Below are 57,671 nucleotides of genomic sequence, written 5' to 3'. Positions count from 1 at the left end.
CATGGTAATCGGACTACAGGAATTAATGAAAGTCAAGGATCAAAAAGAAGATCACAAAATAAAAAGCAGCTGGATCATTGTTTTTTTCGCCCTGTTCATATTGATGGGGTGTAAGCAAAATACAGATCACACGAAGTCTGAAACTTCTACTAGTACTACCATGGAAGGGCAAGATCTGCCCACTATTGATGAAGTTCAAAAGGCTGTGACAGCTTTTAATAAAGTCATGGTAAATCCGACCGCGGAACTCATGGAAACGTTGTGCTCTGAGGAACTTACCTATGGTCATTCGAGCGGACTTATTCAGAACAAAGACGCGTTTATAGATGATTTAGTGAACGGCCCGTTCGATTTTTTGTCTTTGGAAGCTGCTGACCAGACCATCCATATTTCTGGGAATACAGCAATTGTTAGACATATTTTTTTGGCCAAAGGCACCAATGCCGGGGAACCTGTGGATGTTCGTATCGGCAATATGCAGGTCTATCAAAAAGGGAAGGACGGCAAACTTCGGCTTTTGGCCAGACAGGCTTATAAATTGCCCAGCTAGAACCACAATAACCTAAACCAAACTATTTTGAAAAAATTGAATATTTATTCCATTTGTCTTGGCATGGCCGCCATATTTCTGTTGGCAATTTTGGGCATGATCTTTACCTATAATATTGAACATGCCGGGCTATTGATAATGGCCTTTTTTGCACTTCTGGCCTTTGGCTTCAGTGGATATAAGTCCCTGAACAGTTATGTATTTACAGCCTCCATATTTGCCGGAGTAGCCCTGGCGCTATATTACCCCCAATACTTTTTGCAGATAGGCGATTTTAAGCTTACCGCACTGATCATACCCTTGATCCAACTCATTATGTTCGGTATGGGAACCTCAATGAAACTTGGCGATTTTGCAGAAGTTATCAAGTCGCCCAAAGGGGTAATGGTCGGGGTCACGGCACAGTTGGGTATTATGCCCATCATGGGTTTTGTCCTGGCAAAATATAGCAATTTTCCACCGGAAATCGCGGCAGGGATCGTTCTGATCGGCTGTTCCCCTAGTGGGGTGGCATCCAATGTAATGGCATATTTGGCGAAGGCCAATTTGGCACTATCCATTACAATTACCTCTGTGTCTACTTTACTGGCTCCCTTTATAACACCACTTCTTATGAAGTTCTTGGCTGGCGAATTTATAGAAATAGATGTGCTGGATATGATGTGGAGTATTGTAAAGATGATTATTTTACCCCTTGGTGTTGGTCTGTTGTTTAACCGTTTGCGGGGAGATAAGGCTAAATGGATGGACAAGGCACTACCTGTAATTTCCATGCTGGGTATTGGATTGATTATTGTTGTAATAACGGCAGCGGGAAGGGACAGTCTTTTGGATATAGGGGGAATCTTAATGTTATTGGTGCTTATCCACAACTTATTTGGGTACATGCTAGGGTATTGGTATGCTCGACTATTGAAGTTGAATGAGCAGGATTCACGTACGATTGCACTGGAAGTTGGGATGCAAAATGGGGGCCTTGCCTCAGGGATAGCCAATTCTTTGGGTAAGATAGCGACCATGGGACTGGCCCCAGCGGTATTCGGGCCACTGATGAACATAACGGGATCCATATTGGCATCCTATTGGCACAAAAAAGAACCTAAGCATTCAGAGGTTTATTGAGTTAGACATTACATTGAAAGAAATACAATAATTTAAGTTGAGTTGAGTTTAGTTGAAAAGGGAACAATGGGAAACCATTGTTCTTTTTTTGTTCTCGAAATTTGGAGTATAACTTTGAAATGTCAACCAAAGTCGAACCACATTGTTACCGCATTAGAAGCATAATTAAACAAATTATAATATGTTTATAATCAATTATTTAATAGGTTTTGGTTGCATGTACATGGTAAAATAAGCACTCACACCCACCATTTTTAACCATAGGTCAACCACAGGCTAACCATGTCTAAATTATAATATTAACCCTAGGATAGCCAAAGAATGACCAATGGAAAATTGTATACAGATCATTAAACTCCATTTAGGTGTAAATCGAGATAAAAAGAAATGCCGAAAGTATAAGGAAATTGGCAATTGGTAATAAAAATGCAATTGCGATTGGATTGTCTTTAAACCCCACCATTAGTTTCAGAACCAAAAATAATAACAATAGCATTTTGTATTTTTTCCAAGTTTTTACCTGAGAATAAGAAAGTCTTGGTTATTTGATTCCCCGCGGTCTTTATGACTATTACCTACCTAAAAACGATAGGTGTAAACTGCCTTCATCGCTGCTCCCTGTTGTGTTGTAAAAAGTCTTCTGTTCAATATTGGGTCGTTTAGCCAATTGTGGTTATACACAAAAAAAATGTCGGTACCAGGGGTAATTATCCATCTAAAACGGGTGTTGGTCCCCAGAACATCGCTTATATCATCAAATTGGATGTTAGACGAAAGTGAAATATCGGGAGTAAAATCAAGGCCAAGATCTATCTGGAATAAATTGGTACTAAATCCACTGTTTTCAGCACTTACTTGGGTATGCGTGTACCCACTGCTTAGATTAATACCAAGTGCTGGGCGAATGGTTAGACCCATAACCAGACTTGTAATATTTCCGGTCCAAAATCCTCCAGCTTCATAACCAATTGATCCAGATACCTTACGAAAGGAGGCAGAAGATGCTTGTATTTCGTAACCCCAATTCACATATTCCCCTGGAGCTACAATAACTGTACTGTCCCCAAGTATATCAAATTCTTCATTAAGAAATTCAAAGTTCCTAGAGACTTCAACACCTAAATTATCACCAGATTCAAAACGGATGGTTCCCAAGTTAAACCGGAGATTTTCGGTAAGAAGTTTATTTTCCAATGAAGTGAGATATTCATAGTAAATGCCCCATTCTATTTCTCTTATAAAGGAGCTCTTTTCAAATAGAGGAGCATAGTTAATTGCCGGTTGCAACCTTTTAAAACCGTTACGTTGGTTAAACCCGATCGCTGGATCATACTCATCTCCAAATTCCCTGTACGAAACCCAAGCAGACCAGGGTTGGTTGGGAAAATTAAAACGAAACCCGCGGACTGATCTATCGGATATGGAGGTAGAATTATCAAAGGGTGAAGCGGGGTTGTGCGCAACAAAAAAAGCTGAGAACTGTAGTGTATTATCTCCTAGAAATTCTGAAGTACTTAAGTTTAGATCGGTACCCCATGTTTTTCTATCTTGAATTGGGTTACCAAATAAAATATCGTCTTCAGTGCTTCTATGGGTGTATATTAGGCCGATAGAACTCTCCTTCCAGAAATTTCTTGTATATCTGGCCACTGAAAAATTTTCTGGATTCAGCTCTCCTTCTCTTCCTGTACGTACGTGTAATAGTGCAATGTTGCTCTTACCTATATTTCCTATAAGACGACCTCCATACTTAATAGGGATAGGTAACCCTTTCACCAGTCCGATTCTGCGACTAAAATAAGGGTCTACATTACTTGAAGGTGCAAATTGCAAAATTGAGGACCCCTCTAGGAAAAAATCTCTTTTCTCTGGGAAACGCAAAGGAAAACGAGTAAGATTTATTTGTCGATTGTCCACCTCGGTCTGGGCAAAATCAGTATTGTAGGTAATAGAAGCTTTCAACTGGGATGTAATATTGTAATTAATATCAAATCCAAGGTCGGCAGAAGAAGTACTGCTGTACCCGTCCTTCCCCTCATTATATTCTTTGCTGTACTGGGTAATGCCATAAGGGACAATTTCTAAGCCTAATCCCTGCGAATGTCCAACAAGCCCCGTAAGAATACCGGCATTCTGCGGTCGTAACAATCCCTGATTTCGGCGATGGCCTGTCCATAATTGTTCTTCGTTTTTACGGCGTATGGTCCTTTGAAAATTAATTCCCCAAATATCGCTTTTAGGATCAAAGTTTATGCTGCGAAAGGGGATTTTGATTTCGGCAGACCAACCAAAATCGCCTATATAGGTCCATGCATTCCAAATACCATCCCAATCTTTGTTCAACGTTTGACCCTGGCCAGAAGAAATGAGACCATCCCCCCGTAATCCCAAGGGATTTATTTCGAAAAAATAGGCACTTCGCTTGTCCATAAATGTATCAAAAATCCATCTAAAACGATCATCTGTCTCTAGGGGTGCGTCCCTTTTCTTTTGAAAAGTCTTTATATCTGACGGACTACTATCATAACAAACCACTGCGATATAGATATTTTGGCTATCGAAGGCAATTCGTACTTCAGTTTGCTCTGTTGGTTCAGCCCCTTCTTTTGGTTCTTGCATTAAGAAATTGCCATTGCCCGGAATAGTAGTCCAAAATTCTTCATCCACAATCCCGTCCATACGAAGCTCTATGCCATTAAGTGAATACCCATTTATTTCCTTTACATCATTTTCATTATCCATGTCCTGACCAAATCCTAGAACAGGTATAAGGTATATGGGTATCTGATAAATGGCATTTATCATAATTTTCGTAAAGTGATTCTGGAAATTCATGTGTTTTGTATCACATTTATTTTATCTATAATGTCCTTCCTTATTTTCATTATGAATCCATTTTCCCTTTATGTCCGAAAGAATCATAATGATTGTGCCTTTGTGGGTATATCTCCTAAAAGTACATAGTGCCTTAGTTTAATCATTCCCAACTTGTGTGACTATTGCATAAGTTAGTAAAAAATCAGGTCACGGCCATTATCAGGGGGAGGAGGTCACTTTAATGAAGATTCTAGAAAAAACAGTTCTAATCAAGGGCAGATTAAAATCATCGATGATAAACCACTTACCAGATATTGTATTTAAACTTGTAAAGCAAAAGGTTACATTACCTTTTTGGCTAAATATTTTTGGACTTCGTATACGTCTATGCTTTTATTGAATTTCTTACTTACACTGGGTGTGTCCTCACCGGAAATCCAAATCTTTAGCTCTGCGTCCAAATCAAAGGTTCCTGATGTTTCCAGGGAGAAGCGGGAGATGTTTTTATATGGCAAAGATTTGTACTCTATTTTGCTTCCCGTAAGGCCTTGAATATCCACTAAAATTAACCTTTTATTAGTGAACATAAATACATCCCTGAACAAGGTAAATCCGAGTTCGATTTGTTCATCATCGATAAGTAATCTAGCATACTTCTGATTAAGTTTTTCTGACGATACCTCACTCGCGTTTCCTAATATTTTATTTAATAGACCCATATACTATTCTCCAAATCTAGATTTATTGAGTTCCCTAATAAATTACACTACTATAATCAAAGAAACTTGGCATTAAATGTGTCTCCTTGAGAAATATCCCCTGTTTCAAACCCCTTTTTAAACCATCTAATTCGCTGTTCCGATGTACCGTGCGTAAATGAGTCAGGTACTACCTTTCCAGTTGATTGACGCTGTAACCTATCATCGCCGATGGCATTGGCGGCATTAAGGGCCTCCTCTAGATCCCCTTCCTACATCATTTGTGTCATGCGTTGGGAACGGTTTGCCCAAACACCTGCTAAAAAATCTGCTTGTAACTCCAATCGCACCGAAACCTTATTGAATTCAGTCTCACTTAATTGTCCCTTCAGGCGATTTACCTTGTCCATTGTACCCATTAGTTTTTGAACATTATGACCTACCTCATGGGCTATGACATAGGCTTGTGCAAAGTCACCTGGAGCATTCATTTGGCGTTCCATATCCTCAAAAAAACTAAGATCCAGATATAATTTTTGATCACCAGGGCAATAAAAAGGACCAGTAGCACTTGACGCAGAACCGCAGGCAGATGTAACGTAACCTGAAAAAAGCACTAAGGTCGGTTCTTGATAGTTATCTAAAATAGTATTCCACACATCTTCAGTGCTGGCCAAAATAGTAGCGCTGAATTCCGCCTGTATATTTTCCTCTGCCGTGCCTTGATAGGATTCTGTAGAGGCCGGCTGACTGTTGCCCCCTAGAAATATATTACCAAGGAAACTTATAGGATTATTACCGGTAATAAAAGAAAATACCAATAATACTGCAACTATAATTAAACCAGTTTTTGAAAAAAGAAGTTTAATTAATGGCCCTAGTAACATAGGATTAAATCCACCTATTCCTCTGCTTGAACCAGATCCACCTCTTTTGTCTTCTACATTTGAACTTTGACGCCTACCTTTCCATTTCATATTGAAAATTATTACCAGAAATCTCTAAATTGCTGCCTCTCCAATGTGAAATGTTTTGAAAATCAAATCGTTCGAAAATCGCAGCGAAATAAAGTTACAAAATAAGTCAATTTATAGATACTCAAATGATAATATAACTAACTCATTAATAAAAATAGGGTTAGTGTTAAATATTAGGTACATATGAGGGTCGAAAATTTCCCTGTTCTAAATAATTAGATTATAATGGTTAGAGGTACAAAATATTGCAAAAAATGACTAAAAAAAGGAAAGTATCGAAAAAGTTGGAATTAATAAACCCAGTATTTACTGGGTTTTATTGTGTTTTAATTTATGATATTTTGTAATGTTACTTTCCGATACAAAAGTTGGCAAATATATTCCCCAACAGCTCATCATTGGTCACTTGCCCGGTAATTTCTCCTAAATGGTAAAGGGCTTCCTTAACATCTATGGCCAGCAAGTCACTGGGAGTGTCCTCCTCCATACCAAATTGTACTTTTTCTATTTCTTCCAAGGCCTTTAAAAGGGAACTGTAATGCCTCGTATTGGTTACAATGGTTTCACTATTCCGCAGGGCTCCCGTATTGACAAAATCCAATAAGCGCGACTTCAACGTTTCAACACCTTGTCCAGATTTGGCAGACAGCAAGTGCAGTCCTGAAATTTTGGATTGTAGATTCTTAATTTGTTCCTTATCCAACCTGTCCACCTTGTTGGCAATTACCAACAAAGGTTTTTGGGGGTATTTAGTCCTTATTTTTTCCAGTTCCTTTATGCTGTTCTTTAACTTATCTGCATGGGTAGCCATTTGCCAAGCATCTACCAATAGCACCACCACCTGGGCCTGTTCTATTTTCTCAAAAGTCTTTTTTATCCCTATACTTTCCACCACATCTTTGGTGTCCCTAATTCCGGCGGTGTCAATAAACCGAAATCCTATGCCGCCTATGACAATCTCGTCCTCTATGGTATCCCTGGTGGTACCGGCAATATCACTTACAATGGCCCGCTCCTCATTTAAAAGGGCATTCAGCAGGGTGGATTTGCCAACATTGGGCTCGCCAACAATGGCGATGGGAATCCCGTTCTTGATTACATTGCCTACAGCAAAGGAATCGATCAGACGTTTTAAAATACGCTGTATTTTGGTCAAAAGTTTTTTAAACTGGGTTCTATCTGCAAACTCTACGTCCTCCTCTGCAAAGTCGAGCTCCAATTCCATTAACGAGGCAAAGTTTAATAATTGGTCCCTCAATTTTTTGATCTCGTTACTGAACCCGCCACGCATTTGCTGTATGGCTATTTGGTGGCTTGCCTCGTTATCGGAAGCTATAAGATCTGCCACGGCTTCGGCCTGACTCAAGTCCATTTTACCATTTAAAAAGGCTCGTAGGGTAAATTCCCCTGCATTTGCCATGCGGCAACCATTGCGCAAAAACAACTGAATTATCTGTTGTTGAATATAGGGCGAACCATGACAGGATATCTCAACAACATCTTCACCTGTATAGGAATGGGGTCCTTTAAAAAGGGATACCAAAACTTCATCCAATACCTTGTCGTTCTCCGTAATATGCCCCAAATGTATGGTATGGCTCTTTTGTTTCCGTAAATCCTTACCTCTGATCGATGTAAAGAAAGGATTCGCCAAGGCTATGGCGTCCTTACCGGAAATACGGATTACAGCTATGGCACCGGCCCCTGAGGGCGTAGCTAAGGCAATGATGTTGTCGTTGGTAATCATTAGAATTATAATTGACCGTAAAAATACGATATAAAATTTTCAAAACGGTTTCACCATTCAATTGACAAATACAATAATCTAATTATTTGAAACGATGTACGTTAACCTTTAACACTTTGTAAAACGATTGAAAATCACTGTTACAATAATGATTTGGAACTTTCATTTGGGAGTTGCAAAGTTTAACACAATGATTTTAGTCATAATTATTGCAGGATATATTGCGTAATTTTGATAATGATCCAATACAACATAAAAGATTCCATTTAAGCCTTGGAATCTAGGTGTATCGGGACATTCAACTTAATACTACTTTATGAAAATGATTAAAATTATTACCCTATTGGCAGTGGTTTTATTCTGCCAAATCAGCTTGGCACAGGAAACTCCGGTTCCAGTTACTCCCGTGGAAAATACAGAACAGATGATGCAGGAAAAAATTCGGCAGGAAGCGAAAGAGGCCAGAGAAGCCCAAAAAAGGATTGAAAAGGCGGAAAAGGAGGCCAAGAAGGCTGAAAAAGCTCAGAAGAAGGCTGAAAAGGAACTTAAAAATCGAGAGAAACTTTCCTCCGATATAGATTCCAAGAGAAGGTCTATTGCCAAGGATGAAAAGAAAATTACAAAGATTCAGGAGAAAATGATAAAGGATGAGAAAAAAGGCAAATTGTCACCATTGGCGATAGAGAAACTGAACCAGAAAATGGATAAACTGAACAAGGGCATAGAAAAGGATAAAGAAAAATTGAGAAAACTGGAAAGTAAACAATAAGTCCTGACAGATATTCTGCCTTTCTATGTAACATATTCATGATTTGCTCGTCCTATTTATATAACAACTTGGCAATAGTAGAAATTTCGGTTCGGGGTTTCTATTTATGAGCATTAAGAAAGATAAATCATGAAGGCGGAAAACAGACAATTACTCGTGTTGACCCATTTAAGTCAATTACTGGATATAGTAACTGGATTTGGGGGATTTATAGTTCCTTTGGTCCTGTGGCTAACACAAAGGGATACCGTCATGAATATGGATGAAAATGGAAAGTCGATTATCAACTTCCAGATCAGCATGTTCCTATATATCCTAATTTGCATCCCGATGATTTTACTTCTTGGTATTGGGATATTAGGAATTATTGCGATAGCAGTGCTCTGTTTCGTCTTTCCTATTGTCAATGCCATTAAGGTATCCAACGGTGAAAAACCTCATTATCCCCTGAGCATAAAGTTTGTGTAGTTAGTAAACATGTTTGGGACAAAAAAGCCGTATTTCAAATGAGATACGGCTTTTTTTATAGTGAAAGAGTGGGGTGTATTTTGAATTCAACAATTGAGTTGAATTTTTATTTCTAACTGTTCAACATGACTGGCATTACCAACATGGTCACATTTTCGCCTTCGTCCAAACCGTCAATTGGGGTAAGGATTCCAGCCCTATTGGGAAGGCTCATTTCCAATTGCACGTCATCCGACGTAAGGTTGTTCAACATTTCCACCAGAAACCTTGAGTTAAACCCTATCTGCATATCATCACCCTGGTAAGAACAGGTCAACCTTTCCTCCGCCTTATTGCTGTAATCTATATCCTCAGCAGAGATATTAAGTTCCGCACCTGCAATTTTTAATCTTATTTGGTGTGTCGTCTTATTGGAGAATATGGAAACCCTTCTAACCGAACTTAAAAGTTGGTTTCGGGCTATGGATAGTTTGTTTGGATTTTCCTTAGGAATAACCGCTTCGTAATTCGGGTATTTACCATCGATCAATCTACAGATCAGGATGGTATTCTCAAAACTGAATTTGGCATTGCTTTCATTGTACTCTATCAGCACTTCCGTTTCGCTGCCCGATAAAATCCCCTTTAATAAATTAAGCGGTTTTTTGGGCATTATAAATTCGGCCACTTTGGAAGCCTTAACATCTGTACGTTGATATTTTACCAATTTATGGGCATCGGTAGCGACGAAGGTTAAACTTTCAGGGGAAAATTGAAAAAAGACTCCGCTCATGACAGGTCTCAGATCATCATTTCCGGCAGCAAAAATTGTTTTGTTGATGGCTGTTGCCAATATATCTCCTAGTACTGTTGTAGAAGATGGGTTTGATAATTCAACCGATTTTGGAAATTCTGCACCGTCCGCGTATGCCAAGGCATATTTACCGTGGTTAGAGCTGATTTCCACTGTATTGTTATCCTCAACAACAAAAGTCAAGGGCTGTTCTGGAAAGGTTTTTAAGATTTCCAACAACAGTTTTGCTGGAACCGCAATGGTTCCCTCATTGTCCGAATCTACTTCCAATACAGAGCTCATTGTAGTTTCAAGATCGGAAGCCGAAACAGTGAGTTCTTTTTGATTTAAATCGAAGAGAAAATTGTCTAGAATAGGTAAGGTATTGCTGTTATTGATAACCCCACCTAAAACTTGGAGTTGTTTTAGTAAATAAGTGCTAGATACTATAAATTTCATTAGTTTATTTTTTTTTAAGGAATCTACATTATTGTACAACCTAAAACAGTGTTCGAATATCTGTTTGAATCCGTAATATTCCTTGAATCACGGTCAAAACAAAGATATTTTAAATGTCCTTTTTAAGGAAACAAACTTATCAACACTTATACCCCATATTTTTTCTTTCGAATAGTGTGAATCAGGAACCCAAAAATAAAGGTCAAACACAGGGGTAGGCCAATATTAATCAACTGCCATTTGGTTTTTTGGTCATTAATTTTTTCCTCATCCAAGAAAGGGATAGTTACTTTCTTGTTCCGAATGTTTATAAGTCCGGTATCGTCCAAGAGGTAATTAAGGCAATTTATGAGAAATTCTTTGTTGCCAAAAAAGTTGTTTGTCCATTTATCATAACCCAATTCCAAAGGTCGGCCATTTCGGACCTGGTTTCTTATAAGATCACCGTCCGGAAGCACTATCATTTTGTTTTCAGGGCCTTGATCCACTATTTTATCCAGCTTTAGCGGATTTACACGGTTCAGGAAAGTAGATTTGAAGGCACCTTCGACCAATACCCCCAATATCTTATTTCCATCATTATATAAGTCCTTATCCGGTGGCGTATTTATAATATCCAATTGAATTGGTTTTGGGACTCCCTCGGTTTTGGATAGTGGAGAGCTACTGAGTAGGATCTGTTTGTTGTAATCACTGGCCAGGGTATCCAAACTACCTGTGAACTGGAACCTTACCGCTTCCAAATTGTTGTTTATGGGATGGTCGTTTTTGGAAAAGACCATTGGGTTGTAATACCAGGGAACGGGGTTGTATTGGGAACTGTTTCCCTCTCCGGACGCCAAAACTATTTGGGTAAAATAAAGGTCGTTGACAAGATCAGTATTTAATCGAATCCCATATTTAAAGAAGAAATCGTTTAGGTTAAGATTTCGTGGTAGAGCCATGGCGGTACCTTCTTCGTTGAAGAGGCTATCCAGTTCCATAGCTACCTGATCTATGAGCCAAAGCGATTTGCCTCCCCCGGTAATATATTGATCCAGAATAAATTTCTCTTCATCGGTAAAGGCCTCTGTAGGCTTTGCAATGATGGCAAGATCAAAGCTTTTTAGTTGTTCCAATACCTTTTCTGGATTGGTTGCCACCGAGTCCAAGGTAATGGCGCCAATGTTGTAATAATCCTTTATGGTGGTCAGATAATCTGCCATGAAAATATCGCCCAACTCTCCATTGCCCTTAATGATGGCAATTTTTTTCTTTTCCTTGATGTTCAACTTTGTAAAGGCATCTGCAAAGGCATATTCCAAATGTTGAACGGAATTGTTTACCCGCTCTTCCGTGGTGGCACCAAGTTTATTTTTTAACAAGGGTACTTTTACCGTGCTGTTGTTATAATTGATCATGGCCCAGGGAAAGATAATCTCTTGGGAGACTTTTCCATTCTGTTCAACGGTAACGTTGGTGGGGGTAAGGCCCAATGCCTGTAAATCTGTGATAACGCCATCAATTTGAGAGGCACCTTCAAGCGGATTTACGAAATTGAACTTTATATTCTTATTTTCCGACGCAAATTCCTCTAATAGCTGCCTGGTTTCCACTTTCAATTTTATAAATTCGGGAGGAAGATTTCCATCTAACAGAATATCGATTATTACCGGGGATCTAAAGTCCCCAACAGAATTTAATGCCGCCTTGGAAAGGGTATATCTATTGTCTTCTGTAAGATCTATTCTTGAGTAGAAAAAACTGGCCAGAATATTTACGACCAGCAATAGTACAACAGCCTTAATAATAGATAACAAACCTTTCTTCATTATCTATTTTGGTTTTTTAGTTGATTAACGGTCAGGAAGAGAAAGAATAGGGTAAGACTTGTGAAATAAATAATATCCCTTGTATCCAATACGCCCCTGGCTATACTTTCAAAATGAGCCTTCATTCCAATTTGTTCCACAAAAAGTATCATGGGACCGTTGGGCAAAATTGTGGCCAGACTTTCAAAACCGTACAGCATAATAAAGCACAGCACCATACCAATTATAAAGGCCACTATTTGGTTTTCGGATAGGGTAGAGGCAAATAATCCAATAGTGGTATAACTTGCAATTAAAAATAAAAGTCCAAAATAAGATCCCAACACCATACCCATATCCAAATTGCCTATGGTGACACCCAATTGGGAAATGGTATACACGTATAGAAGTGTAGGCAATATCGCAATCAAGGCCAGACAAAAGGTACCCAAAAACTTTCCTATAACCGTTTCCCATAAGGAGATAGGTTTTATAAAAAGAAGCTCCAAAGTGCCTAGTTTTTTTTCCTCCGAAAAACTTTTCATAGTAATGGCGGGGATAAGAAAAAGAAAGACCCAAGGGGAAAGGAGAAAGAAATTGCCCAGATCGGCAAAGCCGTATTCAAAAATATTAAAAGGTCCCTTAAATACCCAAAGAAATAACCCGTTGAGCACTAAAAATAATCCTATGACCAGATAACCTATGGGTGAGGTAAAAAATGATTGTATTTCTCTTTTAAATATGGCAATCATGTATGTTTAGTTAATCGTTTCCTTCTTTATTAGGCTCCAAGCTTCTGGTTTGTCCTCGAATAATTGTTTGGTCTTCCCCCAGACGCTTTTGAAAAATTCCGAATTTTTATAGTTTTCCAAATCGGTAGCGCTATTCCAATAACTGTATGTGAAAAATATATTATTATCTTCCTTGCTCTGCAACAGTTCTAAAAAGGTGCAGCCCTCCGCCTGTCGGATTTTCTTTTTATTGTTTTCAAAGATGGCCTCAAAACTAGCAATATTTTCCTTTTTGAAGGTTAATTTTACAATTCTTACCAACATTTGTTCATTGTATTTAAGTAAAATTAATAATTACAGTATCCCTATAATCAAGACCCAATAGGGTAGAGGCCCCACCCACGGTATTTAGGTCGCTCTTGTAAATCGCGATTTCTACATAACCTGAAGAGTTGAATAGAGCCAGTAATTCCCCTGGGGATTTACGCTGACTTTTGTCCAAACTGTAATTTATGATGTCACTGTATTTTTTGTGGATCTCCTTTATTTTTTTATTACGGGCTTGTAGTTCAAAAGGTCTGCCCTTGCCTATGGATTTGAAGGTACTTTGTTGAATGTTGGTTACCACATTGCCGTAGTTATCTATATAAATGACACTTCCGGATATCGTCTTGCCGTCATCGGAAATTCTTGGGTTGAACTCCCTAAGGTCCTTAAGATCTTTAAAGGGCTTGCCTATTACTTCCAATTTTCCACCTCTAGCAATATGGCTTGCCGCTTTTACAAAAACATCCATTTCAGGAAACGAACTATCAATACTATTGGGCAATTGAATTTCTACCACTTTTTCCGGCACTATTTCAGAAATAATGAGCCCTATTACCCCATTGTTGGCCATTATAAAATAATGGTTGTCCACCAAGACCGCAATATGTTGGTTTTCTGGCGTCAATTCTGAGTCCACACCTACGATATGGATACTGCCATCAGGAAAATTTTTATAAGAATTTTTGAGGATATAGGCGCATTCCTGAATATTGAAAGGCGCAATGGAATGAGAAATATCAACAATTTTTGCATCTGACAATTCCTTGTAAATTGTCCCTTTTATGGCGCCTACAAAATGGTCTTTATGTCCAAAATCAGTAGTTAAAGTAATTATAGCCATATAGGACTGTTGATATGTTTTTGGTTTGGTAAGTTGTTTTTTTACTTAAGTTTGTTAAACAAAATTACACAAAAAATCAGCGAACCAAAATATATATTTCATATCTAATCCTTTATAACACCTCTCTTCTTTGAACGAACTTATAATAGAACTTACAGACATTAGCCCAAGGGAATTTTTTGGACAGAATAATGAAAACATAGATTTACTGAAAAAGCATTTTCCCAAGCTTAAGATTGTGGCCCGTGGAAACAAAATTAAGGTCTATGGAGACGAAGACCTATTGGACGAATTCGACAGAAGGTTCGACTTGCTCACCGCTCACTATGCCAAGTATAATAAGTTGGATGAAAACAGCATTGAGCGACTTCTGGCCAGCAATGGACAGGAAGTATTGGAGTCCTCGGAAATCAGTGGTGAGGTTCTGGTCCATGGCGTTAGTGGTAGGCTTATCAAGGCACAAACGGTAAATCAGCGAAGATTGGTGGATGCCGCTAGGAACAATGATATGGTATTTGCCGTAGGACCGGCAGGAACTGGAAAAACATATACTGGAGTGGCCTTGGCTGTAAAAGCTTTAAAGGAGAAGCAGGTAAAACGGATAATACTAACGAGGCCCGCTGTTGAGGCCGGTGAGAATTTGGGTTTTTTGCCAGGAGATCTAAAAGAAAAGCTGGATCCCTATATGCAACCATTATACGATGCCTTACGGGACATGATAGCTCCGGAAAAATTGGCCCATTATATTGAGAACGGCACCATACAGATAGCCCCTATGGCTTTTATGCGCGGTAGGACTTTGGACAATGCCTTTGTAATATTGGACGAGGCCCAGAACACTACCCATGCACAAATGAAAATGTTCCTAACAAGAATGGGAAAGAATGCTAAATTTTTAATCAATGGGGATCCTGGCCAAATTGATTTGCCAAGACGTCTGATTTCGGGATTAAAAGAGGCCTTATTGGTTCTTCAGAACATTGAGGGGATTGAAGTTATTTATTTGGACGATAAGGATGTGATACGTCATAAATTGGTTAAAAAGGTTATCGAAGCCTATAAAGGAATTGAGCATAACAATTGATAGTTGCAGCATGAGTAATACAATAATTGATACAAATTTTAACTTTCCGGGACAACAACATTTGTACAAAGGAAAGGTAAGGGAGGTATATCATCTTGAAAACAATATTTTGGTAATGGTGGCTACGGATAGGCTTTCCGCTTTTGACGTAGTTATGCCCAAAGGAATTCCGTATAAAGGTCAAATACTAAATCAGATTGCTACCAAGATGATGGCGGATACCGCTGATATAGTTCCCAATTGGCTGATGGCCACTCCAGATCCCAATGTTGCTGTAGGGTTTGCCTGCGAGCCCTTTAAGGTGGAAATGGTGATTAGGGGGTATCTATCCGGACATGCGGCCAGGGAATACAAGCTGGGGAAACGAATGCTATGTGGTGTTCCCATGCCCCATGGGATGTCGGAAAACGATAAGTTTCCAGCTCCCATTATAACCCCCGCAACCAAGGCCGAAATGGGAGACCATGATGAGGATATTTCCAGGGAAGGCATTTTGGAAAGGGAAATAGTAAGCGAGGAAGATTACTTGGTTCTTGAAAAGTATACCAAGGCACTCTTTCAAAGAGGTACGGAAATTGCCGCTAAAAGGGGATTGATCTTAGTGGATACCAAATATGAATTTGGGAAAACCAAGGATGGAAAAATTGTACTTATCGATGAAATCCATACCCCTGATTCTTCCCGTTATTTTTATGCCCAAGGCTACGGGGAACGACAAAACAGGGGAGAGGCCCAAAAGCAATTGTCCAAGGAATTCGTGCGCCAATGGTTGATAAGCAATAACTTTCAAGGCCTAAAAGGACAAGTAGTACCTGAGATGACCGATGACTATATACAAACTGTCTCGGACCGTTACATTGAGCTTTACGAAAATATTACCGGAGAAAAATTTATCAAGGCCGACATATCTGATATACAGTCCAGAATTGAGAAAAATGTTTTGGGGTACCTGTCATCTTTAAAATAGTTATCCCATTTTCAACAGGTCTTTTAATTTTAGTTGTCCCTTGCCCTTCAATCGATTCCTAATTTTTAAGAACGCGATGGCAGTAATGTAGGCATCGCCTAATGCGGTATGCCTATCTTTCTTGGATATATCGAACTTTTCGGCCAATTCATCCAAGGAATAGTGCTCTTTCTTTTTGAAGACATTGGAGTTCAATAGTGTTTTTTTGTAAAGATGTGAAGTGTCCAGTACTTTATTCCTTAACCTTGGAAGCCCGTTTCTTTCCAGCGCCCTGTTGATCATTGTAATGTCAAAAATGGCATGGTGTGCTACAATTACAGCATTCTTTAAAAACCCCAACAATTCCTCTATAGCGGCACTTTCACTTATGCAGTAGGCCCCACCATTTTTAAGGATACCATGAATTTTTGCAGTTTCCGCATTGTAATGCTCCTGCTTTAAAAAAAGTTCCAAGCTCTGGTTCAGGGCAATATTTTTGTCGATCAAACTTAGGGCGCCAATACAGAGTATCCTGTCATTTAAATAATCGAAACCTGTAGTTTCCGTATCCAAGACCACGAATCTTACCAAACTGAGGTCCTCAATTGGTTTTTTGGTGAAATTTTTCTCGTATTCCAGCCAATAATCGGGATAGTTGGTTACTTTTTTTTTAAAGAAATCTATCATCGCAACAAGTTTGAAACTTTGAATCTAATACTTACCAATTCCTGTATTTCCTTTATGGTCTTAAAAGTTCTTTTTAGTTTAATTCTTTCTTCCTTGGTCAATTTGTCTATGGCAATATACCTCCCGGAATCATTGTGGAGCAGCCCTTGTTTGGTCCTAAACTTTAAAAGGGCCCTGGTGGCATAGGAACAGGCCATAAAGATTTCCTCGTTGTTGGGTTCCAGTTCCGCCAGTTTTTCAAATCGCTCTGCGGTACTGTTGATGGATTTGACCGAATGCGATAAAATTAATACTCTTGCCGCATCGGTCAAAGGCATTAATGCCCGTCTTTTTAGATCGAAAGAATCTTTATGTTCCCCATCCTCCTCAACCAATAGTTGTCTAAAAAAGCCCGTTGGGGAAGGGTTTTGTAGGGCCCCGCTCGCTAGGTGCAAATAGAAAATGGGATATTTTTTGGTGGCTTCAAAAATGTGTTCAGATAATTCATTTACCAAATTCACATCCCCATAGGTAATGTTATAATCGAAAAATATGGAAGAAAGCAACACTTCATCTGTCCCTGGATTTATAATCCAATGCGAAATGGTTTTTTTCCATTCATCCAGGCTCAAGCACCAATTAGGATTGGATGCCATCATTTCTGCAGGGCAATAATCGTATCCAATATCAAACAAACCTTTGTTGATTAGTTTGGACAACTTCAAAAAATAGTCGGTTGTTTCTATGAGCTTTTCCTCAGGGACATTTTCAAAGACCACGGCGTTGTCCTGATCGGTCTGAAGGAGTTGTTCACTCCGTCCCTGGCTACCAAGTGCCAGCCATGCAAATTTTACGGGAGGCTTTGTTGGCATTTCCTCCAAGGATAGTTTAATAATTTGCTTAACGCAGGCGTCATTAAGTTCAGATATTATTTTGGTAGTCAATTTAATGGGGATATTTTGATCCAAATAGTCCTGTAGAAGATGTGTAATACTCTTTCTAATCTGTTTTATCGATTTTATTTTCTTGGCCCTATTTATGGCTTTTATCAATACTGCGGGGTTGTTTCCCAAGGCCACCATAACATCATGTTTGGATAGTATTCCAATTGCCTTGGAGTTGGGTGTGCCGTCCTTGGTGATACATAAATGGCTGATATTACTTTTCATCATGGCCATTTGTGCCTGGGTTATGGTCAAGTGTTTGTTGTAGGTGATTACCGGGGAAACCATTATTTCCTTGGCTTTTGTGGTAATGGGATATTTGCCGGTTACAATATTGTTCCGCAGATCTTTGTCCGTAATGATCCCGATTGGCATCTTGTCCTTGACTACCAGCATGGCTCCAACTTTTTTTTCGGTCATTCTCATGGCTATTGTTTTGGCCGAGGTGTTTGGGGTACAGGTCACCAATTTTTTGGAATACTGTACAGATTGTAAATCCAGTACATGGGTATCGGGAGCCACAGGATTTATAAGGGTCACTTCGTCATACAATTTACCGCGATGACTTTTTGAATAGGGATTTCTTGTATTGGAGGCGAAACTTTCTATTAAGAAATTTCCAACCGCTATATTTTTTTGGGCGTAGGGTTTAAATATGTCGATTGGAATGGCGTATAGGATGCTTTCTTCATGTGCTTTTGCAGTCATTTTGTAATTCTCCTGGGCCATTAAGGGTCTAAGTCCAAATATATCTCCTTCATCGCACATGTCCATGATACTCTTATCAGATCCTTTTTTAAGGGCAACAGCACCCTTGTTCACCACATAGAAGAAGGGGTGAGGTTCGTCGTTTTCGGCAAAAATAACATTATCCTTTTCCTTATAGACAATGGTAATTTCTTGGGCAAGGGTTTCAAGGTCTGTCTGGCCCAGGACATTGAAGGGTGGGAAATTTTTTAAAAAATCGGCTACTCTATGCGAAATGGTATTTTTCATGGAATATTATATGTTGATCCTTGGTAATTATAGAGACCATGGTTCTCTTCCCATCTGAAGATTAAACAATCAAATAAGAACCCAATAGTTACTTTAATTTTATTATAAATAAATATGGGTTAAAGTTAATTTTTATACGTCATCTTCAAAAGAAAAGATGAAGCCAATTATGTTGTCTGGACTGATACCTTAATTGTCAATAACGTTCACATAATATCGCATTGAGCTATTGGATTAAATTGGGTTGAATTAATTTTATCTGTAACCGTAATTATAAATGCTATGGAATCACCTTATTTGGATTGTATTGAAGCCTGTCGTAAATGTATAGCCGATTGTCAATATAGCCTACTTCAAATGTCGGGAAAGGAAAGTAAAAATGACTGCCCCCTTTGCTGTATTCTATGTATTGAATCTTGTTCGGCAGCATTACAATTTTTAATGGCAGATAGTCCATATGCCAAGGAATATTGCAGCATATGCGCTAGAGTATGTCAGTGGTGTGCAGAACAGTGCGCACAACATGATCATAAACATTGTGAAGATTGTGCAAATTCTTGTGTAAAATGTATGGAGGAATGTCAAAAAGTGGTAATGACCTTATCTAGTGAAATTTAAATTTCATCAACCTTAAACCAGTTAGTGACCTATTGTTTTTGCAATGCATAAAGCTGCTGTTGTAGGAATGGTTGTAATGGCATATATCAGAAAAAGCAAGGAAGAATATTTTTTGTTTTAAGGGATTCGATTTTTAGGGATTCTTAAATTAATAATTACGGGATGACGTTCGAAATGGGATTGGTGTTTTTGGTTTTATTGATAACCATAATCTTGTTTGCCCTGGAAGTGTTTCCGGTAGATAAGATTGCCTTTTTTATCATTGTTTCATTAACCTTATTGGGGCTTGTGAAACCGGAAGAGGCCATAAGCGGGTTTTCCAATAGCGCCACCATAGCGGTTTTGGCCTTGATGATCCTGGCCATAGCCATGGAGGAAAATGGCGTTATTACTTGGCTTACCTCGGGTCTGGGTAAAATTAAAGCCCTCCCGTTGTTTGTAATTGCTCCTATTTTTATGATTGTAACTGCGAGTATTTCCGCATTTATAAGTACTACCGCGGTCGTCATTGTTTTCATTAAAATCATCAATCAACTCTGCGATCGATTCAATATTTCCAAATCCAAATTATTGTTGCCCATTTCTTTTGCCGGCATATTGGGGGGGTCTTGTACCTTAATGGGTACCTCTACAAACCTTATTGTTAACTCAGTAGCACAAAATCTGGGGGCACCCGCCCTGAGTTTTTTCGAATTTACCACTATTGGGTTAATTTTTCTGGCAGTGGCCATTGTTTACCTCACCTTAACGCTTAGATGGTTGCCTTGGAGCGGAAAGAGGGAATTGGGGAACGATTATAGTGTAGCAGATTATATTACCAATGTCCGTATAAAATCGGGGTCACAGTTGGTAAACAAAAGGTTGGAGGAAACATTTTTATTCAACAATCCAGAAATATCAATACTTAAATTGATAAGGGACAATAGGATCCACAATTCACCTGGAAAGTATATCACCCTAAAGGAAAATGATGAGTTGTTATTAATGTGCAACATTTTAAGCCTCTCTAAATTGAATGATGCCCAAAATTTGGAACTAAACCAGCCAAATTATTGGATGGGTGCCGATCTTCATTCCTCTGAGGAAGAAAAGGTCCCTAAATTGGAGGAAAGGGTGTTTGTAGAACTTTTAATGCTTCCAGGTGCGGCGCTTTTGGGAAAGACCTTGGGGAATCTTAGGGGTTATATGCAACAGGATATTGTTCCTGTGGCCATTAAGAAGCGCAAGACCTTGACCAATATCAAGGAACGATTGGTGCGCAGCAGTTCGGATAAATTGGTGCTCAAAGCCGGAGATCGACTACTAGTTGACGTAAGTAGGCAAAATATTAAATCTTTGTACGCCCTTGAAAACATTGTGCTTTTACAAGAGTTCGATTCTCTTAAAACCCATTCTCGATTCGGAAGGATTTTGTCGGTGGCAGTTCTTGGCTTAGTAGTCGTTTTGGCGGCCACAGGTGTTTTGTCCATTATGGTAAGCGCCCTGACAGGCGTTGCCATATTATTGCTTACCAATAACCTAAATTTGGATAATGTATACAAAAAGGTAAATTGGCAAATTTTCTTTTTGTTGGCAGGAATGATACCTTTGGGTATAGCCATGCACAACACGGGTGCGGATATGTGGATCTCGGAAAAATTGCTGGGTTTATTAGTGGGTCAATCCAAAACGATAATTATTGGCAGTCTTTTTCTTATAACCATGGTCATGAGCGGTGTGGTCAGTAATAATGCCACAGCTATTATAATGACCCCAATAGCAATGGCACTGGCAAGCGGACTAAATTTGGATTTTAAGCCATTTATCCTAGCTGTAATGTTTGCAGCAAATTTTAGTTTTTTTACCCCGGTAGGTTATCAGACCAATACCTTGATTTACGGAATAGGCAACTACAAATTCAAACATTTTTTTATAATAGGGGGAATTTTAAGTCTAATCTTATGGATTTTGGCAACCTTTCTTTTGGTCCGGTTGGTATAGTTCTTATAGTTGTTAAATGGGTTTTCTGTGGTAAGATTTGCACTTTTAGTAATCATTGTAAATACGATATTTACCTTATACTTGAAAATTAGGCAGTAACTTCGTAGCTTAGGTCGCTATCAGGAGGACATTAATTTTTGAATTCCTATTATTTATTAATATCGCATGAAGAATTTTTTTTCGCTGACCCTCCTTATAGGAATGTTGTTTTCCTGTTCCGGTAACAAAAAGGAATCGCGAATTTTGGAATATAAAGAACCAACGGCTACCAATTTGCCTGGGAACCGCTCGGCAGAAATTCACTGTTCCAGTTGTCATCTCTTTGTTAAACCAGAATTGTTGCCAAGGTCCAGTTGGCAAAACGATGTACTTCCAGCAATGGGACATCGATTGGGTATTTATAGAGGAAATGTACGACCAGATAGTCTCTTTGACAATGGCAGGAGCGGGGAAGTGGTTAAAAAGGCAAATATCTTTCCAGAAAGACCTCTCATCGCCCAAGCGGATTGGAATAAAATAGAGGATTATTACCTGGAAAATGCACCGGATACCATTTTACCACCTAAACGAGCCAATAAAATCAAAATGGGCCTAAAGCATTTTAAATACAGGGAGTCTGGTTTTTCTCATACTCCGGCTCTAACCACTATGGTGAAAATCCTTCCAGAAAATAGAGGAGTAGTATTTGCGGATAGTAAACGAAATATAAATAGCCTAACATTCCTGACCAAAGATCTTGAAAAGGATTTTGTTCTTGGGCTTAAAGCGGCTCCTGTTCATTTCTACGAAAAGTACGATACCATTTATCTGACAACTGCAGGGAAAAATATTTTTCCCAATGATGTATCGGATGGAGCTTTACAAAAAATATTTTCAAAAGGAACAGCAGATTCCTACACTTCCAACGAGGTGATTTCCAATTTACAAAGGCCAGTAAATATGGCTTATGGGGACTTGAATAACGATGGATTGGAAGATGTTGTGGCCTGTGAATACGGCAATGAAACTGGAAAATTGGTTTGGTACGAAAACATGGGGGGTGGTAAATACACTATGAGGACGCTGGACAACAGATCAGGTGCCATTACCGCGGTGATAAAGGATGCCAATGGGGATGGTTTCAAAGATATTTTTGTGCTTATGGCACAAGGGGATGAAGGCGTTTTTTATTATCAAAACCTGGGCGATGGCACGTTTTCCAACAAAAGATTGCTTTCTTTTCTTCCTCTTAATGGTTCCCAAAATATGGAGTTGGTAGATTTTAATAATGATGGCTTCGATGACATAATATATGTCTGTGGGGATAACGCGGACAAAACCCCCATATTAAAGGAATACCACGGTATTTATATATTTCTGAACGATGGGGATTTAAATTTTAAGCAATCCTATTTCTACCCTTTAAACGGGGCTTATAAAGCCATTCCCAGGGATTATGATTTGGATGGAGATCTTGATATTGCGGCAATTTCATTTTTTCCCGATTATATGGGTTCTCCAGAGGAAAGTTTTGTGTATCTGGAAAATAAAGGGGATATGAAATTTGAGGATTATTCCTTTCCGGAGTCGATCAAAGGTCGATGGATCGTAATGGATGCGGAGGATATGGATGCAGATGGCGATATTGACCTGGCTCTAGGATCTTTTGTGTATTTTCTTCCATTGGGGGATACGACCGGGCTGGGCCAAAAATGGCTATCCGAAGGACCCTCTATAATAGTATTGGAAAATACCACACGATAAATCTTTGCACGGCTGAAGGTAATTGGTAAGTCGTCCAGTAGTATTTATTATTTTTCACTACTCACTACTCACTACTCACTACTCACTACTCACTACTCACTACTCACTACTCACTACTCACTACTCACTACTCACTACACCTACCCTTTCCTATATTTATCGTGCAGCCCCAAACCTTTTTCCAAGAGGGGAATACATTTTTCCAGTCGGGCCTGCTTGGTCTTTTCCTGTTTGGCTTGAGAAATATACTCGCAATATTCCCTTTGTTTATATGGGGTTAGACTTCCATAATTTGCTTTTAATGCCTGATTCTTGTTAAGTGCTATTTTTAACAAAGGAGGCATTTCAATTGGCTTGTTTTTTTCAGGGGCAAGGACAAGTCCCTTCTTTTGGTTGCTGATAGCTTCAAGAAAATAAGCTAGAACCGTGGCCTCATCAATATCCTCTATGGTTCTAAATTTCCAGTGCCTCATTGCCTTAGTTTTACCTTCTTGTGCATTTTCCAGAACTTTTTTAGGGTCTTTTAAAAAGACACCATTATAGAACCAGATGCCGAAATGATGTTTAAAGGCCAAAATACCTAGAACATTCTTATTGTCTATGGTGTATACAGGGATCCTCCATTTGTACGTTTCAATAAGTTCAGTTTTAAGTGCCAATTCCCGTAAAAGGCCAATACCTTCCATAAAGGGCTGTTTTTTTGCGAAATAGGCTTCTATCTTTTCTTGGGTCTTCATTTTTCCTACCAAATGAAATGTATATTGTCGCGCTATTATGGGCACACAAATACTTAAGTTATCTTTTAGCTGTAAGTTCGCAAATTTTTACGATAACATCAACCGCTTTCTGCATGCTTTCTACAGGGACATACTCGTATTTTCCATGAAAATTATGTCCGCCTGCAAAAATATTGGGGCATGGTAACCCCATATAACTCAATTGTGAGCCATCGGTACCGCCACGTATGGGTTTTATAATTGGGGTAATCCCCAAGCTTTCCATAGCCTCTTTGGCAATTTCAACTATATGCATTACCGGTTCAATTTTTTCCCGCATATTAAAATATTGATCTTTAATATCCAGGGATACAAAATCTCCATATTCCGCTTTCAAATTTTCCGTGATATATTGTAAAAGTTCCTTGCGCTGTTCGAATTTTTTTAGGTCGTGATCCCGAATTATAATTTCAATTTCAGCCAACTCAATTTCTCCTTTCATGTGATGGACGTGAAAGAAACCTTCCCGTCCAGTAGTTTTTTGAGGCACTTCATGGCCGGGTAATTGGGAGATAAAATCGTTCGCGATCAAAATGGCATTTACCATTTTCCCTTTGGCATAACCAGGATGTACACTTTTTCCTTTAATGGTTATTTTGGCGCCTGCCGCATTAAAGTTTTCATATTCCAATTCTCCGATTTGGCTGCCGTCCATAGTATAGGCCCAATCGGCACCAAATGCTGCAACATCAAAATGGTGGGCTCCGCGGCCAATTTCTTCATCAGGGGTAAAGCCCACCCTAATCTTACCATGTTTAATTTCCGGATGTTGTATTAAATACTCCATGGCTGTAATGATCTCAGTTATTCCAGCCTTATCATCGGCACCTAACAAAGTGGTGCCATCTGTAGTGATAAGGGTATTGCCTTTGTATTGCAGTAGGTCATCAAAATAACTAGGAGAGAGGATGATATTTTCCGCTTTGTTCAAAACAATATCCCCGCCATCATAATTTTTTATTATTTGAGGCTTTACATCATTGGACGTGAAATCTGGAGAAGTATCAAAATGCGAAATAAATCCAATTGTAGGCACTTCTTTTTGTAAATTACTGGGTAAAGTCGCCATAATGTAAGCTTTGTCATCTATAACTACATCCTGCATACCTATTTGCTTGAGTTCCTCCACTAATTTATGGGCAAGAGTCCATTGCTTTTTAGTGCTGGGAGTAGTGTCGGACTTAGGGTCGCTTTGGGTGTCTACGGTAATATAACTTATAAACCGGTCTATAATGTGTTGCATAAAAATAAATTTTAATCAAAAATACAGTTTATTATTTTTTATTTGGGCCTGTTGCGGTAACTGTATTGCGGAGTAATGTGATGTAGCCCGGGAACCCGAGGTTCAGCATAAATTTTATTATCCTATAAATAGATTAATGAGGAAAGATAACTTTCAGTGAGGAGCAGGTGGTTATATTATTACTTTATATTTGTATTTTAAATCAGCACAAAAACCTATGTGTAAAAAAGTTTTTTCCACCTTGATCCTTATGGTCGGATTTGTGATATCCGTACAAGCCCAACAAGAATGTAGTTTGGGTATTGGCGCGACAGAATCGGATACTATTATACAAATATTTCAGCTCAAAGAAGAGCAGATAACCAATTTGGAGGAGTTTAAGGCAGCACTGGAGATTGAAACCCGCTTATTGGATGAAGAGCGTAAAAATCTATTTGAAAATCACCCGCAAAGTACCCCTGAGGATTTAACGGCATTGGGGGCAAAGTATAAGGTTCTGGAGGAGCGGATGAAACAAGTTTTTAAAAAATACGACCTTAAACTTTTAGCACTCTTCAACGAGAAGCAATACCAAAGGTATGTTACACTTTGTCAGGAAGTATCCAGGCTCCCCCTAGTGGTGGCACCGGAATAAGTTGTGGTAAATGTTAATAAAAAGCGTGCGCTTAGGATAGTTTAGCACGGGTAGTTTGTATTTTTGCGGAAAATATTTTAAATGTATAAGCAGCTTATCCGCCCCCTCCTTTTTCAATTTGATCCAGAAGGAGTTCACCATTTTACTTTTAGAGCTATTCGTTTTTTATCCAGTATAGGATTTGCTGGGATATTTAGGACCATATATTCGGTCAACGACCCTCGTCTGGAACGTGAATTGTTCGGGTTGAAATTTAAAAATCCGGTGGGCTTGGCAGCGGGCTTTGACAAGGATGCCAAGTTGTACAATGAACTATCCGATTTTGGATTTGGATTTATTGAAATAGGAACCTTGACTCCCAAACCTCAGGATGGAAATCCAAAAAAACGCTTGTTTCGCTTAAAGAAAGATCAGGCCATCGTCAATAGAATGGGGTTTAATAATAAGGGGGTGTTCGATGCTGTTGAAAATCTAAAAAAAAGTCATAGGGTATTGATCGGGGGTAATATCGGGAAGAACAAGGTGACGCCCAACGAACTTGCGGCAAAGGATTATTTAATATGTTTTGATGCCCTTTTCGACCATGTGGATTATTTTGTAGTGAATGTTAGCTCACCAAATACCCCCGGCCTCCGGGAACTTCAGGATAGGAAACCTCTGACGGCATTGCTGAAGGAATTGAAAAAGGAAAATACCAAATTGGCAAAAGTAAAGGATAGGAAGGAAAAACCTATTCTTTTAAAAATAGCACCCGATTTAACGGACGACCAGTTACTGGATATTATAGGTATTGTCAAGGATACGGACATAGATGGGGTAATTGCTACCAATACGACGATTGCCCGCGATAATTTGAAATCCGATATTTTGTTAAAAGAAGAAGCAGGTGGTTTAAGCGGTAGACCACTTACCAAAAGGAGTACTGAAGTAATCCGGTTCTTGTCCCAAAAAAGCAATAAGGCATTTCCTATTATCGGGGTAGGCGGAATTCATTCTGCTGAAGATGCGCTTGAAAAATTGGACGCGGGTGCTGATTTGGTCCAATTGTACACTGGGTTTATCTATGAAGGTCCGTCACTTATAAAGAGAATCAATAAGGCTATAGTTAATAGGATTAACGACTGAAAGCGATAGATAGCATACCTCATATTTTAAGTAGTAAAAAAAGCAGGCTTTACCCAATTTTGGGAAAGCCTGCTTTTTTTTTTAGGCAAGGTTGATATTTTTTTTCCCTAAATGGGTTTTTATTATTTAGTCCAATAATCCACAACCGTAACATCTTCCAAATGGGGAGTCAACACTGCTCCAAAAGCCTTATGGTCAGGATGTGGAAGATATATGGCACGATCCTCTTCACTGTTGAAGGTAAGGAAAAAACAATGTGTAAACCCTTTGTCCAATCCTTCAGGACTATTGTTAGTTCCCCATTCGTAACCCACTATTTGAGGTATTTTGGAAGGTAGGGCACTAAAAGCGGCCTCTACTTTTGCTATGTCCTCTTTGGAGGTATTGGCTTTAAACTTAAAAAGTACTACATGGCGCAATACGCTGTCCTGTTTTTTAGAATTTTCCATTGTTAAATCCTTGTTCAAATTATTCGTGTTAGGGATGTTGTAACTCATCAATAGTATAGCAGCCAATAGGCCTACCGTGTAAAAAACTGGTTTCATATTTAAATTTTTGTGGAAGATATAAAAAAGTTGGATAAGGGTCGTTCGTTAGTAAGATATTTATCAAGCCTTATTCGTCAAACCATATTTAAAAGTCGAAGGTTTATTGCATTGCTTAAGTCCAACGAATCCCTCCCCTGGGGTCGGAGCCTTAAACAGAACCAGGGCCTGTCCTTTGGTTTAATACCATTTATATATAGAAAAAGCGACAAATAATCGCTAATTTCCGACCTTTGTTCATTATGCAAATTACTTGGATTTGAATTACGATATATTAATGACATTCGTATTGGCCACGGCCGCATTGGCCATTTCTCCAGGACCGGACAATATTTTTGTGCTGATCCAAAGTATTACCAATGGAAAGAAATATGGCATAGCAACCGTTGCGGGATTAATGACCGGCTGTTTGGTACATGCAACCTTGCTGGCTTTTGGAGTTTCCGCCATAATTAAACAGAACCCAAGTTTATTTTTTGTCATAAAGTTGTTTGGGGCAATTTATCTTGTCTATTTGGCCTATAAGGTTTTTAGGAGTAGTGATCATCTGGAATTATCCAGTGGCGGTGTAAGTAAGAAATCATTGGGAGCCTTATACAAACAAGGATTTATAATGAACGTTCTTAATCCTAAGGTTACTATTTTTTTCTTGGCCTTCTTTCCAGGTTTTTTGTTCAGTAATTATATAAGCATTGTTGTTCAATTCTATGTGCTTGCCGGGATATTTATATTGGTCTCTTTTACCATTTTTAGTGCGATAGCCATCCTTTCAGGAACCATTTCGAAATATATAAGGGAGCATGGGCAATTGGGAAAAGTCCTAAAATGGCTTCAGATTATCGTTTTTGTGGCTATTGCTGTTTATCTATTGATATCTGATAAATAATATTAATTTTGATAAAGCTTAAGCAGGGGAATGTCCAATACCATTAAAATAATAGAATGTCCAAGAGATGCCATGCAAGGCATCAAAACTTTCATTCCAACAGAAAAAAAGGTAAAATACATTCAATCCCTTTTGAATTGTGGTTTCGATACTATCGATTTTGGGAGTTTTGTTTCTCCTAAGGCAATTCCACAAATGGTGGATACGGCTGAGGTTCTTTCCCAATTGGACCTGTCCAAGACTACGAGTAAGTTATTGGCTATTGTCGCCAACGTGAGAGGGGCAAGGGATGCTTCCGAACATAATTCCATTGATTATTTGGGATATCCTTTTTCCATATCGGAGAATTTTCAAATGCGGAATACCCACAAAACAATTGCGGAATCTGTAGCTACTTTGGAAGAGATTTTAAGGATTTCCGGAGACTCGGGCAAGGAAGTGGTTACCTATATTTCTATGGGCTTCGGTAACCCCTATGGGGATCCATGGAATGTTGAGATAGTGGGTGAATGGACCGCAAAGTTGGCCGGAATGGGAGTAAAAATATTATCGCTTTCCGATACGGTGGGTTCTTCCACGCCTGAAGTAATCGACTATTTATTTTCCAACCTGATTCCAAAATTTCCTGACATCGAATTTGGAGCGCATCTACATACTACTCCCTCCAAATGGCACGAAAAAGTTGATGCTGCCGTCAAGGCCGGCTGTCGTAGGTTTGATGGGGCGGTGCAAGGTTTTGGTGGATGTCCTATGGCAAAGGATGAGCTCACTGGAAATATGCCCACCGAAAAGATGCTATCCTATTTTACAGCTATCAAGGCCGACACCAATGTTAATTGGATGGCTTTTGAAGCGGCATTCAACAAGGCTACTGATTTATTCTCTTCCTATCACTAAAACATTGGAGAATGTTTAGCTATGTCTGCATGGCATAATTGTTAAATTTCTGTATTTATTTAGATTTAGTTTAAATAAAGTTTGTCAATTTGGATGGCGCTATTATATTTGCACCCGAAAATTATATTTATCCAATCTAAATAAGAACAATTAACCAATGAAAAGAATTTCGTTACTATTCGTTTTGCTCCTGGCTACTGGAGTATTCGCACAGACCGCCAATGATTCCATTACTTTGGATCCACAAAAACAATTGAATGCGGCCCAGCGTTTGCTTTCTGGTAATTATGCCTCCGCCGTTACAGTAGGGGCTTATGGAGAAATGCTTTACAATCAACCCGAAGGTGACAATGGAGAATTGGATGTTCAAAGGTTAGTGCTGCTTTTGGGATATAGATTCAATGATAGGGCTCAATTTGTTACCGAGATAGAATTTGAGCATGTTGAGGAGGTGTACATTGAGCAGGCCTTCGTTAACTATAATCTTGGAAATAGCGTAAATCTAAGAGGTGGATTAATGTTGGTACCCATGGGCATCATTAACGAATACCATGAACCCACAACTTTTAACGGAACAGAGCGTCCTGCCATGGACAATGTTATAGTGCCTACTACCTGGAGGGAACTTGGAGTTGGTGTCTTCGGGAGGGTAAATGACCTATCCTTAGGCTACCAAGCATATATATTTAACGGATTCAAGTCTACCCAAGCTGATGGCGAAGGTGGGGTCAATGGAGTGTTGCAAGGTTCTAGCGGATTAAGGGGAGGAAGACAAAAAGGAATCCAATCTACCATTGATAGCCCGACCCTTTCTGCCAAATTGGATTATTACGGAATCCCTGGTCTGCGTTTGGGACTTTCTGGATATTTTGGGAAAACACAGGCTACAGATGATGTAGAAGAGCTTACGGGAGCAAACATTGGAGTTTCAATGGTCGGCTTGGATGCAAGATACGCCTATGGGAATTTTACAGCAAGAGGGCAATTTATTTATGCCTCCCTTTCCGATACCGAGGATTACAACGCCTTAACAGGTAGTAATTTAGGTAGCGCGTTACAAGGATGGTACGTGGAAGGTGCCTTTAATTTATTGCCAGCCGGCAATGAACAAAAATTGTTTGCCTTCGCTAGATATGAAAAATATGATACCCACGCAGATACGGCGGGTACTTTGGTAAGGAACAATGCCTACAACAAAACGGATGTAACGACAGGTCTTACCTATCACCTAGCTCCAGGAGTTGTATTAAAGGGGGATTATCAATTTAGATCTGACAAAGTGGACAATAGTGATCGGCAAAATGTATTGAATTTTGGGATTGGGGTTTGGTTCTAATCCAGAAAATGAAAATATTTAATTCATTGCCCTAAATATGTCAATTATTATTAAAAATGATTCTAAATTAGTATATTTGGGGCATGAATTTTAGAAAACGGACAACAGTTGTTTTAGCTATATTTTCTCTAGTCTTTTTTGGGTTTGGAATCCCGAAAAATGTTCAAAAGAAAATGGACAAGGAAGTGGAAAAAGTATTTGATACCACGAATTATTCCTTCGTGCCAGTTACTGTTTCAAAAACTGTAAACGAACAACTTCCGACTAAGATTACTGCTGATAATTTCTTCCATATAAAACAGGGCAACACCCTGTTGGGTTACGCCTTTGTAGATCAGGCACCCAGTAAGACGGCACAATTTGATTATTTGGTCATCTTTAATCCCAATTTGAAAATCATCCACTCAAAGGTATTGATATATCGTGAGGAATACGGTGGAGAAATTGGAAGTAAAAGGTGGTTGGAACAGTTTACCGGAAAAACAGGAAAAGATAGGGTTAGCCATGAAACCAATATAGACGGTATTTCTGGCGCTACAATCTCCGTGCGATCCATGACTACCTCCTTGGATAACCTATTGCAAACGGTTGGAATTCTTCAAGAAAAAAAGATGCTTTAATGGGTTATGATGGTCTATTACTGACATTGCCAAAGGGAATAAAATGGTTTGTTGCCACCTTTGTTCTTGTATTAAGTATTGGTTTTTATACAGGCCTTTTATTTGTTTCTGAAACCAGTACTTCCTCACCAAACGGAATTGTGGAAAATTATTTGGGAAATGAGGAGGATGAAGAGGCCGAGGTAATGAAGTTCAAAAAAGGGGAACGGGAAATGCTTACCATAATACACACCCACATTCTCTCTATGTCGCTCATTTTTTTTCTACTTGGTGGTCTAGTATGGCTAGCCAAACTTCCTCACAAGCTTAAAATGTTCCTTACTATTGAACCATTTTTATCCGTTATTTTAACTTTTGGTGGCATTTATTTAATGTGGTCGGGGCTATTGTGGATGAAATATGTGGTTATCTTTTCTGGAATTTTAATGACCTTGACCTTTAGTCTTGCCGCTGTGTTGGTGCTTTATCAATTGTCTAAAAAAACGGTAACAGTCAATTAACACAATAACTGTTCATCAGTTCCTTTAAATGTAGTATATTTGCACGCAATTAATCTTTAATTGCTATGCAAGCTCACCTAAATAAAATTGTTGGAGAAGGTCTTACGTACGATGACGTACTTTTGGTTCCAGCTTTTTCTGAAGTACTTCCTAGGGAAGTCAATATTCAAACAAAATTTACTAGAAACATTACGATCAATGTGCCCATCGTTTCGGCGGCTATGGATACCGTTACGGAATCCCGCATGGCCATTGCCATTGCCCAGGAAGGTGGTATTGGGGTATTGCATAAGAACATGACCATAGAACAGCAAGCGCTGAAGGTTCGCAAGGTAAAACGAGCGGAAAGTGGTATGATCATAGATCCTGTTACCTTGCCATTAAATTCGACGGTAAGGGATGCAAAAGCGAACATGAAGGAATTCAGCATCGGTGGGATACCTATAGTAGATGATGAGGGTAAATTGATCGGAATAGTAACCAATAGGGATCTTCGTTTTGAAAAAAACAATGATCGTCCTATTTCCGAGGTCATGACTTTTAAAAATCTTGTTACTGTAGGGGAGGGAACTTCTTTAGAGCAGGCGGAAGATATTTTGCAGGAAAAGAAAATTGAAAAATTACCAGTTGTCGACAAGGATTATAAGCTTGTTGGGCTGATTACCTTTAGGGATATTACAAAACTTACCCAAAAACCTATAGCGAATAAAGATCAGTACGGAAGATTGCGGGTTGCTGCAGCTTTAGGGGTTACCGGTGATGCCGTGGACAGGGCAGAGGCATTGGTCAATGCGGGGGTAGATGCTGTTGTGATCGATACTGCACATGGGCATACCAAAGGTGTGGTAACTGTTTTGAAGGAAGTAAAAAAGAGATTTCCAGATTTGGAAGTTATAGTAGGTAATATAGCTACTGCAGAAGCTGCCAAATATTTGGTAGAGGCAGGAGCGGATGCCGTGAAAGTCGGAATAGGTCCTGGTTCCATCTGTACCACACGTGTGGTGGCAGGGGTTGGATTTCCTCAATTCTCAGCGGTTTTGGAGGTAGCTGCAGCCATTAAGGGCAGTGGGGTTCCGGTTATCGCCGATGGTGGCATCCGTTATACCGGAGATATTCCCAAGGCCATTGCAGCTGGGGCCGATACGGTAATGTTGGGTTCCCTGTTGGCAGGAACTAAAGAATCACCTGGCGAGACTATTATTTACGAAGGACGTAAATTTAAATCCTATAGGGGCATGGGTTCTGTAGAGGCCATGAAACAAGGTAGTAAGGATAGGTATTTCCAAGATGTAGAAGATGATATCAAAAAATTGGTGCCAGAAGGAATTGTAGGTCGTGTACCTTATAAAGGAGATCTTTATGAAAGTATCCATCAGTTTATTGGAGGTCTGCGTGCCGGGATGGGATATTGCGGGGCCAAAGATATCGAAACTTTAAAAGAGACCGGACGATTTGTTAAGATTACGGCAAGTGGAATCAACGAAAGTCATCCACATGACGTAACCATTACCAAGGAATCACCTAACTATAGCAGGTAATTTGGACTTATGGTAGTTACATATCGATAAAAAAAGAGCCGGATTTCCGGCTCTTTTTTTTCTTTATCTTTAATTTAATGTCCATTAAGCTATTTGCTTTCGCTATCGTAGGTATTCCAATCTTTCTCCTTGTGAATATTGTCACCAAAATATTTGGCTATTTTTAGGAAGGGTTCTGGCTTTTGATACCCAGGAACGGGAGAAAGCATATTCATCTTTTCATCCAAAAATATTGTCGTGGGATAACTCATTTTACCCTGCATCAAAGCTGCTGCAAATTCGTGATAACCATTTCTGCCCGAAGGAACAAATTTAAAGGTTTTGCCTTTGAAAACAATGGGTTCCTTGCCTTCTCCATCCAACTTCACCATATAATAGTTTTTGGACATGTATTCGGCAACTTCTTCATTCTGAAAGGTATCCTTGTCCATTTTTTTACACCATCCACACCAATCGGTGTAGACGTCAATAAAAATTTTCTTCGGATTTTTCTCAGTTTCAGCCAATTTGGCTGCTTCATCCCAACTAAGCCATTTTACTTCCTGTGCCATACTACCAAAGGGTAAAATGGCCACACACAAAAGAATAGCTATTTTCAAAAATGATTTGGAAACTAATTTCACGATCATATTTTAGGGGATTAGTCCGACAACAACATCAAAACTAACGAAAATTAAGCAATTTTATTTTGCTATTGCCTTTTCTTTAACAGTCGAGAATAAGTCCTCTACATCGATCTGGTTCTTGATAAGGTCGTCAAAAGTTTCCCTTTCCCTTATCAGAATTGCTTTCCCTTTATGCCATAAAACTTCAGGAGGTCTAAATCTGGAGTTGTAATTGCTAGCCATAGTGAAACAGTAGGCACCTGCATTCTTAAAGCATAGGATGTCCCCTTCGGAAATCTCATTGATGCGCTTATTGCTGGCAAAAGTATCGGTCTCACAAATATAACCCACCACAGAATAATAGCGTTCACGTCCTTCAGGATTGGAGATATTTTCAATGCTGTGGATGGCGCCATAAAACATAGGGCGAATAAGATGGTTGAATCCGGAGTCTACACTGGCAAAAACGGTTGAAGTAGTTTGTTTTACTACATTTACTTTGGCCAAAAAGAAACCGGCCTCACTAACCAAAAACTTACCGGGCTCAAAGGCCAAGGTCAGTTCCCTGCCATAATCTTTGCAAAAAGCATTAAAACGTTTACTTAATTTCTTCCCCAATTCTTCAACGTTGGTTTCAATATCCCCTTCTTTATAAGGTACTTTAAATCCACTTCCAAAGTCTATAAACTCAAGATCTTGGAAATTCTTGGCCGTTTCAAAAAGAATTTCGGAAGCGTAAAGGAATACGTCTATATCCAAAATGTCACTTCCAGTATGCATGTGTATCCCATTTACCTTCATGTTCGTAAGATTTACGATACGCAACAAATGAGGTATTTGGTGTATGCTAATGCCAAATTTGGAATCAATATGACCTACGGAGATTTTAGAATTTCCTCCGGCCATTACGTGCGGATTTATTCTAATGCAAACAGGAATATCAGGATGCTTGCTGCCAAACTGTTCCAAAATGGACAAGTTGTCAATGTTGATACGAACGCCCAATTTAGCTGCTTCTTCAATTTCCTCCAAGGATACACCATTTGGAGTGAATATAATAGAATTAGGCTCAAAACCGGCCATGAGTCCCAATTGAACTTCTTGTATGGAAACGGTATCGAGTCCACTTCCCAAACTGTTCATCAATTTTAAAATGGCAATATTTGAAAGCGCCTTTGTGGCGTAATTTAATTGTAATTTTTTTACGTCTTTAAATGCATTGGTCAATCTATGAAACTGGGAAATTATTTTCTCAGAATCGTATACATAGACTGGGTCACCATAAGTTTGTGCTATCTTTAATAAGTCAGTGTTTCGCATTGTTCAATATTTTGTGCAAATTTAGACTACTTATTGTTTTTGAGCAAAAATATATAGCAATAGTTGAAAAATGTAACATATTGTTATTAATATAACAGATGTTGGATTGTCAGGGTTTGTTTTTTGATGAGTCCGTTGTAATTTTAAACAAAAAAAATATGTTGCTACCTATGTTTCCTTTACCGTCCGTTTTTTTTCCTGGTGAAATTGTGGCCCTTCATATTTTTGAAGAACGTTACAAACAATTGATAAGGGATGTCAGGGAAATGGCTATGAATTTTGGGGTTCCTGCCTATATTGATGGGGAAATAGCATATGGTGCTGAACTGGAATTAAAGGAAATCATAAAAACCTATGACAGTGGGGAAATGGATATTGTTTGTGTTGGCCGGCGCACCTTTAAAATAAATACTTTCCAAAAAGTTATGGACGGCAAATTGTACGCTGCGGGCATGGTGGAATTTTTACCTTATTATGATGACAGCGTTACCACCTTAGAGGAAAATGTCCTTAGCCTTGTCATTGAACTATATGGTCTTATGGATGTATCTAATTTGGGTCTTACATTAGAGAATTTTGATATTTATCAACTGATACATAAGATAGGGCTTTCCCGGGCGCAAGAATACAAACTCTTGAAAATGACCTATAAGAGCGAGCGCTTATTGTTTGTCAAAGCTCATTTAACAAATACCATTCAGGTTTTAAAGCAGGTAAACCAATCTAAGGAAATGATAGGGATGAACGGACATTTTAAAAATTTCGATCCTATAGATTTTAAGGATTTCAAAATTTAAAATGAAAGTACTGGGCAGGCTTTCTGAAAAGTGCAATATTCATCCATTGGAAGCTTATTGTATGTATGACCGCTGCCGATTGTTTTTAGATAAAACTTTGATGTAGCATTGGATTAGTTTTTTCTGTTGGCGGTACAATTTCATTATACTTAGTGCTAAATATTTTTCTGTTTTATTTAATTAGGGTAAATCCGCTGTGTTTCCTATTTTTGCAACTGAACAATTAGAACCTTCAATTTATGAACCTTCACGAATATCAAGGAAAAGAGATTTTAGCGAGCTTTGGAGTACGCATTCAACGCGGTTTAGTGGCTTATAATGCCAAGGAAGCGGTAGATGCTGCCAAACAATTGACCCAGGAAACCGGAACCGGTTGGCATGTAATTAAAGCCCAGGTTCACGCAGGTGGAAGAGGAAAAGGAGGAGGAGTCAAATTGGCGAAGAACTTGCGTGAGGTAGAGGATATAGCAGGATCTATTATTGGTATGAATTTAGTTACTCCGCAAACTTCGGCTGAAGGTAAAAAAGTGCATAAAGTTTTGGTTGCCGAGGATGTTTATTATCCAGGGGACAGTGAAACCAGTGAATTTTATATGTCCGTTTTATTGAACAGGGCCGCTGGGAGAAATATGATCATGTATTCTACCGAAGGTGGAATGGATATAGAGGAAGTTGCAGAGAAAACGCCTCACCTAATCTTTACCGAGGAAATAAACCCTGCTACTGGCCTATTGCCTTTTCAAGCAAGGAAAATAGCTTTTAACTTGGGGTTGTCCGGAACTGCTTTTAAGGAAATGACCAAGTTTGTCACTAGTTTATATAAGGCTTATGTGGAGAGCGATGCAAGTTTATTCGAAATAAACCCTGTTCTTAAGACTTCCGATGATAAGATTATGGCAGTGGATGCCAAGGTGTCCATTGATGACAATGCACTTTATAGAAGAAAGCAATATGCTGAAATGCGAGATTTGCTAGAGGAGAATCCAATTGAGGTAGAAGCAAGGGCTGTAGGTCTAAACTACGTTGATCTGGATGGCAATGTTGGATGTATGGTGAACGGTGCAGGACTTGCTATGGCTACAATGGATCTTATTAAAATGGCCGGTGGTGAGCCAGCCAACTTTTTGGATGTAGGGGGAACCGCTGATGCCAAAAGGGTAGAAGAAGCCTTCAGAATTATATTGAAGGATCCTGCTGTTAAATGTATCCTGATAAATATATTTGGTGGTATTGTTCGTTGCGATCGTGTGGCGCAAGGGGTAGTGGATGCCTACAAAAATATGGGAGATGCCATAAAGGTGCCTATTATTGTAAGATTACAGGGTACCAATGCTGAATTGGCCAAGGAAATTATTGATAATTCTGGTCTGGCCGTGCATTCCGCAGTTCAATTTCAAGAAGCTGCAGATAAGGTGAAGGAAGTATTGGCATAATACCAATAAATTATAAAAATAGAAAAGGCAGTGCTGTAACAGTACTGCCTTTTGTTGTTGTTGAAGGTATTTTATGTTGAATACAATTTGTGCTCAACTAACCAAAGTTGTGTGATAGCCAAGAAAAGAATATTTCAAAAAGTATTCCCGTTAAAGGGAGGGGGGATTTTGGGTAATTCAAATTATACATGAAAGCTATCTCGAAAAGTTCTGAAAAATCAGGACTTTTTTTTGTTTTTATATTTTACAGGACTAATGTCGTGGTCCATCTTCTTTTTTTGTTGCTCCTTGAATCCCGGTCTTTGATGGGCTTTGAAAATGGGTTCCTTTTTCGGTTTGGGCAAAGATAATTTTGGGTCTTTTGGATTCTCCCTTGTCCCACGATAATGTATCACCAGTCCATTTAAAAAATTACGTAAAATTTGGTCGCCACATTCTACATAGTTGGGGTGATCTTCTTTTCTAAAAAAAGCACCCAACTCACTTTTGGTAATTTTAAAATCGACTAATTTTAAAATTTCTACAATTTCATCATCCCGTAATTTTAAGGCAACCCTTAATTTTTTAAGAACATCATTATTGGTCATATAGTAAAATTTTTGACAAGATATTACAAAAAATAGGATGTGGTACTAGTTTGGGTTTACTTTCCTGCATCCGTAGACAGGAAATCAATGCTATTTAACGTAACTTAGTGTTAAACTGTAATTTATGAGCACATATTTGGAGAAGTTGGGCATTCTTTCCCAAATGATTTCTTTTGCAAAGGCAGACAAGGAAATCAAGGATTCGGAGTATGATTTTTTGCTGGGTGTAGCGAAACAATTGGAGGTCGATAAGGAAACGTTTGATTCGCTTTTTCTTAAGAAAGTTGATAAGGTCCTACTTAAATCCGAGGCGGAGCGCATCCTTCAATTTCATCGCCTGGTACTGCTTATGAATGTGGATCAGGAACAGCATCTAGTCGAAATTGAACAGCTACATAATATAGGACTGGGATTTGGACTTCCCCAGGCCGCCATAGAGCAAGTTCTTACCGTTATGCACAAGTATCCTAACAAGGTGGTCCCTCCTGCCGTGCTTATAAATATATTTAAAGCCTATAATAATTGACACAAAGTGACATTATGGCTTGTTATTAATTCAAATAAGCGACATAATGACATTAAAATATGTTCGGTATAACATTTGCCTTTTAGCTCATGAGAATTTAAAGTATAACTTAAAATATAAAAGTCATGAGTCTAGTAAAAAGAAATAATGTTATGTTTCCATCATTAATGAATGAAATTTTAAGACCAGATTGGTTTGGTGGTGTAGACAACTTCAAGCAAAGTGTACCGGCCGCCAATGTCAAGGAAACTGAAAGTGAATATGTATTGGAATTGGCAATACCTGGTAGGAAAAAAGAAGATTTCAATGTTGAAATCGATAATGAAATCCTAACGATTTCCTCTGAAGTTAAAAGTGAGGAAAACAAAGAGGATGATGGATATACCAGAAGGGAATTTACTTTTTCTTCCTTTAAAAGAGTGTTTAGCTTGCCTGAAACAATTTCTTTGGATAAAATTAACGCGACCTACGAAGATGGAATCTTAAAATTTATTCTTCCTAAAAAAGAGGAGGCATTGCCAAAGCCTAAAAGATTAATTGAAATAGCCTAAGTTTAAAAGTAGTTGTGTATCCTGAAGGATACATTATAGATTGGTTGGTTGATTGGAAAAGCGCTTCGGGAAATCGAAGCGCTTTTTATTTTGCTAAATTCCCTTGAAACCATTTCTCAATAAATGGTGCAGGAATGGTGTTTTATTCCTGTTCCTGAAGCGATTTAATTTCGTCCCTTAATTTAGCGGCTTGCATAAAATCCAAATCCTTTGCCGCTTTTTCCATCGCCTTTCTTTTGTCCCGTATCATTTTTTCCCTTTGTTCATTGGTTAGGTATAATAGGTCAGGTTCCGCTGCCTTCATTTCTTCTTTCTCAAAATGATATGTGGAGACGGAATTTTTGGCCAAAACACTGTCCAAACTTTTGTTCAGCGCGGTGGGGGTAATATTATTTTCAAGATTATAAGTGCTCTGTTTTTCCCGTCTGTAGTTGGTCTCATCTATTGTTTTTTGCATGCTGTTGGTTATTTTGTCGGCATACATTATGGCTTTTCCATTTAGATTCCTGGCAGCACGGCCTACAGTCTGGGTAAGGGATCTTGCACTTCTTAGGAAGCCCTCCTTGTCGGCATCCAAAATGGCCACCAGGGATACCTCTGGTAGATCCAGACCTTCCCGCAATAAATTCACCCCTATGAGTACGTCAAAAACACCTTTGCGCAGATCCTGCATAATTTCGACCCGTTCCAAGGTATCCACATCACTATGAATATAACGACAGCGAACATTTATCCTGGTTAAATACTTGGCCAATTCTTCCGCCATTCGTTTGGTTAAGGTGGTGACCAAGGTACGTTCATCCTTTTCTACCCTCAAATGGATTTCCTCGATGAGATCATCAATTTGATTCAAACTGGGACGGACTTCAATGATCGGGTCCAAAAGCCCTGTTGGCCTGATAACCTGTTCTACATAAACCCCTTGGCTCAATTCCAATTCGTAGTCTGCAGGAGTAGCGCTTACATATATCACTTGATTTTGAAGCGCTTCAAATTCCTCAAATTTTAGTGGCCTGTTGTCCATGGCCGCAGGCAATCGAAAGCCGTATTCTACCAAATTTTCCTTTCTCGACCTATCACCGCCATACATGGCGTGTACCTGTGGAATGGTAACGTGGCTTTCATCAACAACCATTAAATAATCTTTTGGGAAATAGTCCAATAAACAGAATGGGCGGGTTCCCGGTTCCCTACCATCCAAATACCTGGAATAATTTTCGATTCCTGAGCAATATCCCAGTTCACGTATCATTTCCAAATCAAAATTCGTACGTTCTTCCAAGCGTTTTGCCTCTAGGTGTTTCCCTATTTCCTTAAAATAGGCCACCTGTAGTACCATATCCTCCTGAATTAGGTGAATGGCATTCTGAAGTACATCAGGGGAAGTTACGAACATATTGGCCGGGTAAATATTAAGCTGTTGGTACTTTTCCAGTATTTTGTTCTTGTAGGGGTCAAAGGCCTCTATTTCCTCAATTTCGTCCCCAAAAAAATGAATTCTGAAGGCATGGTCGGCATAACTTGGAAAAACGTCCACCACATCGCCCTTTACCCTAAAATTTCCGTTCCTAAAATCGGCAGTCGTTCTCGAGTATAAACTCTGAACCAATTGATGTAGGAATTTGGTCCTCGGAATAACTTGGTCCTTTTCTATCCCTATAACATTTTTCTGAAATTCTACGGGATTTCCTATACCGTATAAACAGGAAACCGAGGCGACTACCAAAATATCCCTTCTGCCTGATAGTAGGGAAGATGTTGCACTCAAACGTAGTTTTTCAATATCCTCATTAATGGAAAGATCCTTTTCTATATAGGTGCCACTTGAGGGTATATATGCTTCGGGTTGATAGTAGTCGTAGTAGGACACAAAATATTCAACGGCATTCTCAGGAAAAAACTGCTTAAATTCTGAGTATAATTGTGCAGCCAGGGTTTTGTTATGTGCCAATACCAAGGTTGGTCGCTGAACCTGCTCTATGACATTGGCAACGGTAAACGTTTTTCCGGACCCTGTTACTCCCAAAAGAGTTTGATAACGCTCATCTGCCTCAAGGCCCTCTTTTAATTGTTTAATAGCCTGGGGCTGATCACCTGTAGGTTTAAATCCGGAAACAACTTTAAATTTCATGTACAATGCATTCAGGAACTCCTATAATTTTAGTCTAATCTTTTTCTTTTTGGACTTTCGACAAAAAAATCATATTCGTTTTATGACCTAAAATTAATAAATAGCGGGGAATACTGAGGTGCTTCGGCAACTATTTGTAACCATTGTCTTATTCTATAAGTTATTTTACTGTAAAAGAGGCAAAGGGGAGTTAAGCTTTTGGAAATTAGCTTTACAAATCCCGTTTTTTAAGCAGGGCGTAGGAAAGATATATGAAAATTGCAGTCCAACATCCCACTATCAATATCTCATAAAAATGAACGGCGTAGTCCTTATTGAATTGTTCCCCCACTTGTTCAACCATACTTTGTACTGCTTTAAATCTGGAAGCCGGTTCTTTGATCAGGTTGCTCATAGACTCCAGGGGGAGGAATTTCATAACGTAGGCCGAAGCCTCCTTGCCGGCAAGCCACCAAACCAAAAATCGGATAGCTAAATTTTCAATGGCAAACCAAATAATTAAAAAGCCCAAGGCAAAGGCAGAACGTTTTACCAATATACCAAGGAAAAGACAGAAGGAGAAGAAGCCCAACAGCTTTATAAAATAAGCCAATAAGTATTCCAAATCCGAAAATATGATGGATATCTCCGTGAAATCGGAATAAAAAAGCCCTAAAACCAATGAAACTGTAAAAACAAAAAGGGTAGAAATTACCGAAAATGCAAAAACGGTCAAGAATTTAGAGGCGATAAATTCCTTCTTGCTCAAGCCATCTATTAAATTTTGTTTCAGGGTCTTATTGCTGTATTCGTTTGCCATCATGGATACAATGACTATAGCAAAAAATAGCTTCAATCCACTTGCAATCCAGGTATTCAAGTGCCATATGTAAGGAAAATTAAAAATGCCCTGTTCGGCAACATGGAACTGAATCGGACCAATGTCAAATTTTATTGCGGCCAACAATGCCATGCAGAGAATAAGGACGAAATAGGAAATGATAAGGATCTTACTCGCATTATTGTTCCATAATTTTATAAATTCTATCTGTAATAAACGTAACATATTTTATGCGTTTAAGGGTATTAATGCGGTTAATCCTTATTATTGGTCAAATTAAGGAATTGTTCCTCAAGACTTTCTTTGCGTTTTACCAGATGGGATAGCACTATGCCATTATTAAATAAGTCCTCATTTAGGGTGGTTGCCTTCATTTCTTCCTTCAAAATGGCGGTGATCAAACCATTTTCCTGCTTAATAGGGCCGAAACTGGCGTGTTTGCTTAAGAATGTAACCAAGGCTGCCTCATCGTTCGCCCTGAGTTCGAAGAAGCCATAACTGGTCAACATTTCATCAACCCGGCCCGAATAGAGCTTTTCGCCTTTTCTTAGGATAATCACATGACTACATACTTTTTCTACCTCGTCCAATAAATGTGAGGCCAGCAGAATAGTAGTGCCCTGTGAAGCAATTTTTTTTATGATCTCCCTAATTTGATGTATACCCTGTGGATCTAACCCATTGGTAGGTTCGTCCAAGATTAATATTTCTGGATCGTTGAGAAGTGCAGAGGCAATGGCCAATCGCTGTTTCATGCCCAAAGAGTAGGTACTGAACTTGCTGTTTTTTCGTTCCAGCAATCCGACCATTTCCAGTTTTTCTTCAATTTTATCTTGGGGTACTTCCTTGATTTTACAGACCAATTTCAGATTTTGTATGGCGGTCATATAGGGATAGAAATTGGGACGTTCAATGATGGCGCCCACTTTCTTAAGGGCGGTGTGGGTGGTAATGGTTCCCCCGAACCATGAAAAATCACCAGCTGTTCTATTCACTACATTCAATACAATTCCCAAAGTGGTCGATTTTCCACTACCATTGGGCCCTAAGATGCCATAAACATTGCCTTTTTCAATACTAAATGAAAGGTCTTTTACCGCGGTTAGATATCCAAATTTTTTGGTAAGGTGGTTTACGGTCAGGATAGTTTCCAAAATGGGATAGATTTTTAGATTGTTTGCACTTACTTGACGAAGAAATCGTTATTTTGTTACAAATTAAAGTTTTTTCCATGTCTGAAAGATTAATGTCCAAGAAAAAGCCTGCATTTCCAGTCAATAATAAATTGGATGCCTATTTGGAGCACTATAGCAGAAAAATTGAAATTCCAATTTTTTATGAGGATCTGTTGCGCTTTTCAGGGTCTATTGTGGTCTATGACTCCAATGAGGAGGACACTCTTTGGGTACGTGTTTATTACAATGAGTTCGATAGGACGGAAATCGATATCAGTTTAAAGAAAGTATATTCCATTCTACATTCCGATGGTAGCGATAGTATTTTTCCATTTTTAAATGTTGATGCGGTGGACTATTGTACTTTTGGAAACTCCAAGCCCTTTAGGATCAAGGTAAGGAATATATTGAATGACAATTTTACCTATTTCTATGTAAAAAAGACCGATGCATCCAGAATATACGGGCTGGAACTAGAGCATATGTTGTCGCCCTATAACCTAAACTTCCTGGTCTACGGAGATACTTTGATAGAGGAACATATTGCCGGTATTCCGGGAGATGTGTTTATCAAGGATTTTTTGCCGAAATGTAATGAATCGGAAAAATCGCAATTGGCCAAAGAATTTGTCAAGTTTAATGAACGCTGTATGATCCGCCTTTTGGGGGATATGCGATCCTATAACTACGTTATTGTTCCTACCCACGATTTTGATCACGTGGTATATAAAATAAGGGCAATAGATTTTGACCAGCAGTGTTATGAAGGAAAATTGAAAGTGTATAGGCCCCAGTTTTTTAAGGAAAATTATAAAATGGTCATGTTGGTCAAGGAGAAGTTGCAGCGTAATTCTGTTGATCAATACAAAATAGAGGAACGCTCCATCGTGGCCAAAAGAATTTTGAGTTCAGGGAACCGTATTAAGCGGCTCATTTCTATTGTTAAGACCGATGATATATCGAACGACGATAATATTGCGGCCCTTTCACAGCATATTTATGATCTTACAGGAGATGTCGACTTTAAAAAATGTAATACAATGGGAGAAGTGCTGGCACTTGCGCTGGACTTTGTGAAAAGAAATTATGAGGATGTTAGTATGAAACAGATTATTGAGAACAGGATAAATCTTTAAGATATACATATTCTATTACCTAGTGTAACCCTCTATATCAATAAGAAAATAAAAAAGGCCGGAGCATATTACTTCGGCCTTATTCATTTTATATTTATGGACACACTTTCAATTCATGGAACAGATTGCCAGTGGATTTTTCTAGCTTTTCTGTTCCTTGTTAAAGTAGACCAGGTAGTAGTACATTTGGCGTTCTTCATCCCAACCTTTTTCTACAAATTTTTGTGCAGATTCCGGATTGATAAAATCAAGTTTTATCTGGATATTGGTATCCAGGTTAATGACGTTCTTGATTTTTTTTCTGGCGTCCGAAACCGCTTTATTGGCTATGTCAAAAGTAGAGACATCCTCTATACTGTACTTAGGCCCTTTTTCTACTTTGTAGTGCTTAAATTCTGGTATCAATTCCGGGTTCGCCATAACCTCGTTCAAGAAATTGGTTTCTTCAAAAGAATCATTTTTCGCAAAATGATTTACCGCCCTGTTCATAAACAACACCTCTTGTTGTTTGTCCTCAGCAGGCAAAACTACATCCTTGGCAAAGTTCTGGCAGAATTTCAGGTAGTTTTTTGTCTTAAAATTATCATCGGACAAGGCTTCCACCCCTAGAAAGTTTTCCAACCAGTATTTGGTATCGTAACGATTGCTGTCAACTGAAAGTACTTTATAACCTTCTTCCTTATCGGTATTGAAAATAAGGCAGCCCTTGTCCAACTTGTTGATGTTGATGCCCTGCTGCACCAAAATATCCAAGCTATTTCCCTTTTCCTGAAATTGTAGAAAATCGTGTTTAAGCTCACTTTTGAATATGCCCACGGCATTCACCTTTACGTTATCCAACATTAGATCGGTAAGATAGGCTACGTAAACTTCACCACTTTTGATGTGTGGATGGTTCGATTGGTCGAATAATTGGGTTGCTATTTTTTTTGAATTGGCATGTAGGCTACTAGGTTCATCAAAAATATCGGAAACAATTTTGTAGACCTCATTGAATTCAACATCGGATTCATGGTTAAAGTAATAGTAATTCTCCTCCTTTTCCCTAAAAGGTTTAAAAAAATATTCTTTTAAGAGTCCGGTAGTTTCATCGTTAAGAGAAAATGGTTCTTCCGAGAGAAAGATACCTTCACTTTTATTTTTGTTTCCCACACGGTGTATGGAAATAGTTTCAATTTGAGTAGGGTATAAGTTGATCATGGATAATGGAAAATATTTAAGGGTTATTTTGTGCGTAAAGCCTTATTGAGGCTTTACAAGGATCAATTTTGTAATTGGCCAATCCTAATGTGCTACTACTTTAATTTGCAGCTACAGGAATTTTTAGTTCCAGTTTTCATCAAAATCCAAATCTTCGTAATTGTCAAGGGTATTGTCAAAATCGAATTCGTTTTCATCCGCTTCAAACTTTTTTTCAGGTGGGGAGTCCGGCAATTCACCAAAACTGAAAAGTGTGTTGGGATAGGTCTTTATTTCTTCTTTTTCCACTATATCGGCCAATTCAACGAAGAAGGTCCACATGCTTAAAAAGTCATATACATAAATTAGTTTGGGAGAATGTTCCGAAAGAATGTCCTGTAACAGAATCTCATTCATTAAACGAACATCTGAGCCATTTTCGCTCATGTCAAATAGGGCAATTTCCTCGTCCTGCCTCCACTCCTCGTCACAGGTATAAAAAGAGGCCATTTCATTTCCCAAAAAGCCAAAAGCCTGGGTGATGGCATTGTGAAGGTCTTCCATAGAATTGCTATTCTCTATTTCTATATCCCTAAAAATATCTTCCTCTGCATCTAGAATAATCCTAATTTTGTATATCATCGGGTCCTTTTTTTGTGGTGGCAAAGTTACAAAGTTTTCATGGTTTTAAAAGCATTTAGAGCTTCCAAAACCAAATAGAATTGAAAACCGAATAAAACGGATGCCAACACAAGATGTAATGGCTGGGAAGCAAAAGGAAAATCCAGATAGTACATGGCCATCCCGGAAATAACCTCAAGAAGTAAAAGCGCCAGTACCCAATTTATTTTAGAATACCCAAGGTTTAATTTATAGATTCTTATGGCTAGGGCAAGGTTCAAAAGGACCACTATTATAGAAAATGAACGGTGGATGTAAAATGATAGCGTTGCACTATTCAGCCATAAGTTAGGGGCATCTTCACCATAAAGGTCGGTTTGCACATCCACAAACTGTCTTACTTGGGTGCCCAATACTACTTGTACCAAGGTGGCCAAGAGAACAAAGATCATTAGGTTTCTCGTTACTTTATCTGGTTTTAAAGACTTGATCTTATTGCTCGTGGCTTGTATCAGGTATAGGATCAGAGCTACTATGAACAGGGCCATTACCATATGGATGGTTATTTTGGCCGGAGCCAAAACGGAATACACTACAGTGGCTCCAAGCCATGCTTGGAAGCCCATGGCAAATACTACCACCCAAGAAAGTATAGTAATGGATTTCTGTTTTTTCCAGTAAGTCAAAGAGGCTATGGCCATTATTAAGGTTCCCAGCCCGGCCAGGGCGCCGAATAGCCTATTAATGAACTCGGTCCATGTATGGAAAGGATTAAAAATAGCGTAGTCATGTTTTGTGTACAGTGTCCAATTATTGGCATTATAGGAAGAGGAGGTACTAAAATTTTCCTTGGCCACCCTTAGGGCTTCGTCTACAATAATAACCTGACCTTTTTTGAATTCCTTTTCCGGCTGCCATTGCAATTCCGTGATATCCGTAGGGGGAATATAATAACCGAAACATTTGGGCCAATCCGGGCATCCCATGCCGCTACCTGTCATTCTTACCACTGCACCGGCCACAATTACCAAGTAGACCAAAACTAGACTGATCTTGGCGATTTTTGTAAATTTTTTCTGCATTTGGATGTTTGAAAGAGTCCTGCAAAATTACCACTCTTTTCTTTAAAAAACAGCCAAGGATAAGGGGAATTTATTTGTAAGACCGGTATTCCAAAAGCCGTAGGGGCATTAAACTGATATGCTCGAGCCTACCCCGCCTTTTTGTCGGAGTCCTTGATCAAAAGCCTAGTCCCTTGGTTAGGTAATCTAGAACTTTCTCTAGAGTTAAATGCAGTTTACCTTGAGAGATAGGGCTCCTATTTGTTATACCAATAGAGGCGGAAGGCTTATTTCGATTTGAGCCCCAGTTCCTTTCCTTTATGTAACATTAGGGCGTAGGCGGCATTGTATTCATTGGGAATATCACCTTCCAAAATAGCCTCTTTAATGGCTTCTTTGATCATGCCTATTTCCTTGGATGGTTTTAGGTTGAAAGTTTCCATAATTTCTTCCCCACTGATTGGCGGTTGAAAATTTCTTATGTGGTCCCTTTCCTCGACCTCCTCAATTTTTTGACGGACAATTTTAAAATTGTTCCTATACCTTTTTTGTTTTTTAGGATTCTTGGTAGTAATATCCGCCTCACATAGGGTCATTAAATCTTCTACATGCTCTCCCGCGTCAAAAATGAGTCTTCGAACGGCCGAGTCAGTTACAAAATCCTCGGAAAGGACAATGGGTCTGGAACTCATAAGTACCATTTTCTGGACGAATTTCATTTTTTCGTTCAAGGGCAACCTAAGTCGCTTAAAAATTTTGTAGACCATTTTGGATCCCACAAATTCATGGGCATGGAACGTCCACCCGATTTTTTTGTCGAATTTTTTGGTAGGGGCCTTGCCTATATCATGCAATAAGGCGGCCCAACGCAGCCAGACATTATCCGTATTTTCGGAAATGTTATCAACTACTTCCAGTGTATGCCAAAAATTGTCCTTGTGCCTTTGCCCTTCTATTTCCTCAATACCTTCCAGAGCAACCAGTTCCGGCATTATAAAAGGTAAAAGTCCTGTTTCGTGCAATAAGGAGAATCCGATAGAGGGTTTGCTACTGGCCAAAATTTTATGTAATTCATCAACGATGCGCTCATTGGAAATAATTTTAATTCTTTCCTTATTGTCCACTATCGCCTGCAACGATTCAGGATGAATAATAAAGTTTAGCTGCGTAGCAAATCTTATGGCGCGCATCATTCGCAAAGGATCATCGGAATAAGTAATATCAGGGTCTAAAGGGGTTCTGATCAATTGTCTTTTTAAATCCCCAATGCCGTCAAAGGGGTCTAAAAGCTGTCCGTAGTCCTTGGGATTCAGTGAAATGGCCAAGGCATTGATAGTGAAATCCCGCCTTTTTTGGTCATCTTCCAAACTCCCATTTTCAACAACAGGTTTTCTACTGTCCCTGTGGTAACTTTCTTTTCTGGCCCCTACAAATTCAATTTCAATGTCCTGAAATTTGATCATTGCGGTTCCAAAATTTTTAAAGATACTAACCTCCGAACTCCCTGGTAATTTCTTGGCGACCAATTTGGCCAATTCAATTCCACTGCCAATAGCAACAATGTCGATATCTTTATGGGTTCCCCTTCGCAACAAATAGTCCCTCACAAAGCCTCCGATTACGTAAGAATCTAATGAAAGTTCCTTGGCGGCTTCGGAAATGGTAGAAAATATTGGGTTATTTATGGCCTCTTCGTGGTTTCTGTTCGTCATTCTTACTCTCGGATCACTTTTACGGTACCATCATTACCGAGCATAATAATGGAAGATGGAGTACTGTTAATTTTATCGCGGTCCAAATTTACTATATAGTCTACACCTTTTAAAATCTCACTGGATATTTCTTTGAAAGAATTGGGAGTTGGTTTCCCGGCTATATTTGCGGAGGTAGACACGATTGGTTTTTTAAATTTCTTTATAAGAAATTGGCAGAATTGATCAGTTGCTACCCTAATGGCCAAAGTGTTGTCATCGGCAATTAAATTTGCAGCCACTCCTTTAGGGGATTCATAGACAATGGTGGTTGGTTTGGTAGCTAGATCTATAATATCATAGGCCAGCTCCGGTACTTTTTCAACATGCTGCTCCAGCATAAAATCATTGGCCACCAAACAGATCATAGTCTTGGAATTGGATCTTTGTTTTAGGGTGTAAATTTTTTCTACAGCTGCCGCATTTGTGGCATCACAGCCAATACCCCAAACGGTATCCGTAGGGTACAATATTAGACCTCCTTTAGTGAGTATATCATAGCATTGGTTTACCTCGGAAAGCAAATCTTTCATAATACTTTATTCTCTTAAATTTCTTAATCTTTTTAATTCCTTATATCGGGAATACACTCCCAATGCGTTCAGATAACATATGATTATCCCCTTTTTTCCGTCTAGTATGCCAAATCTTAGAATATAATGATTGAAAAATTTGTAAAACGGGCGGAATACAAAGTGGTAAAAGTTGGGGGCATAATCTTTTTTATGTTCTTCTATTGCCTTCATTTGTCCATACTTTATCATTTTGCCCTTGTAATCTTCATAATTCTTATAGGAATAATGAACTAGTTTGTTTTTGAGCACATCGGACTCTCCGTTCACAACCAATGTTTCGTGTACTATTCTATCCTGTGTAAAATGCACCTTACTTTTTTTGAACAGTCTATAATTTTTATCGCTCTGCCAACCACTAAAGCGCAAAACCTTATTTTTGAACATAAAGGTTCTGTAAAAATAATAGGCATCAGCCGTTGGTTTGGAGGAATTGACAGTTTCCAAGATTTCATTTCTGAGTCGATCCGGAACTCGTTCGTCCGCATCCAAGAAAAGTACCCAATCATTGGTTGCCTGCTCCAGGGCATAGGATTTTTGATCCGTATAATTTAAAAATGGTCGCTGGATCAATTTTACATTAGGATGCTCCTTGATCTTTTCGATAGTGCCATCCGTACTGAAGGAATCCACAACGATTATCTCGTCCGCAAACTTTATATTTTCCAATACAGCATTGATATGGATATCTTCATTATAGGTAATGAGAATAGCAGAAATTTTATTTGTTTTTTCACCAACAAAGGGGTTTTTTGTCGGTTTCCCAAACATGGAATTGATTTTTAGCCTTCTCGCTAGGGACAGCTTCCTTTCTACTGGTACTCCATGTATTTCAATGTATTCTTTAACTGCATTTACCATGCGAAGAGCCGATTTTCCATCCTGATACGGGTGAAATTGCATGTTAATATATGCTCTTTCCGCAGCGTGGGGGTCGAAGTGAAAATTGTCCAAAACTTTCTCGGTAAGACCAGTGTAAGATTTTGAGTTGTCCCACAACACCTTGTCGGCAATATTCTTGAAGGATATTACCGGCTTGTTCAAGAGAATGAATTCGTAAATTACGGATGAGGTATCACTGACCAATATATCTGCCTGGATAAGCGATTTAATAATGTTTTTGTCCTCTTTGAAGAGCACATTTTGTATTTCATTGGATAGTCTTTTGTAAGCCTTTATCCATTTTGGGTCCATAAGGTCATGGAACTTAATTAGGATTACGTATCCCGTGGTCTCGGCAAGGTTTTTTATTTCCTGAACTAGATAGGGGGCAGAAGTAAGGCTAGGGGAGAAGGTAGGGGCATAAAGCACAATTTTGTCCGTATTGTATTGCTGCAATATGGCCTTTTTTTCAAAGTCATACCTGTTTTTTTCAGTGCTGTAAACATCCAATTTTGGCCATCCTGTCTCGATGACGTCGAAATTTTTATGTCTCTTTTTTAACTCATTAAATTTATCCGTGAAGTACGGGCCTTGGGTAAGATAAAGATCAAAGTAGTGCCGTATCCTGAAATGCCCTTTTTTTTCACCAGCAAGTCCATGAAAAACTTGGACTTTTAGTCCGCGGATATAATAAGGTACTTCATTTCCAGGCACGAAAATGGCATCACTTTTATAGAGTTGTAAATCTAAAGTGCTAACTGTATAATCTTCATTTTTATATGGAAAATTTTCCAAGAGTTTCCCCGAAATATACCAAAGAAAGTCGTGACCTTGTTCCTGAAGTACATCGCGGATGGGAGCAAGGATGCCAAAGGCATATGCATTTTGGCAAAATAAAATTACTTTCATTTTCGAAATAGGGTATTGGCATTTTCCAAATCTTCCTTAAAATCGACTTCCATACAATTGTAATCAGAAATGTCCACAGCACTAATTTTAAGTCCGTCCTTTTCTATGGCCATCTCCAGACCTCTTTCAAAATAATCATTGTCCTCACATTCTTCAAGTCTGGTGATAAAACTTTTTATGTCCTTGGCAGCAATGAAGTTTATGCCTACTGCTTCACCAAGTCCATTTCTCACCGTCTTGGACAATTTATCAATAAAATTATCCTTTAACGTGTACTTTACCTCTTCATCTGCCACCTTACTGGTGTTTACGGCTACGAATGATTGATTTTTATTAATATAGGGTATTAGGACGGATAGGAGACTTACGTCAAAAACAACATCGCCATTGAGCCAAAGCACGGATTTGTCCCTGTTTTTTCTTAGGGCTTTTAAAAGACTTTTGGAAGTGTTGGTCTGATCAAAAAATGGGTTGTATATATAGGTGAGTTCCGGAAAGCGTTCCATTATTAGGTCTTTTTTAAAACCAACAACAACGTTAATATCATCTATATCAAAGGTTTCTTCCAAATTGTTGACCTGCATCTCCATGATACATTTTCCATTTTTTAAAGGTGTCAAAGGTTTAGGAAATGGGTTCCCAAGTCTTGATCCAATACCCGCTGCTAAAATGACAATTTTCATGAGTTTTATAATTTATTCAGTGACCAGTCAAGAGCTAGACAGGTCCTATGTTTTTTGGTCCTTAACCTAATGTAAGGTTAAGGGAGTGGGCAAAGATATGTAAATAATGGTTTATAATTTTTTATGGTCAAGAGTAGGAAGTCTTGATTGGCTTTCATTGTTAGTACATATACTTTCCAAGAATGAAAGATTTAAGCACTAGCAGGATCTCAAAAATCCAAAGCATATAATAAGGAGCTAGGGCCTTAATGGGGTATATAGTATAGAATGATATGAATGTTGGTCTAAGGAAAAATTATCGGGAGGTAAATCAGATACAATTATGATTTGACCAAAAAATAAGCCATTTTTTCTTTTTTACCCAAACGTTTTAGTTCCTTGTACCTTTCAAAATCACCCAAGGCATTTAAATAGCAGATGGTAATCCCTTTTTTTCCATCAAGTATTCCCAATCTAATTATGTAGTGGTTAAAAAACTTCCAAAAAGGCTTAAAAACTAACAAAAGGTAATTAAACTTCTTGTTTTTTTGATGGGCCTCCTTGGCCTTTAAACGCCCGTATCTTAGCATTTTAAATTTATAATCTTCGTAGTTTTTGTAACAGAAGTGCATTAACTTCTGCTTCAATATTCCGGAGGTACCTTTTACAATAAGGGTTTCATGAACTATTTTTTCCTTACAAAATTGAGCCTTACTTTTTCTAAAAAGTCGGTAGTTCTTGTCGGTTTGCCATCCACTAAAGCGCAGTCGACTGTTTTTGAACATAAATTTTCGGTAGAACCAATAGGCACAATGTTCAGAATCCTTTTTGGCCTTACATTTTATTTCATTCCTCAACTTGTCCGTAACCACTTCATCCGCATCCAAGAAAAGAATCCAATCATGTGAAGCCTGTTTTAGGGCAAAGGATTTCTGGGCCGTATAATTATCAAACTCGTTTTGGATAACCCTAACTTTGGGGTGATTGTTTAGATACTCGTAGGTGCCATCCGTACTATACGAATCCACCACTATAATTTCATCTGCGAACTGAATGGAATCGATACACTTTTCAATGTATCCCATTTCATTATAAGTGATTATTAAGGCCGATATTTTTTCACTCTTATCTATCATGCAATCGAAATTTTTATCACTTATTAGATAGTTTTAATAGAAATAGTTGCGTTGAAATCACTAAAATTTATAACGACATTACCTAATACATAACAATTAAAAAGCCATAATAGTATATCAAATTACAAGTAGTTTTTCCTAAAATGTGCCCGAAAAGGTCAATTAGGATTGGATATTGCGGGTTTTGTAGGGCTTTTCCACACAGGATTGGGCACATGTATGGCAGAAGGGGCTGGTAAGGTTAATAATTTATTAAGGTTTTTTTTAAGATAACTTCATAAATATGGGAGTTGGTTAAGGCAATATATAATAATTGGGTTATAATAATTTATGTCAGTAACCGTTTACTACCTTTACCCATTATATACTAACAATTGGATTATTGATATATGACTGAGGCTTACCTACACATTCTGACTACCAAATATCCAAATTGGAATTTTGTCACCGATCCTGACGATCAGGTAAAGTTGTATATAAGTTGTAAATGTGAATTTGATGATGCTTTGTCCGAGATGTTGGAGATCGCAAAAAATATCGGCATTTTTTTTGACAATAAGAATTATGTCATTAAACTGAAAAAAGGGAATACCCTTGCCATAAAAGTAAAGCATAGCAAAAAGGCCAAAAAGTATAATAAAATGTATACTTCGGGTTGTTTTGATATTTTTCATTTTGGGCATCTAAATATTCTTAAAAGGTCTAAACAGATGTGCGACCATTTAATTGTGGGCGTTTCCACAGATGAACTTATTTTGAAGGAAAAAGGGAGACTGCCAATTATCCCCTTTGAGGAAAGGATAAAACTGGTCAAGGCAATAAGTTATGTGGATGAAGTTATTCCCCAGACAGATAAAAATAAGCAACGTATAGTGGATGAGTATAATATAGATGCTATTTCCGTTGGGGACGATTGGAAAGGCAGATTTCCAAAAACTACATGTCCGGTGGAATATGTGGCCTATACAGAAAATGTAAGTAGCACCATCTTAAAAGAAACATTGCAATTGCAACCTCAAGCTACCTAGGCTATTGCATTGTCGTCTTTGGAAGTATCCCAATTTTTAACTTGTTTTTGCCAATCTCCATATCTATAAGTTAGATATTCATCTATCAGCGCCGGGATTTTATAGTCGAAATCTTTAAATGTAATATGTTTAAAGGTACGGTAGAACTTGCTTGGGACAAATTTTGTTTTGTTGTCAATTTCCCAATAACTGTTCTCCCCATGCTGATATTTAATAAAAACATCCAGGCAAACTGCCCCCTTGAGCAATCCAAAAAAACGCTTTTCCCTTAATTTTATCATCCGGGTGTTACCTTTTGTAAAAAACTCGGAAGTCTCATCAAAGTACCTTGTTCTTACCCTATAACCCGCTTTTTTTAATTCCAAGTAAAAATGGCCCAACTTATCTAATTGATCGTGATTAATGGACATATCCACATCGTTGTCCCATGGCAACAGCCTATTTTCCCTTTTTATACCCAATAAGGTACCACCTTCTACCCAATAATCAATATTGCATTGGTTAAAAATGGCAGCCACATTTTTAAGCATTCTTTCGGCTATAACTATATTTTTTCCTTCAAGAGTTATGTTATATGCCATGACGCACTGAGGTTTAATCTAAATTATTTTGAAGGAAAATGTGGAGTCCGTCCAGATTTTCCTCCTTATTGTAATGAAAGGTTTTTATGCCAACCGAGGTGGCAGAATTTATGGCTTCTGCATTGTGTTCAAAATATACAACCTCAGTAGGTTTTAAACTAAAATGGTTAAGCATTTTAAGGTAATATGCCTTATCGGTCTTGTTGGGATTATGCTCCAAACTAAATACCTCATAAGGCATATTTACAATTCCATAAGTAATACATTCCTGTTTGTTGGCATTTGTTAAGATGATTTTGGGATTGGGATAGGTGTCCAATAATTTTTTCAGATCGTAATCCATTCCCTTTTCAGTAACAAAGGTGTTCCAAGCATCTACAAGAATTGTTTTCATTTTTTAGCTTTTAAACCGCAACGTCGTATTCCCTTAGAGCATCATTCAGGGAAGTTTTTTTATTGGTGCTCTCTTTTCTGGTACCAATGATCAAGGCGCAGGGCACCTGATAATCTCCGGCCGGAAATTTTTTGGTGTAACTCCCTGGAATAACAACAGATCTTGCAGGCACCAATCCTTTTCTTTCTACAGGTTTGTCACCAGTAACATCTATAATTTTAGTTGAGCCGGTAAGTACCACATTTGCACCCAATACAGCCTCTTTTTCTACGCGTACGCCTTCCACAACAATACATCTGGAACCAATAAAGGCATTGTCCTCAATAATTACCGGGGAGGCCTGTAAGGGCTCCAAGACCCCGCCAATTCCTACACCTCCACTAAGGTGGACATTTTTACCAATTTGGGCACAACTACCAACGGTGGCCCAAGTGTCCACCATAGTGCCTTCATCCACATAGGCTCCGATATTTACATAACTCGGCATTAAAATAGTACCTGAAGAAATATAGGCTCCATGCCTTGCAACCGCATTGGGAACAACGCGTATTCCTTTTTCGGCATAACCTCTTTTAAGGGGCATTTTATCGTGATATTCAAAGATACCTGCTTCCAAAGTCTCCATTTTTTGTATCGGAAAATATAGTACCACGGCCTTTTTTACCCATTCATTGATCTGCCATCCATCTGTAGTAGGTTCAGCACAGCGCAATTTACCGTTATCCAAAAGATCAATGACTTCCCTTATGGCGGTCTGAGTTGGAATTTCTTTAAGCAGGTCTCGATTATCCCAGGCAGTTTCTATTGTTTTTCTTAGTTCTTTCATCTTTAATAATTCAAATTTTAGCAAATATACGGGCTAGTAGGTAATTAACCTTTTGTTTTTGCACATATAACAATTTATCCCTTATTTTTGCAAAAAAATTGTGTGGGAAGGATTGTAGCATTGGATTATGGAAGGGTGCGGACGGGAATTGCCGTTACGGACGAGTTGCAATTAATAGCTTCTGGCCTTACTACCGTTGATACAAAGGAACTTTTGAATTTTCTTAGGAAGTATGTTCAAGAGGAGAAGGTAGAAAAATTTGTGGTCGGGGAACCCAAGCAAATGAACAATCTGCCATCCGAATCCGAAGAATTGATCAAACCTTTTTTAAGAACTTTGGAAGGTGTTTTTCCAAAGATACCAGTAGAGCGACAAGACGAGCGCTTCACCTCTAAAATGGCATTTCAGACCATGATAGATAGTGGCCTTAATAAAAAACAAAGAAGGGATAAGGCCTTAGTCGATGAAATTAGCGCCACTATAATCCTTCAGGCGTATTTAAATAGAAAATAGTAGTATGATATTACCTATAGTTGCTTATGGAGACCCGGTACTTAGGAAAGTAGCGGATGATATAGACAAAGATTTTCCACGATTTGAAGAATTGGTGGCCAATATGTGGGACACTATGTACAATGCCAATGGTGTTGGTTTGGCCGCACCCCAAATAGGACTTCCAATAAGGTTGTTCCTGGTGGATACCGCGCCATTTGGGGATGACGAAGAGCTTACCGAAGAAGAACAAAACGCATTAAAAGGGTTTAGGAAAGTATTTATTAATGCACATGTAGAGGAGGAAACTGGAACAGAATGGGCTTTTAACGAAGGCTGTCTTAGTATTCCAGATATTCGGGAAGACGTTTCAAGAAAAGATACCATCACCATATCCTATATGGATGAGAATTTTAAATCCTATAAGGAAACCTACGATGGACTTTTGGCCAGGGTAATTCAACACGAATATGACCATATAGAAGGCATTTTGTTTACAGATAAATTATCCTCCTTAAAAAAACGACTTTTAAAGGGGAGGTTGGCCAATATATCCAAGGGGAAGATAAAGGTGGAATATAGAATGCGCTTTCCGAACATCAAAAAAGCACGTTAAAACTATTTCTATTATAAACAAAAAGTGGCATATTTGCCGCTGAAACTAAAATAACAGATGGGTTTAAAAAAAATATTATCGATTGCAGGTAAGCCGGGACTTTTTAAATTATTGACACAAACGCGTACAGGTTTTGTAGCCGAATCTTTGTTGGATGGTAAAAAAGTTACCGTAAGTTTTAAGAACAATGTAAGTGTCTTGTCTGAGATTGCGATCTATACTTTGGAGGAGGAAGTGCCGTTAAAGGTGGTGTTTGAAAAGATCAAGGAAAAGGAAGATGGAGGAAAAACCGCGGTGAGCCATAAAGAGGATAAAATAAAATTGGAGGAATATTTGTTTGAAGTACTTCCCAATTATGACGAAGATAGGGTATATGCCAGTGATATTAAAAAGATCATTCAATGGTATAATTTATTACATGAGCACGGTATTACAGAGTTTGCGGACGAAGAGGAAAAAGAAGAAGCTTCCAAAGAGACAGAATAAATTTTTTATATAATCAAAATTAAAACCTTCGTTTACGAAGGTTTTTTTTATTCTCTATTGTATGTTCCTTTTCCTGTAAATGGGCGTAGCATTCACCTCTATGAAAAAATAATTATCCATTTAGCTTCGGACTTTTGTTATTGGTCTAAATTGTTGGGCAGCTGCCTACTAATTATGGAAATTAAAATTTTAATTCCTTAATCAGTTTTATCATGGCTAAATTTAATAAGAAAAGTGCTGCTATTCTCG

General features: G+C 38.6%; 57 protein-coding genes and 1 pseudogene (2 of these 58 cut by a window edge). 27 read left to right on the top strand and 31 right to left on the bottom strand.

Annotated features, from left to right (window positions below; genetic code table 11):
- The 3 genes in view from LV92_RS17105 to LV92_RS17095 are tightly spaced (at most 27 nt apart) and all read left to right on the top strand, a layout consistent with a single transcriptional unit that may run on beyond the window.
- Window positions 1-8: the 3' portion of an RraA family protein gene (locus tag LV92_RS17105; protein ID WP_111624807.1), read on the top strand. The gene continues 919 nt to the left of window position 1, outside the view; 8 of the gene's 927 nt are visible here — the last part of the coding sequence; the start codon falls outside the window, past its left edge; it ends in the stop codon at window positions 6-8.
- The gene (locus LV92_RS17100; protein WP_111624806.1) at window positions 2-550 is read left to right on the top strand and encodes a nuclear transport factor 2 family protein; all 549 of its coding nucleotides are present in this window, start codon (window positions 2-4) and stop codon (window positions 548-550) included. Before LV92_RS17105 ends, LV92_RS17100 begins: the two co-directional genes overlap by 7 nt.
- Window positions 551-577: 27 nt before the next feature.
- A complete protein-coding gene (locus LV92_RS17095; protein ID WP_245946421.1) occupies window positions 578-1,672 on the top strand; it encodes a bile acid:sodium symporter family protein in 1,095 nt (364 codons plus the stop codon).
- Window positions 1,673-2,251: 579 nt separating this feature from the next.
- On the opposite strand, the gene LV92_RS17090 is transcribed toward LV92_RS17095, so the two are convergent.
- The 4 genes and pseudogenes from LV92_RS17090 to mnmE form a co-directional block, all read right to left on the bottom strand.
- Complete coding sequence (locus LV92_RS17090) at window positions 2,252-4,507, bottom strand: carbohydrate binding family 9 domain-containing protein (RefSeq protein ID WP_245946420.1); 2,256 nt, start codon at window positions 4,505-4,507, stop codon at window positions 2,252-2,254.
- A gap of 323 nt (window positions 4,508-4,830) precedes the next feature.
- Window positions 4,831-5,208, bottom strand: a complete 378-nt coding sequence (locus LV92_RS17085) for a PH domain-containing protein (protein WP_111624804.1) — start codon at window positions 5,206-5,208, stop codon at window positions 4,831-4,833.
- 56 nt (window positions 5,209-5,264) lie between these two features.
- Window positions 5,265-6,164: pseudogene (ypfJ, locus tag LV92_RS17080) on the bottom strand (KPN_02809 family neutral zinc metallopeptidase).
- 349 nt (window positions 6,165-6,513) lie between these two features.
- Window positions 6,514-7,911: a tRNA uridine-5-carboxymethylaminomethyl(34) synthesis GTPase MnmE gene (mnmE, locus tag LV92_RS17075; RefSeq protein ID WP_111624803.1), complete on the bottom strand. Its 1,398-nt coding sequence runs from the start codon at window positions 7,909-7,911 to the stop codon at window positions 6,514-6,516.
- A gap of 316 nt (window positions 7,912-8,227) precedes the next feature.
- On the opposite strand from mnmE, the gene LV92_RS17070 reads away from it, so the two are divergent.
- Together LV92_RS17070 and LV92_RS17065 are read left to right on the top strand one after the other, a co-directional pair.
- The gene (locus LV92_RS17070) at window positions 8,228-8,680 is read left to right on the top strand and encodes a hypothetical protein (RefSeq protein WP_146613554.1); all 453 of its coding nucleotides are present in this window, start codon (window positions 8,228-8,230) and stop codon (window positions 8,678-8,680) included.
- Between the two features lie 129 nt (window positions 8,681-8,809).
- The gene (locus LV92_RS17065) at window positions 8,810-9,148 is read left to right on the top strand and encodes a DUF4870 domain-containing protein (protein ID WP_111624801.1); all 339 of its coding nucleotides are present in this window, start codon (window positions 8,810-8,812) and stop codon (window positions 9,146-9,148) included.
- Between the two features lie 112 nt (window positions 9,149-9,260).
- On the opposite strand, the gene dnaN is transcribed toward LV92_RS17065, so the two are convergent.
- The 5 genes from dnaN to LV92_RS17040 form a co-directional block, all read right to left on the bottom strand.
- Window positions 9,261-10,379: a DNA polymerase III subunit beta gene (gene dnaN, locus LV92_RS17060; protein WP_111624856.1), complete on the bottom strand. Its 1,119-nt coding sequence runs from the start codon at window positions 10,377-10,379 to the stop codon at window positions 9,261-9,263.
- Between the two features lie 146 nt (window positions 10,380-10,525).
- Entirely contained in the window at window positions 10,526-12,190 is a 1,665-nt protein-coding gene (gene gldG, locus LV92_RS17055; RefSeq protein WP_111624800.1) for a gliding motility-associated ABC transporter substrate-binding protein GldG, read from the bottom strand.
- Window positions 12,190-12,921, bottom strand: coding sequence for a gliding motility-associated ABC transporter permease subunit GldF (gldF, locus tag LV92_RS17050; RefSeq protein WP_111624799.1), 732 nt, complete (start codon window positions 12,919-12,921; stop codon window positions 12,190-12,192). Before gldF ends, gldG begins: the two co-directional genes overlap by 1 nt.
- A gap of 6 nt (window positions 12,922-12,927) precedes the next feature.
- Window positions 12,928-13,224 (bottom strand): putative quinol monooxygenase, encoded by a 297-nt coding sequence (locus tag LV92_RS17045; protein ID WP_031443401.1) that lies wholly within the window; start codon window positions 13,222-13,224, stop codon window positions 12,928-12,930.
- 13 nt (window positions 13,225-13,237) lie between these two features.
- Window positions 13,238-14,068, bottom strand: a complete 831-nt coding sequence (locus tag LV92_RS17040) for an SAM hydrolase/SAM-dependent halogenase family protein (protein WP_111624798.1) — start codon at window positions 14,066-14,068, stop codon at window positions 13,238-13,240.
- 130 nt (window positions 14,069-14,198) lie between these two features.
- Between LV92_RS17040 and LV92_RS17035 the strand changes: the two genes are divergently transcribed.
- Both LV92_RS17035 and LV92_RS17030 read left to right on the top strand, forming a co-directional pair.
- Window positions 14,199-15,152 (top strand): PhoH family protein, encoded by a 954-nt coding sequence (locus LV92_RS17035; protein ID WP_111624797.1) that lies wholly within the window; start codon window positions 14,199-14,201, stop codon window positions 15,150-15,152.
- Between the two features lie 10 nt (window positions 15,153-15,162).
- Window positions 15,163-16,119: a phosphoribosylaminoimidazolesuccinocarboxamide synthase gene (locus LV92_RS17030; RefSeq protein WP_111624796.1), complete on the top strand. Its 957-nt coding sequence runs from the start codon at window positions 15,163-15,165 to the stop codon at window positions 16,117-16,119.
- Here LV92_RS17030 and LV92_RS17025 read toward each other — a convergent pair whose 3' ends face one another.
- Window positions 16,120-16,785: a 3'-5' exonuclease gene (locus LV92_RS17025; protein ID WP_111624795.1), complete on the bottom strand. Its 666-nt coding sequence runs from the start codon at window positions 16,783-16,785 to the stop codon at window positions 16,120-16,122.
- Entirely contained in the window at window positions 16,782-18,704 is a 1,923-nt protein-coding gene (locus LV92_RS17020; RefSeq protein ID WP_111624794.1) for a DUF294 nucleotidyltransferase-like domain-containing protein, read from the bottom strand. The genes LV92_RS17025 and LV92_RS17020 overlap by 4 nt, the downstream gene beginning before the upstream one ends.
- Before the next feature lie 780 nt (window positions 18,705-19,484).
- Here LV92_RS17020 and LV92_RS17010 point away from each other — a divergent pair.
- Entirely contained in the window at window positions 19,485-21,302 is a 1,818-nt protein-coding gene (locus LV92_RS17010; RefSeq protein WP_111624792.1) for an SLC13 family permease, read from the top strand.
- Between the two features lie 165 nt (window positions 21,303-21,467).
- Window positions 21,468-23,045 carry an FG-GAP repeat domain-containing protein gene (locus LV92_RS17005; RefSeq protein WP_111624791.1) on the top strand — a complete coding sequence of 526 codons (1,578 nt, stop codon included), beginning with the start codon at window positions 21,468-21,470 and terminating at the stop codon, window positions 23,043-23,045.
- A 140-nt stretch (window positions 23,046-23,185) separates the two neighbouring features.
- Here the strand turns inward: LV92_RS17005 and LV92_RS16995 are convergent, their stop codons facing one another.
- Together LV92_RS16995 and pepT are read right to left on the bottom strand one after the other, a co-directional pair.
- On the bottom strand, window positions 23,186-23,782 hold the full coding sequence (locus LV92_RS16995; RefSeq protein WP_111624790.1) for a YdeI/OmpD-associated family protein: 597 nt from the start codon (window positions 23,780-23,782) through the stop codon (window positions 23,186-23,188).
- 58 nt (window positions 23,783-23,840) lie between these two features.
- Window positions 23,841-25,064 carry a peptidase T gene (pepT, locus tag LV92_RS16990; protein ID WP_111624789.1) on the bottom strand — a complete coding sequence of 408 codons (1,224 nt, stop codon included), beginning with the start codon at window positions 25,062-25,064 and terminating at the stop codon, window positions 23,841-23,843.
- 217 nt (window positions 25,065-25,281) lie between these two features.
- On the opposite strand from pepT, the gene LV92_RS16985 reads away from it, so the two are divergent.
- Both LV92_RS16985 and LV92_RS16980 read left to right on the top strand, forming a co-directional pair.
- A complete protein-coding gene (locus LV92_RS16985; protein ID WP_111624788.1) occupies window positions 25,282-25,698 on the top strand; it encodes a hypothetical protein in 417 nt (138 codons plus the stop codon).
- Between the two features lie 81 nt (window positions 25,699-25,779).
- Window positions 25,780-26,823, top strand: coding sequence for a quinone-dependent dihydroorotate dehydrogenase (locus LV92_RS16980; protein ID WP_111624787.1), 1,044 nt, complete (start codon window positions 25,780-25,782; stop codon window positions 26,821-26,823).
- A 122-nt stretch (window positions 26,824-26,945) separates the two neighbouring features.
- Here the strand turns inward: LV92_RS16980 and LV92_RS16975 are convergent, their stop codons facing one another.
- Window positions 26,946-27,368 carry a Dabb family protein gene (locus LV92_RS16975; RefSeq protein ID WP_394336279.1) on the bottom strand — a complete coding sequence of 141 codons (423 nt, stop codon included), beginning with the start codon at window positions 27,366-27,368 and terminating at the stop codon, window positions 26,946-26,948.
- Between the two features lie 259 nt (window positions 27,369-27,627).
- Here LV92_RS16975 and LV92_RS16970 point away from each other — a divergent pair, with 259 nt between their 5' ends.
- The 6 genes from LV92_RS16970 (at window position 27,628) to guaB (ending at window position 33,145) form a co-directional block, all read left to right on the top strand.
- Window positions 27,628-28,254, top strand: a complete 627-nt coding sequence (locus LV92_RS16970; protein WP_111624854.1) for a LysE family translocator — start codon at window positions 27,628-27,630, stop codon at window positions 28,252-28,254.
- Between the two features lie 30 nt (window positions 28,255-28,284).
- On the top strand, window positions 28,285-29,151 hold the full coding sequence (locus LV92_RS16965; RefSeq protein WP_111624786.1) for a hydroxymethylglutaryl-CoA lyase: 867 nt from the start codon (window positions 28,285-28,287) through the stop codon (window positions 29,149-29,151).
- Between the two features lie 157 nt (window positions 29,152-29,308).
- Window positions 29,309-30,487, top strand: coding sequence for a hypothetical protein (locus LV92_RS16960; protein ID WP_111624785.1), 1,179 nt, complete (start codon window positions 29,309-29,311; stop codon window positions 30,485-30,487).
- A gap of 83 nt (window positions 30,488-30,570) precedes the next feature.
- Window positions 30,571-31,107, top strand: coding sequence for an FMN-binding protein (locus LV92_RS16955; protein ID WP_111624784.1), 537 nt, complete (start codon window positions 30,571-30,573; stop codon window positions 31,105-31,107).
- A complete protein-coding gene (locus LV92_RS16950; protein WP_111624783.1) occupies window positions 31,107-31,607 on the top strand; it encodes a hypothetical protein in 501 nt (166 codons plus the stop codon). The genes LV92_RS16955 and LV92_RS16950 overlap by 1 nt, the downstream gene beginning before the upstream one ends.
- Window positions 31,608-31,672: 65 nt before the next feature.
- Entirely contained in the window at window positions 31,673-33,145 is a 1,473-nt protein-coding gene (gene guaB / locus LV92_RS16945) for an IMP dehydrogenase (protein WP_111624782.1), read from the top strand.
- 89 nt (window positions 33,146-33,234) lie between these two features.
- Here guaB and LV92_RS16940 read toward each other — a convergent pair whose 3' ends face one another.
- Window positions 33,235-33,774 carry a thioredoxin family protein gene (locus LV92_RS16940; protein ID WP_111624781.1) on the bottom strand — a complete coding sequence of 180 codons (540 nt, stop codon included), beginning with the start codon at window positions 33,772-33,774 and terminating at the stop codon, window positions 33,235-33,237.
- 54 nt (window positions 33,775-33,828) lie between these two features.
- A complete protein-coding gene (lysA, locus tag LV92_RS16935) occupies window positions 33,829-35,070 on the bottom strand; it encodes a diaminopimelate decarboxylase (RefSeq protein ID WP_111624780.1) in 1,242 nt (413 codons plus the stop codon).
- A 98-nt stretch (window positions 35,071-35,168) separates the two neighbouring features.
- Here lysA and LV92_RS16930 point away from each other — a divergent pair, with 98 nt between their 5' ends.
- Complete coding sequence (locus LV92_RS16930) at window positions 35,169-35,867, top strand: LON peptidase substrate-binding domain-containing protein (RefSeq protein ID WP_245946419.1); 699 nt, start codon at window positions 35,169-35,171, stop codon at window positions 35,865-35,867.
- 239 nt (window positions 35,868-36,106) lie between these two features.
- On the top strand, window positions 36,107-37,300 hold the full coding sequence (gene sucC, locus LV92_RS16925; RefSeq protein ID WP_031443424.1) for an ADP-forming succinate--CoA ligase subunit beta: 1,194 nt from the start codon (window positions 36,107-36,109) through the stop codon (window positions 37,298-37,300).
- 218 nt (window positions 37,301-37,518) lie between these two features.
- On the opposite strand, the gene LV92_RS16920 is transcribed toward sucC, so the two are convergent.
- A complete protein-coding gene (locus tag LV92_RS16920) occupies window positions 37,519-37,887 on the bottom strand; it encodes a DUF1456 family protein (RefSeq protein ID WP_111624779.1) in 369 nt (122 codons plus the stop codon).
- 124 nt (window positions 37,888-38,011) lie between these two features.
- On the opposite strand from LV92_RS16920, the gene LV92_RS16915 reads away from it, so the two are divergent.
- Entirely contained in the window at window positions 38,012-38,413 is a 402-nt protein-coding gene (locus tag LV92_RS16915; RefSeq protein ID WP_111624778.1) for a TerB family tellurite resistance protein, read from the top strand.
- Between the two features lie 125 nt (window positions 38,414-38,538).
- Complete coding sequence (locus LV92_RS16910) at window positions 38,539-38,964, top strand: Hsp20/alpha crystallin family protein (protein WP_111624777.1); 426 nt, start codon at window positions 38,539-38,541, stop codon at window positions 38,962-38,964.
- A 142-nt stretch (window positions 38,965-39,106) separates the two neighbouring features.
- Here LV92_RS16910 and uvrB read toward each other — a convergent pair whose 3' ends face one another.
- The 3 genes from uvrB to LV92_RS16895 all read right to left on the bottom strand — a co-directional run bounded on the left by uvrB (window position 39,107) and on the right by LV92_RS16895 (window position 43,069).
- Complete coding sequence (uvrB, locus tag LV92_RS16905) at window positions 39,107-41,095, bottom strand: excinuclease ABC subunit UvrB (RefSeq protein WP_111624776.1); 1,989 nt, start codon at window positions 41,093-41,095, stop codon at window positions 39,107-39,109.
- 211 nt (window positions 41,096-41,306) lie between these two features.
- Window positions 41,307-42,140 (bottom strand): ABC transporter permease, encoded by an 834-nt coding sequence (locus LV92_RS16900; protein ID WP_111624775.1) that lies wholly within the window; start codon window positions 42,138-42,140, stop codon window positions 41,307-41,309.
- Between the two features lie 29 nt (window positions 42,141-42,169).
- Window positions 42,170-43,069 carry an ABC transporter ATP-binding protein gene (locus LV92_RS16895; RefSeq protein WP_111624774.1) on the bottom strand — a complete coding sequence of 300 codons (900 nt, stop codon included), beginning with the start codon at window positions 43,067-43,069 and terminating at the stop codon, window positions 42,170-42,172.
- A gap of 77 nt (window positions 43,070-43,146) precedes the next feature.
- On the opposite strand from LV92_RS16895, the gene LV92_RS16890 reads away from it, so the two are divergent.
- Complete coding sequence (locus tag LV92_RS16890) at window positions 43,147-44,226, top strand: hypothetical protein (protein WP_111624773.1); 1,080 nt, start codon at window positions 43,147-43,149, stop codon at window positions 44,224-44,226.
- Window positions 44,227-44,367: 141 nt separating this feature from the next.
- Here LV92_RS16890 and LV92_RS16885 read toward each other — a convergent pair whose 3' ends face one another.
- The 8 genes from LV92_RS16885 to LV92_RS16850 form a co-directional block, all read right to left on the bottom strand.
- Entirely contained in the window at window positions 44,368-45,426 is a 1,059-nt protein-coding gene (locus LV92_RS16885; RefSeq protein WP_111624772.1) for a nucleoid-associated protein, read from the bottom strand.
- A 123-nt stretch (window positions 45,427-45,549) separates the two neighbouring features.
- Complete coding sequence (locus LV92_RS16880) at window positions 45,550-46,047, bottom strand: IS1096 element passenger TnpR family protein (protein ID WP_111624771.1); 498 nt, start codon at window positions 46,045-46,047, stop codon at window positions 45,550-45,552.
- Window positions 46,048-46,073: 26 nt separating this feature from the next.
- On the bottom strand, window positions 46,074-47,108 hold the full coding sequence (locus tag LV92_RS16875) for a COX15/CtaA family protein (protein WP_111624770.1): 1,035 nt from the start codon (window positions 47,106-47,108) through the stop codon (window positions 46,074-46,076).
- A gap of 266 nt (window positions 47,109-47,374) precedes the next feature.
- Window positions 47,375-48,799, bottom strand: coding sequence for a CCA tRNA nucleotidyltransferase (locus tag LV92_RS16870; protein WP_111624769.1), 1,425 nt, complete (start codon window positions 48,797-48,799; stop codon window positions 47,375-47,377).
- A 2-nt stretch (window positions 48,800-48,801) separates the two neighbouring features.
- Window positions 48,802-49,371, bottom strand: coding sequence for an L-threonylcarbamoyladenylate synthase (locus LV92_RS16865; protein WP_111624768.1), 570 nt, complete (start codon window positions 49,369-49,371; stop codon window positions 48,802-48,804).
- A gap of 6 nt (window positions 49,372-49,377) precedes the next feature.
- The gene (locus LV92_RS22125) at window positions 49,378-51,201 is read right to left on the bottom strand and encodes a CDP-glycerol glycerophosphotransferase family protein (RefSeq protein ID WP_111624767.1); all 1,824 of its coding nucleotides are present in this window, start codon (window positions 51,199-51,201) and stop codon (window positions 49,378-49,380) included.
- Complete coding sequence (locus LV92_RS16855) at window positions 51,198-51,884, bottom strand: phosphocholine cytidylyltransferase family protein (RefSeq protein WP_111624766.1); 687 nt, start codon at window positions 51,882-51,884, stop codon at window positions 51,198-51,200. The genes LV92_RS22125 and LV92_RS16855 overlap by 4 nt, the downstream gene beginning before the upstream one ends.
- Window positions 51,885-52,204: 320 nt before the next feature.
- The gene (locus LV92_RS16850; protein WP_111624765.1) at window positions 52,205-52,999 is read right to left on the bottom strand and encodes a glycosyltransferase family 2 protein; all 795 of its coding nucleotides are present in this window, start codon (window positions 52,997-52,999) and stop codon (window positions 52,205-52,207) included.
- 389 nt (window positions 53,000-53,388) lie between these two features.
- On the opposite strand from LV92_RS16850, the gene LV92_RS21930 reads away from it, so the two are divergent.
- Complete coding sequence (locus tag LV92_RS21930; protein WP_211323007.1) at window positions 53,389-54,027, top strand: adenylyltransferase/cytidyltransferase family protein; 639 nt, start codon at window positions 53,389-53,391, stop codon at window positions 54,025-54,027.
- Here the strand turns inward: LV92_RS21930 and LV92_RS16840 are convergent.
- The 3 genes from LV92_RS16840 to LV92_RS16830 are packed head-to-tail and all read right to left on the bottom strand — an operon-like array spanning window position 54,024 to window position 55,828.
- On the bottom strand, window positions 54,024-54,608 hold the full coding sequence (locus LV92_RS16840) for a LicD family protein (RefSeq protein WP_111624764.1): 585 nt from the start codon (window positions 54,606-54,608) through the stop codon (window positions 54,024-54,026). The two genes, LV92_RS21930 and LV92_RS16840, sit on opposite strands and share 4 nt — an antisense overlap.
- A gap of 13 nt (window positions 54,609-54,621) precedes the next feature.
- Entirely contained in the window at window positions 54,622-55,002 is a 381-nt protein-coding gene (locus LV92_RS16835) for an HAD family hydrolase (protein ID WP_111624763.1), read from the bottom strand.
- A 10-nt stretch (window positions 55,003-55,012) separates the two neighbouring features.
- Window positions 55,013-55,828, bottom strand: coding sequence for a 2,3,4,5-tetrahydropyridine-2,6-dicarboxylate N-succinyltransferase (locus tag LV92_RS16830; protein ID WP_111624762.1), 816 nt, complete (start codon window positions 55,826-55,828; stop codon window positions 55,013-55,015).
- A 102-nt stretch (window positions 55,829-55,930) separates the two neighbouring features.
- Between LV92_RS16830 and ruvX the strand changes: the two genes are divergently transcribed.
- The 4 genes from ruvX to LV92_RS16810 all read left to right on the top strand — a co-directional run.
- Window positions 55,931-56,341 carry a Holliday junction resolvase RuvX gene (gene ruvX / locus LV92_RS16825; RefSeq protein ID WP_111624851.1) on the top strand — a complete coding sequence of 137 codons (411 nt, stop codon included), beginning with the start codon at window positions 55,931-55,933 and terminating at the stop codon, window positions 56,339-56,341.
- 4 nt (window positions 56,342-56,345) lie between these two features.
- Entirely contained in the window at window positions 56,346-56,936 is a 591-nt protein-coding gene (def, locus tag LV92_RS16820; RefSeq protein ID WP_111624761.1) for a peptide deformylase, read from the top strand.
- A gap of 57 nt (window positions 56,937-56,993) precedes the next feature.
- Entirely contained in the window at window positions 56,994-57,422 is a 429-nt protein-coding gene (locus tag LV92_RS16815) for a DUF5606 family protein (protein WP_111624760.1), read from the top strand.
- A gap of 212 nt (window positions 57,423-57,634) precedes the next feature.
- Window positions 57,635-57,671: the 5' portion of a carboxylesterase family protein gene (locus tag LV92_RS16810; RefSeq protein ID WP_245946418.1), read on the top strand. It continues 2,543 nt past the right edge of the window; the window shows 37 of its 2,580 coding nt (coding positions 1-37); the start codon lies at window positions 57,635-57,637; its stop codon lies off the right edge, out of view.

The sequence above is a fragment of the Arenibacter echinorum genome (assembly GCF_003259375.1).
In the GTDB taxonomy this organism is placed as follows: domain Bacteria; phylum Bacteroidota; class Bacteroidia; order Flavobacteriales; family Flavobacteriaceae; genus Arenibacter; species Arenibacter echinorum.
Note: the sequence above shows the minus strand (reverse complement) of the source record. Positions and strands in the feature narration are given on the sequence as shown.

Excerpts from the sequence above, each read along its gene's own strand:
- LV92_RS17100 (WP_111624806.1), top strand. The coding sequence starts at position 2 with ATGGTAATCGGACTACAGGAATTAATGAAAGTCAAGGATCAAAAAGAA.
- LV92_RS17090 (WP_245946420.1), bottom strand. The coding sequence starts at position 4,507 with ATGAATTTCCAGAATCACTTTACGAAAATTATGATAAATGCCATTTAT.
- LV92_RS17085 (WP_111624804.1), bottom strand. The coding sequence starts at position 5,208 with ATGGGTCTATTAAATAAAATATTAGGAAACGCGAGTGAGGTATCGTCA.
- mnmE (WP_111624803.1), bottom strand. The coding sequence starts at position 7,911 with ATGATTACCAACGACAACATCATTGCCTTAGCTACGCCCTCAGGGGCC.
- LV92_RS17070 (WP_146613554.1), top strand. The coding sequence starts at position 8,228 with ATGAAAATGATTAAAATTATTACCCTATTGGCAGTGGTTTTATTCTGC.
- LV92_RS17065 (WP_111624801.1), top strand. The coding sequence starts at position 8,810 with ATGAAGGCGGAAAACAGACAATTACTCGTGTTGACCCATTTAAGTCAA.
- dnaN (WP_111624856.1), bottom strand. The coding sequence starts at position 10,379 with ATGAAATTTATAGTATCTAGCACTTATTTACTAAAACAACTCCAAGTT.
- gldG (WP_111624800.1), bottom strand. The coding sequence starts at position 12,190 with ATGAAGAAAGGTTTGTTATCTATTATTAAGGCTGTTGTACTATTGCTG.
- gldF (WP_111624799.1), bottom strand. The coding sequence starts at position 12,921 with ATGATTGCCATATTTAAAAGAGAAATACAATCATTTTTTACCTCACCC.
- LV92_RS17045 (WP_031443401.1), bottom strand. The coding sequence starts at position 13,224 with ATGTTGGTAAGAATTGTAAAATTAACCTTCAAAAAGGAAAATATTGCT.
- LV92_RS17040 (WP_111624798.1), bottom strand. The coding sequence starts at position 14,068 with ATGGCTATAATTACTTTAACTACTGATTTTGGACATAAAGACCATTTT.
- LV92_RS17030 (WP_111624796.1), top strand. The coding sequence starts at position 15,163 with ATGAGTAATACAATAATTGATACAAATTTTAACTTTCCGGGACAACAA.
- LV92_RS17025 (WP_111624795.1), bottom strand. The coding sequence starts at position 16,785 with ATGATAGATTTCTTTAAAAAAAAAGTAACCAACTATCCCGATTATTGG.
- LV92_RS17020 (WP_111624794.1), bottom strand. The coding sequence starts at position 18,704 with ATGAAAAATACCATTTCGCATAGAGTAGCCGATTTTTTAAAAAATTTC.
- LV92_RS17010 (WP_111624792.1), top strand. The coding sequence starts at position 19,485 with ATGACGTTCGAAATGGGATTGGTGTTTTTGGTTTTATTGATAACCATA.
- LV92_RS17005 (WP_111624791.1), top strand. The coding sequence starts at position 21,468 with ATGAAGAATTTTTTTTCGCTGACCCTCCTTATAGGAATGTTGTTTTCC.
- LV92_RS16995 (WP_111624790.1), bottom strand. The coding sequence starts at position 23,782 with ATGAAGACCCAAGAAAAGATAGAAGCCTATTTCGCAAAAAAACAGCCC.
- pepT (WP_111624789.1), bottom strand. The coding sequence starts at position 25,064 with ATGCAACACATTATAGACCGGTTTATAAGTTATATTACCGTAGACACC.
- LV92_RS16985 (WP_111624788.1), top strand. The coding sequence starts at position 25,282 with ATGTGTAAAAAAGTTTTTTCCACCTTGATCCTTATGGTCGGATTTGTG.
- LV92_RS16980 (WP_111624787.1), top strand. The coding sequence starts at position 25,780 with ATGTATAAGCAGCTTATCCGCCCCCTCCTTTTTCAATTTGATCCAGAA.
- LV92_RS16975 (WP_394336279.1), bottom strand. The coding sequence starts at position 27,368 with ATGAAACCAGTTTTTTACACGGTAGGCCTATTGGCTGCTATACTATTG.
- LV92_RS16965 (WP_111624786.1), top strand. The coding sequence starts at position 28,285 with ATGTCCAATACCATTAAAATAATAGAATGTCCAAGAGATGCCATGCAA.
- LV92_RS16960 (WP_111624785.1), top strand. The coding sequence starts at position 29,309 with ATGAAAAGAATTTCGTTACTATTCGTTTTGCTCCTGGCTACTGGAGTA.
- LV92_RS16955 (WP_111624784.1), top strand. The coding sequence starts at position 30,571 with ATGAATTTTAGAAAACGGACAACAGTTGTTTTAGCTATATTTTCTCTA.
- LV92_RS16950 (WP_111624783.1), top strand. The coding sequence starts at position 31,107 with ATGGGTTATGATGGTCTATTACTGACATTGCCAAAGGGAATAAAATGG.
- guaB (WP_111624782.1), top strand. The coding sequence starts at position 31,673 with ATGCAAGCTCACCTAAATAAAATTGTTGGAGAAGGTCTTACGTACGAT.
- LV92_RS16940 (WP_111624781.1), bottom strand. The coding sequence starts at position 33,774 with ATGATCGTGAAATTAGTTTCCAAATCATTTTTGAAAATAGCTATTCTT.
- lysA (WP_111624780.1), bottom strand. The coding sequence starts at position 35,070 with ATGCGAAACACTGACTTATTAAAGATAGCACAAACTTATGGTGACCCA.
- LV92_RS16930 (WP_245946419.1), top strand. The coding sequence starts at position 35,169 with ATGTTGGATTGTCAGGGTTTGTTTTTTGATGAGTCCGTTGTAATTTTA.
- sucC (WP_031443424.1), top strand. The coding sequence starts at position 36,107 with ATGAACCTTCACGAATATCAAGGAAAAGAGATTTTAGCGAGCTTTGGA.
- LV92_RS16920 (WP_111624779.1), bottom strand. The coding sequence starts at position 37,887 with ATGACCAATAATGATGTTCTTAAAAAATTAAGGGTTGCCTTAAAATTA.
- LV92_RS16915 (WP_111624778.1), top strand. The coding sequence starts at position 38,012 with ATGAGCACATATTTGGAGAAGTTGGGCATTCTTTCCCAAATGATTTCT.
- LV92_RS16910 (WP_111624777.1), top strand. The coding sequence starts at position 38,539 with ATGAGTCTAGTAAAAAGAAATAATGTTATGTTTCCATCATTAATGAAT.
- uvrB (WP_111624776.1), bottom strand. The coding sequence starts at position 41,095 with ATGAAATTTAAAGTTGTTTCCGGATTTAAACCTACAGGTGATCAGCCC.
- LV92_RS16900 (WP_111624775.1), bottom strand. The coding sequence starts at position 42,140 with ATGTTACGTTTATTACAGATAGAATTTATAAAATTATGGAACAATAAT.
- LV92_RS16890 (WP_111624773.1), top strand. The coding sequence starts at position 43,147 with ATGTCTGAAAGATTAATGTCCAAGAAAAAGCCTGCATTTCCAGTCAAT.
- LV92_RS16885 (WP_111624772.1), bottom strand. The coding sequence starts at position 45,426 with ATGATCAACTTATACCCTACTCAAATTGAAACTATTTCCATACACCGT.
- LV92_RS16880 (WP_111624771.1), bottom strand. The coding sequence starts at position 46,047 with ATGATATACAAAATTAGGATTATTCTAGATGCAGAGGAAGATATTTTT.
- LV92_RS16875 (WP_111624770.1), bottom strand. The coding sequence starts at position 47,108 with ATGCAGAAAAAATTTACAAAAATCGCCAAGATCAGTCTAGTTTTGGTC.
- LV92_RS16870 (WP_111624769.1), bottom strand. The coding sequence starts at position 48,799 with ATGACGAACAGAAACCACGAAGAGGCCATAAATAACCCAATATTTTCT.
- LV92_RS16865 (WP_111624768.1), bottom strand. The coding sequence starts at position 49,371 with ATGAAAGATTTGCTTTCCGAGGTAAACCAATGCTATGATATACTCACT.
- LV92_RS22125 (WP_111624767.1), bottom strand. The coding sequence starts at position 51,201 with ATGAAAGTAATTTTATTTTGCCAAAATGCATATGCCTTTGGCATCCTT.
- LV92_RS16855 (WP_111624766.1), bottom strand. The coding sequence starts at position 51,884 with ATGAAAATTGTCATTTTAGCAGCGGGTATTGGATCAAGACTTGGGAAC.
- LV92_RS16850 (WP_111624765.1), bottom strand. The coding sequence starts at position 52,999 with ATGATAGATAAGAGTGAAAAAATATCGGCCTTAATAATCACTTATAAT.
- LV92_RS21930 (WP_211323007.1), top strand. The coding sequence starts at position 53,389 with ATGACTGAGGCTTACCTACACATTCTGACTACCAAATATCCAAATTGG.
- LV92_RS16840 (WP_111624764.1), bottom strand. The coding sequence starts at position 54,608 with ATGGCATATAACATAACTCTTGAAGGAAAAAATATAGTTATAGCCGAA.
- LV92_RS16835 (WP_111624763.1), bottom strand. The coding sequence starts at position 55,002 with ATGAAAACAATTCTTGTAGATGCTTGGAACACCTTTGTTACTGAAAAG.
- LV92_RS16830 (WP_111624762.1), bottom strand. The coding sequence starts at position 55,828 with ATGAAAGAACTAAGAAAAACAATAGAAACTGCCTGGGATAATCGAGAC.
- def (WP_111624761.1), top strand. The coding sequence starts at position 56,346 with ATGATATTACCTATAGTTGCTTATGGAGACCCGGTACTTAGGAAAGTA.
- LV92_RS16815 (WP_111624760.1), top strand. The coding sequence starts at position 56,994 with ATGGGTTTAAAAAAAATATTATCGATTGCAGGTAAGCCGGGACTTTTT.